This is a genomic window from Frankia sp. AiPa1, assembly GCF_023243075.1.
Taxonomy (GTDB): domain Bacteria; phylum Actinomycetota; class Actinomycetes; order Frankiales; family Frankiaceae; genus Frankia.
In genome coordinates, this window is the sequence record NZ_JALKFZ020000189.1 from 1 (window position 1) to 43,278 (window position 43,278).

35 protein-coding genes, 1 tRNA gene and 3 pseudogenes are annotated in these 43,278 nt (G+C 70.8%); 19 read left to right on the forward strand and 20 right to left on the reverse strand.

Going from position 1 to position 43,278, the window contains the following annotated elements:
• The 5 genes from MXD95_RS26360 to MXD95_RS26380 form a co-directional block, all read right to left on the reverse strand.
• Positions 1–291, reverse strand: a 291-nt coding sequence (locus tag MXD95_RS26360; RefSeq protein ID WP_250643440.1) for a tetratricopeptide repeat protein, incomplete at its 3' end; no start/stop codon positions are given.
• Positions 292–304: 13 nt separating this feature from the next.
• The gene (locus MXD95_RS26365; protein WP_250643441.1) at positions 305–2,806 is read right to left on the reverse strand and encodes an Hsp70 family protein; all 2,502 of its coding nucleotides are present in this window, start codon (positions 2,804–2,806) and stop codon (positions 305–307) included.
• Positions 2,807–2,868: 62 nt separating this feature from the next.
• Positions 2,869–3,633, reverse strand: a complete 765-nt coding sequence (locus MXD95_RS26370; RefSeq protein ID WP_250643442.1) for a hypothetical protein — start codon at positions 3,631–3,633, stop codon at positions 2,869–2,871.
• Positions 3,626–5,329: a hypothetical protein gene (locus MXD95_RS26375; protein WP_250643443.1), complete on the reverse strand. Its 1,704-nt coding sequence runs from the start codon at positions 5,327–5,329 to the stop codon at positions 3,626–3,628. The genes MXD95_RS26370 and MXD95_RS26375 overlap by 8 nt, the downstream gene beginning before the upstream one ends.
• Entirely contained in the window at positions 5,326–6,285 is a 960-nt protein-coding gene (locus MXD95_RS26380) for a serine/threonine-protein kinase (RefSeq protein ID WP_250643444.1), read from the reverse strand. Before MXD95_RS26380 ends, MXD95_RS26375 begins: the two co-directional genes overlap by 4 nt.
• Before the next feature lie 244 nt (positions 6,286–6,529).
• On the opposite strand from MXD95_RS26380, the gene MXD95_RS26385 reads away from it, so the two are divergent.
• From MXD95_RS26385 to MXD95_RS26415, 7 genes and pseudogenes are all read left to right on the forward strand, one after another.
• Positions 6,530–8,254 carry a serine/threonine-protein kinase gene (locus MXD95_RS26385; RefSeq protein ID WP_250643445.1) on the forward strand — a complete coding sequence of 575 codons (1,725 nt, stop codon included), beginning with the start codon at positions 6,530–6,532 and terminating at the stop codon, positions 8,252–8,254.
• A gap of 92 nt (positions 8,255–8,346) precedes the next feature.
• A pseudogene (locus MXD95_RS26390) lies at positions 8,347–8,627 on the forward strand (MFS transporter); the annotation flags it as partial.
• A gap of 186 nt (positions 8,628–8,813) precedes the next feature.
• Positions 8,814–9,797, forward strand: coding sequence for a thioesterase family protein (locus MXD95_RS26395; RefSeq protein WP_250643446.1), 984 nt, complete (start codon positions 8,814–8,816; stop codon positions 9,795–9,797).
• Between the two features lie 55 nt (positions 9,798–9,852).
• A complete protein-coding gene (locus MXD95_RS26400; protein ID WP_250643447.1) occupies positions 9,853–10,611 on the forward strand; it encodes an SDR family NAD(P)-dependent oxidoreductase in 759 nt (252 codons plus the stop codon).
• 183 nt (positions 10,612–10,794) lie between these two features.
• The gene (locus MXD95_RS26405; RefSeq protein WP_250643448.1) at positions 10,795–12,078 is read left to right on the forward strand and encodes an acyl-CoA dehydrogenase family protein; all 1,284 of its coding nucleotides are present in this window, start codon (positions 10,795–10,797) and stop codon (positions 12,076–12,078) included.
• Positions 12,078–13,262, forward strand: coding sequence for an acyl-CoA dehydrogenase family protein (locus tag MXD95_RS26410; protein WP_250643449.1), 1,185 nt, complete (start codon positions 12,078–12,080; stop codon positions 13,260–13,262). Before MXD95_RS26405 ends, MXD95_RS26410 begins: the two co-directional genes overlap by 1 nt.
• 103 nt (positions 13,263–13,365) lie before the next feature.
• Positions 13,366–14,412: an alcohol dehydrogenase catalytic domain-containing protein gene (locus tag MXD95_RS26415; RefSeq protein WP_250643450.1), complete on the forward strand. Its 1,047-nt coding sequence runs from the start codon at positions 13,366–13,368 to the stop codon at positions 14,410–14,412.
• Positions 14,413–14,570: 158 nt separating this feature from the next.
• Here MXD95_RS26415 and MXD95_RS26420 read toward each other — a convergent pair whose 3' ends face one another.
• Both MXD95_RS26420 and MXD95_RS26425 read right to left on the reverse strand, forming a co-directional pair.
• Positions 14,571–16,055: an aldehyde dehydrogenase gene (locus tag MXD95_RS26420; protein WP_250643451.1), complete on the reverse strand. Its 1,485-nt coding sequence runs from the start codon at positions 16,053–16,055 to the stop codon at positions 14,571–14,573.
• A gap of 84 nt (positions 16,056–16,139) precedes the next feature.
• Entirely contained in the window at positions 16,140–17,258 is a 1,119-nt protein-coding gene (locus MXD95_RS26425) for an NDMA-dependent alcohol dehydrogenase (RefSeq protein ID WP_250643452.1), read from the reverse strand.
• 504 nt (positions 17,259–17,762) lie between these two features.
• Between MXD95_RS26425 and MXD95_RS26430 the strand changes: the two genes are divergently transcribed.
• Together MXD95_RS26430 and MXD95_RS26435 are read left to right on the forward strand one after the other, a co-directional pair.
• The gene (locus MXD95_RS26430) at positions 17,763–18,488 is read left to right on the forward strand and encodes a class I SAM-dependent methyltransferase (protein ID WP_250643453.1); all 726 of its coding nucleotides are present in this window, start codon (positions 17,763–17,765) and stop codon (positions 18,486–18,488) included.
• Positions 18,485–19,591: an iron-containing redox enzyme family protein gene (locus MXD95_RS26435; RefSeq protein ID WP_250643454.1), complete on the forward strand. Its 1,107-nt coding sequence runs from the start codon at positions 18,485–18,487 to the stop codon at positions 19,589–19,591. The genes MXD95_RS26430 and MXD95_RS26435 overlap by 4 nt, the downstream gene beginning before the upstream one ends.
• A gap of 312 nt (positions 19,592–19,903) precedes the next feature.
• Here MXD95_RS26435 and MXD95_RS26440 read toward each other — a convergent pair whose 3' ends face one another.
• Entirely contained in the window at positions 19,904–20,323 is a 420-nt protein-coding gene (locus tag MXD95_RS26440; protein WP_250643455.1) for a CBS domain-containing protein, read from the reverse strand.
• Positions 20,324–20,638: 315 nt separating this feature from the next.
• Entirely contained in the window at positions 20,639–22,189 is a 1,551-nt protein-coding gene (locus tag MXD95_RS26445) for a CYTH and CHAD domain-containing protein (protein WP_250643456.1), read from the reverse strand.
• A gap of 232 nt (positions 22,190–22,421) precedes the next feature.
• On the opposite strand from MXD95_RS26445, the gene MXD95_RS26450 reads away from it, so the two are divergent.
• Both MXD95_RS26450 and MXD95_RS26455 read left to right on the forward strand, forming a co-directional pair.
• On the forward strand, positions 22,422–23,498 hold the full coding sequence (locus MXD95_RS26450) for a cation diffusion facilitator family transporter (RefSeq protein ID WP_250643457.1): 1,077 nt from the start codon (positions 22,422–22,424) through the stop codon (positions 23,496–23,498).
• Between the two features lie 335 nt (positions 23,499–23,833).
• Complete coding sequence (locus MXD95_RS26455) at positions 23,834–25,621, forward strand: thiamine pyrophosphate-requiring protein (protein WP_250643458.1); 1,788 nt, start codon at positions 23,834–23,836, stop codon at positions 25,619–25,621.
• A 397-nt stretch (positions 25,622–26,018) separates the two neighbouring features.
• Here the strand turns inward: MXD95_RS26455 and MXD95_RS26460 are convergent, their stop codons facing one another.
• Positions 26,019–26,270 (reverse strand): hypothetical protein, encoded by a 252-nt coding sequence (locus MXD95_RS26460; protein ID WP_250643459.1) that lies wholly within the window; start codon positions 26,268–26,270, stop codon positions 26,019–26,021.
• A 377-nt stretch (positions 26,271–26,647) separates the two neighbouring features.
• On the reverse strand, positions 26,648–27,517 hold the full coding sequence (locus MXD95_RS26465; protein ID WP_285223781.1) for an SDR family NAD(P)-dependent oxidoreductase: 870 nt from the start codon (positions 27,515–27,517) through the stop codon (positions 26,648–26,650).
• Between the two features lie 74 nt (positions 27,518–27,591).
• On the opposite strand from MXD95_RS26465, the gene MXD95_RS26470 reads away from it, so the two are divergent.
• The 3 genes from MXD95_RS26470 (at position 27,592) to MXD95_RS26480 (ending at position 29,865) form a co-directional block, all read left to right on the forward strand.
• On the forward strand, positions 27,592–28,014 hold the full coding sequence (locus MXD95_RS26470; RefSeq protein WP_250643461.1) for a winged helix-turn-helix transcriptional regulator: 423 nt from the start codon (positions 27,592–27,594) through the stop codon (positions 28,012–28,014).
• A gap of 174 nt (positions 28,015–28,188) precedes the next feature.
• Positions 28,189–29,085: a hypothetical protein gene (locus tag MXD95_RS26475; protein ID WP_250643462.1), complete on the forward strand. Its 897-nt coding sequence runs from the start codon at positions 28,189–28,191 to the stop codon at positions 29,083–29,085.
• A gap of 213 nt (positions 29,086–29,298) precedes the next feature.
• A complete protein-coding gene (locus MXD95_RS26480; RefSeq protein ID WP_250643463.1) occupies positions 29,299–29,865 on the forward strand; it encodes a helix-turn-helix transcriptional regulator in 567 nt (188 codons plus the stop codon).
• 142 nt (positions 29,866–30,007) lie between these two features.
• Here MXD95_RS26480 and MXD95_RS26485 read toward each other — a convergent pair whose 3' ends face one another.
• The 3 genes from MXD95_RS26485 to MXD95_RS29430 all read right to left on the reverse strand — a co-directional run bounded on the left by MXD95_RS26485 (position 30,008) and on the right by MXD95_RS29430 (position 31,316).
• Positions 30,008–30,268: a hypothetical protein gene (locus tag MXD95_RS26485; protein ID WP_250643464.1), complete on the reverse strand. Its 261-nt coding sequence runs from the start codon at positions 30,266–30,268 to the stop codon at positions 30,008–30,010.
• Positions 30,269–30,574: 306 nt separating this feature from the next.
• Complete coding sequence (locus tag MXD95_RS29425; RefSeq protein WP_374122151.1) at positions 30,575–30,994, reverse strand: MmyB family transcriptional regulator; 420 nt, start codon at positions 30,992–30,994, stop codon at positions 30,575–30,577.
• Complete coding sequence (locus MXD95_RS29430) at positions 30,891–31,316, reverse strand: MmyB family transcriptional regulator (RefSeq protein ID WP_374122152.1); 426 nt, start codon at positions 31,314–31,316, stop codon at positions 30,891–30,893. The genes MXD95_RS29425 and MXD95_RS29430 overlap by 104 nt, the downstream gene beginning before the upstream one ends.
• Positions 31,317–32,084: 768 nt before the next feature.
• On the opposite strand from MXD95_RS29430, the gene MXD95_RS26490 reads away from it, so the two are divergent.
• Entirely contained in the window at positions 32,085–32,264 is a 180-nt protein-coding gene (locus MXD95_RS26490; protein ID WP_250643465.1) for a hypothetical protein, read from the forward strand.
• A 215-nt stretch (positions 32,265–32,479) separates the two neighbouring features.
• A pseudogene (locus MXD95_RS26495) lies at positions 32,480–32,635 on the forward strand (cytochrome P450); the annotation flags it as partial.
• A 251-nt stretch (positions 32,636–32,886) separates the two neighbouring features.
• Here the strand turns inward: MXD95_RS26495 and MXD95_RS26500 are convergent.
• Positions 32,887–33,699 (reverse strand): SAM hydrolase/SAM-dependent halogenase family protein, encoded by an 813-nt coding sequence (locus MXD95_RS26500; protein WP_250643466.1) that lies wholly within the window; start codon positions 33,697–33,699, stop codon positions 32,887–32,889.
• A 425-nt stretch (positions 33,700–34,124) separates the two neighbouring features.
• Between MXD95_RS26500 and MXD95_RS26505 the strand changes: the two genes are divergently transcribed.
• Positions 34,125–34,652 carry a DUF6314 family protein gene (locus MXD95_RS26505; RefSeq protein WP_308301590.1) on the forward strand — a complete coding sequence of 176 codons (528 nt, stop codon included), beginning with the start codon at positions 34,125–34,127 and terminating at the stop codon, positions 34,650–34,652.
• Between the two features lie 65 nt (positions 34,653–34,717).
• Here MXD95_RS26505 and MXD95_RS26510 read toward each other — a convergent pair whose 3' ends face one another.
• The 3 genes from MXD95_RS26510 to MXD95_RS26520 form a co-directional block, all read right to left on the reverse strand.
• Positions 34,718–35,542 (reverse strand): DUF2637 domain-containing protein, encoded by an 825-nt coding sequence (locus MXD95_RS26510; RefSeq protein ID WP_250643468.1) that lies wholly within the window; start codon positions 35,540–35,542, stop codon positions 34,718–34,720.
• An 888-nt stretch (positions 35,543–36,430) separates the two neighbouring features.
• Complete coding sequence (locus MXD95_RS26515; protein ID WP_250643469.1) at positions 36,431–38,899, reverse strand: TIR domain-containing protein; 2,469 nt, start codon at positions 38,897–38,899, stop codon at positions 36,431–36,433.
• Positions 38,900–39,623: 724 nt separating this feature from the next.
• Positions 39,624–39,696, reverse strand: a tRNA-Asn gene (locus MXD95_RS26520).
• Between the two features lie 151 nt (positions 39,697–39,847).
• Here MXD95_RS26520 and MXD95_RS26525 point away from each other — a divergent pair.
• Both MXD95_RS26525 and MXD95_RS26530 read left to right on the forward strand, forming a co-directional pair.
• Positions 39,848–40,144 (forward strand): hypothetical protein, encoded by a 297-nt coding sequence (locus tag MXD95_RS26525; RefSeq protein WP_250643470.1) that lies wholly within the window; start codon positions 39,848–39,850, stop codon positions 40,142–40,144.
• 57 nt (positions 40,145–40,201) lie between these two features.
• Positions 40,202–40,651, forward strand: coding sequence for a winged helix-turn-helix transcriptional regulator (locus MXD95_RS26530; protein ID WP_251079073.1), 450 nt, complete (start codon positions 40,202–40,204; stop codon positions 40,649–40,651).
• A gap of 673 nt (positions 40,652–41,324) precedes the next feature.
• Here MXD95_RS26530 and gltX read toward each other — a convergent pair.
• Positions 41,325–42,746: a glutamate--tRNA ligase gene (gene gltX / locus MXD95_RS26535; RefSeq protein WP_250643472.1), complete on the reverse strand. Its 1,422-nt coding sequence runs from the start codon at positions 42,744–42,746 to the stop codon at positions 41,325–41,327.
• Positions 42,747–42,868: 122 nt separating this feature from the next.
• Positions 42,869–43,278: pseudogene (locus tag MXD95_RS26540) on the reverse strand (hypothetical protein); the annotation flags it as partial.

Consider the following 43,278-nt stretch of genomic DNA (forward strand, 5'->3'; position numbering starts at 1 on the left):
CGCCCCGCCCGCGCGCACCCGCGTGCCGGCGTCGCGCCGGGCGCGCACTCGGGCGAGCCGGTGTAGTCCGGCCGCGGCCTCGTCGGTGGGGCCCCCGCCCTCGATCACCGCGCGCCAGTGCCGTTCGGCGTCGTCGTAGCGGCCCTGCTGGGCGTGGATGCGGGCGAGCAGGTCATGCTCGGCGCCGGTCGGCGCACGACCGTCGGTCAGATCGGCGAGCAGGCGCACCGCATCGGAGTACCGGCCGCGGCGGGCGAGCGTCGCGGCCTGGCCGAGAACGACCTCGTTCACCAGACCCACACCGTCAGCGGGGCTTGTAGACACTGCTGTCGTCCTTCGGACCGGTCGGGCCGGCGGTGGTCGGGAGGAGGTCGAGAAGTTGCGGGATCACCCTGCGAAGCCCCTCGACGTCGTGGCGGTCGATCGCGCGTTGCCCCTCGGTGATCAGCCGGGCCGCCAGCTCCTGGTCGCGCAGCTCGGCACGGCGCTCGACCAGCTGGGAGAAGCGGGCCATCGCGACCGCGCCGGTGCTGCGGTCGACGATCGAGGCGAGCAGACCGGTGAGCTCGTCGACGAGGGTGCCCAGGTGGGCGGCGTCGCGACTGTCCAGGGCCCGGCGGACGTCGGCGGCGAGCAGGTCGTGGCGGCGCCGGTCCCGCTCCTCGCCGTACGCCTCGAGGATCCCGGGGGCGTCATGCAGCACCCGGTGGGCCCGTTCGACCAGTGCCGGCCACTCGAGCGCGGCCTCGATGTCGTCGAGCCGGCCGCGCAGCGCCAGCATCCGCTGGCCGGCGGTGCTCGCCGCGTCGGTGTCGCCGTGCTCGGTGGAGGAGACGTCGTTCTCGAGCTGGTCGATGACCCGCTCGCCGTCCAGTTCGGCGAGGATGTCGAGCGCGGCCGGCTCACCAGTGCGCCGCGCGTCCTCCCGCAGGGCCTCGAGGCGCTGTTGCTCGGCGTCAAGCGCCTGACGCAGTCGCACGGGGTCCGGGGCGCTCTCGGTGGTCAGGTCGTGGACGGTCTCGAACTCCTCGTCGAGGATCGGCACGTACGCCCGGGTGGTGACCAGCCGGGAGGCGTCGATGGAGATCTCCACCTCGATCTCGCTGTTGCGCGGGACGTCCCGGGCGACCTGGTCGGCGAGGATCTCCAGCGCGCCGACCTGGCGGTTGCGGTCGGCCCTGCCATAGGCGCCCTCGAGGATCGGGATGCGCAGCAGCCCGCCGGACTGGCCGCGGGTCAGCCGCACCGTGCTGCGCAGGATCTCCCGGGACCGCTCGGGAATACGGGTGCCCTTGGTCAGCAGCCAGCAGACCTCGTTGCCGGCGAGCGCCACCCCGATCGAATGGGTGAGCGTCGCGGCCGGGGCGACCACACCGACGGTGTAGGTCAGCTCGGCCGGCTGGATCTTCTTCCGGCTGCCGGTGGGGCTCGCGAGGACGATCTCGTAGGTGTTGCGCCGTTCCGGCTCGGCGAACAGCGTCGTCAGGAACTGGCCCCCCGCCGGCAGGACGAGCTGCCCGCTGCGCCACGGCGGCCGTGACTCGGAGTTGACGAACTCGACGGTGTGACCCTCAAGGCTCGTCCCGGCCGGGCCCCGCACCACTCCGGCGACCACCGGTTCCGGGTCGGAGCCGATCGGTTTGTACTCGAGATCGACGGTGTAGTGGACGTCGGCGAGCACCGGCCCGACGGGCAGCCGCTGGGTTCCGGCGAAGATCGCCGCGCCGCGGGCCACGACGGTCATCGGGTCCTGGCTGACGTCCAGCTCGATGCCGAGCCCGTCCGCGAGCCGCCGGCGCAGGAACGGCGTGAGGGTGGGACCGCCCACTAGCAGCACCCGGTCGATCTTCCTCGGTTCGAGCTGGCTCTCCTTGAGCGCCGCCTGGCAGATGTTGACCGCCCGGGTCACGAACGGCTCGGTCAGCCGTTCCACGTCCGCGCGGGTCAACTCGTGGACGAATTCCACCGGGCGGCCCTGGTCGTCGGTGCACAGCGGTGGCTCGCTGATGTCGATCAGCGCCGACTCGGTCGACGACAGTTCGATCTTGGCGTTCTCCGCCGCCGCCTTGAGCTTCGCGATCGCCTGCGCCCACGCCGGTTCGCCCCGGCCGAAGCCGGGCAGCGCGTGCTCACGTAGCAGCGCGGGAATCAGCAGCTGTTCGACGATCGCCCAGTCGATGAGCTTGCCGCCGAGGAAGTTGTCCCCGCGATGGTTGACGATGTCGAACTCGCCGTCGCGGATGTGGACGATCGACGCGTCGAACGTGCCGCCGCCCAGATCGAAGACCAGCCGGTAGACGTTGTCCTCGTCCCGCTGGAAGCTGTAGGCCAGTGCCGCCGCCGTCGGCTCCTGCAACAACGGCGCGAGGCTGAGCCCGGCGGCCTCGGCGGCCCGCCGGGTCGCGTCGGTCTGGTTCAGCTCGAACGCCGCCGGGACGGTGATGACCGCGGCGCCGATGTCCTCGCCGAGCGCCCGGGTGACGTTGGCCTTCAACGCCCGCAGCACATGCGCGGACAGTTCCTCGGGGCTCAGGCGCAGCCCGCTGTTGGCGAAGGTCGTGTCCTGGTCGCGCAGCCCCATGCGGAGCTTGAACTCGGCGGTCGCGTTCGCCGGATCGGACTCGACCCGCTCCCGGGCCCGTTCGCCGACATGGATCCGACCGCTGCGGTCCGCGTACACGGCCGAGGGCGTCGTGTCGTGCTGGAAGGCGTTCTTGATGACGCGGGCCTCGGTACCGTCCAGCACCGCGATGGCGCTGTTGGTCGTGCCCAGGTCGATGCCGAAATCCATCGTCGATCGCGCCATCGTTCCTCCTTTGACGCCGCCCTCGGTGTCACGCCACGGTCGGGATGGTCCGGGCGTCCTTCTCAGCGCTCGCCGCCGATGTCGGGGACGGCGTCGCGTCGCTCGCCGTCGGGCTGCTCGCCGCCCTGCCCTGGGCGGTGGACGTCGTGCGGCCCCACGGGGACGCCGACGACGACCTCGCCGGTCTGCACCCGCCGCCCGTGCAGGTAGACGCTGGGGCGCAGGGTCTCCAGGACGGTCTCGCCGGTGAGCCCGCTCGTCTGCTGGAACTCGAGTACCGCCAGGTCGAGGCCGGAGTCGTAGCGCGCGTGGTCGTGATCCTGTACGTCGACGCCGGCCGCGGTCAGCGTGCTCCACAGCGAGTCAAGTTGGCGCCGCAGCCGGCGGTTGTCCGCCGTGCCCGCCCCGTCTGCCGCGCCCGTGGCCGCCCCCGTGCTGATGGGCGTCGCCGAGCCGGGCCGCCCGGACGTTCCGGCGGCGGTCGCGGGCCCGGCGGCGGCAGTCGGGTCGGCGAAGCGCCGGCGTAGCCGCCATAGCCCGGTCGCAAGCTCCGCCACCGCCGGATGCGCCAGGGCCGGCGGCGCATCGGGCTCTGCTCTCGCATCGGGCCCTGTCTGCGTGTCGGGCCGTGTCTGCGCGTCCGGTTCCGGCTGCCCCTGTCCTTGACCGGCGAGGGGTGCCGTGTGCCTGTCCGCTGTCGGCTGAGGTGTCGGCTCCGGTGCGATTTCACCGGCCTGCGCCAGCAGCGTCGCCCACGCGTCCGGGATGGACGGCCGGGCGATGCGGAACTCGCGGGGATGGCGCCACTGGCGCAGCACGTCAACCACTGGTCACTCCGGGTGGTCGCTCGCCGAACTGCCAGCCCTCTTGGCGCATCTCCACCAGCGGGGGGAAGGAACGCAGGTGGGCCTGGTGCCGGCGGGTCGCGGCACCGCCGAACACCGATGCGTCGACGCCGACCGCGACGATCGCGGCCACGACGGCCAGGAAGATGAAACCGCCCCCGCCGGAGAACAGGATCGTCGGGATGCTGATCGCGACCGTGAAATACAGCGCGATGCGCAGCATCAGGGAACAGCCCTGGGACGTCTCCCGGCCCTCGCAGGACTTGCAGCGGGGCACGGAGACCTGCTGCTTCTTCCATCGCACGCCGGAGTACTCGCGGACGACGTCACGATGCAGCCAGATCTTGGACGCGGAGCTCGCGACGGCCGGGTTGCGATGACACACCCAGCAGGTGACGTACAGCGAGGCGTCCTGCAGGATCGTCGCGTTCTCCGTCAGCCGGTCCCGGATGGCAGGGGACCCGGCGACCCGTTCGGCCCAGGTGAGCGCCGCCGCCATGCGCAGATGGTTCCGCACGCCCTCGCTGTCCTCGACGTCCAGCCGGGACCGGGTTCCGTCGAAGATCAGAAGGCAGCGCAGCGCGGCGAGAGCGACCTGGTCATGGACGCGGACCCGGGTCGGGTCGTCCGCGGCGAGTAGCTGGTCGACCAGCCCCAACGGCCCGGTCGACTCGGTGAGGACCCGTTCGGCCTGGTCGAGGCCACTGGTACGGGCGGCCTGGGCGAGGCGTTCGGCCTCCTCGCACAGCCGGGCGACCTGATCGGCCCAGGGCTGCCCCGCCCGGCGCAGGGCGACGGCGAGCGCGACGTCCGTCTCGGCGTCGTCCGCATGCGCGGCGCTGCCGGCAGCCACGGTGCCGCCGCCCTCGGCGGCCACGGCGGCGTCGGCGTTCACGGTGCCGTCGGGGTCCACGACGCGGCCAAGGCGCGAGGCGCGCATCGCCGTCAGATGCCGCCCAGCCCGGTCGGTCTCGCCCGCCGACAGGGCGGAGACGACCAGCTCGGCGCCGATCGTCAGCAGTGCCGCGGGTAACGCGGACCGGATCGCGTTCGCGAGCCGCCGGTCGAGGCGGGCATCGGCGGCCCGCGTGATGCGCTCCGCCAGCCGCACCCAGACCCGCTCGTCCCGCACCACCCGCGCCCAGTGGGAGTAGATCGAGGCCCAGTCCGGTTCCACCGCGGCGGTGCCCGGAGCCGCCCGCGGCCGGGCGGCCTCGGCGTCGAGAGCCTCCAGATGGGGGAGGAGCGCCAGGTTGTGGATGGCGGCGGCGATGTCCCCCTCGCTGTGCGCGTCGCCCGCCGCGGCCAGGTCGGTCCAGTGTCGGACGGCGCCCGCCAGGTCACCAGCGGCGACGGCGGTGAGAGCCTCGTCCGCCGCGGCGCCCGCCTCCACCGGCCAGAGCCAGAAGAACTCGTCGACCAGACGCTGCCGGGGATCGCCCAGCCGGTCCAGGGCGGCCCGGACGGCGTCGGCGGTGGCGGGCGGGGTCAACGGCAGGAGCTTCGGCGCCGGCAGGTGCCCGCCGATCTTCTCTACGGCGGCCAACATGTCGGACGTCCGCCGGATCTCGCGCCCGGTTGCCGTGGGGGGTAGTCCGGTCACCCGGAAGGCGTTCTGCTGGTAGATCCGCGCGGTCACCCGGTCCAGCAGGTTCGTCTCCGGTGATGCCGTCGTCATGTTCGCACCTCCCGGTGTCGCGCCCGAGAGCTCTTGCCCGCCAGGACCTCACCGGCCGGCACTGGCTCCGGCGGCCCTGCCCGCTGCCCGGAGGATGCCTGTCGTGGCCGCCATCGCGTGAGGTCGGCGAGCAGCTCGGTGGCGGACGGGTAACGCCTGGCCGCGTCATACGACAGGGCACGCCCGACGATCTCGTCCAGCGCCGCGTCGACCTCGTAGCGCAGGACACTGGGCGGGACGAGCGTGCCGGTGTTCCAGGCGGCCTGAACCGGATCTCCGGTGGCGCGGCGCGGGTAGGGAAGCTGGTCGGTCAGCAGCTGATAGAACACCGCGCCCAGGGACCAGACGTCGCCCGGCACCGAGGCGAGATGCGGGTGCAGCAGCGTTTCTGGTGCCATGAAGGCGACGGTGCCCTGCGAGCTCGCCAACAGGGTCAGTGCGCTGACCTTCTTGGCCAGACCGAAATCGCTCACCCGAACCTGCAGGTCAGCGCCCTTATAGCCGACAAGAATGTTGTATGGGGTGATGTCGCGGTGCACAATCGGCGGCGATGCCCCGTGGGCGACCGCGAGGCCGGACGCGGCCTGCCGTATGATCTCCACCGCGGTCGGGATCGGCACGAGCGCGTCGCCGTGGGACGACCAGAAACTGCGCACGGTACCGCCCGCGACGTACTCCATGGTGAAGTAGGCGTAGGTGCCGCCCGGAGTGTCCAGGGTGTTCGCCTCGAAAACCCTGATGACGTTTGGATGCCCCATGCTGGTCAGCAGCAGGGCTTCGCCGAGCGCGTCCCGCACCTGCTCGGCGGACATGTCCGTCTGGCGGAACACCTTCATGGCCTGCCGGCCCAGATAGCGGTGCGCCACCCGATAGACCTCCGCGAAGGCACCGGTGCCTAACAGGCGTTCCACGCGATAGGTATCCCGGATGATCTGCCCCTCGTGCAACAGGCCCATGTACGCGACCTCCGGCTGTGCGGATCCAGGCAGAGCGAATCCAGGAGGTGCGGATACGCGGTCTCCTTTCTTCCGCCGGTCCCTCGGCGAAAGAAACAGCGCTCATAGTAGCCGAACTGTCGACATAGCGCTGTTTCTGTCGCTCCGCTGACAGGTGCTGGTATCGCGCGTGCGCACCATGGTCATGTGGCCTGTCGGGTCCTGGAGCCGGGCGGGACGGGCGGGCCGTGTGGGTGTGTGATCGATGATTGTTGACCGGGTGCGGGTGGCCGAGGCGGTGCCGCATTACGTCCTCGGCGAGGAGCTGGGCTCGGGCGCGTTTGGCCTGGTCCTGCGCGCGAGGCATCGTCAGATGCGCCGACCGGCGGCGATCAAGGTGATGCCGGCGCGAACGGCCGGCGGCGAACGCATCGACTTCGGCGCCGAGGCGCGGCTGCTCGGTGGCCTCGACCACCCGCACGTGGTCCGGGTCTACGACTACGTCGAAGCCGACGACCTGTGCCTGGTCGTGATGGAGCTGCTCGCCGGCGGCACGCTGACCCGCCGCCGCGGCACGCTCACGCCGGAGCAGGTGTGCGTGGTGGGCCTGTCCGTCGCCGCGGCGCTCGGCCACGCCCACGATCGCGGCGTGCTCCACCGCGATGTCAAGGCCGACAACATCCTGTTCGCCTCGGACGGGACGGCGAAGGTCGGCGACTTCGGCATCGCGAAGCTGTTCGAGGGATCCGCGACGACCGCCAGCAAGGTCGCCGGCACCCCGGCGTCCATGGCACCCGAGCAGATCGAGGGCGGTCGCCTGGGCCCGGCCACTGATCTCTACGCCCTGGGCACCGTGCTCTACCAGTTGTTGACCGGCCGCCCGCCGTTCGACCCGCGCCAGCCGCTGCATCTGCTGTGGCACCGTCAGCTCAACGAGCCCATCCCTCCCATGGACGGTGTCGCGCCACCCCTGTCCCGGGTGGTGCTGCGTGCCCTGGAACGGGAGCCCGAGGCTCGGCATCCGGATGCCCGTGCCTTCGCCCGAGACCTCGCCGGTGCGGCGTCGCGGGTGCACGGCGCCGGCTGGCTCACCCGAGCCGGCCTGCCCCTGCACCTCGACGACGAGGTCCGCCGCCTCAGCGAGGATGCCCTGACCGCCCGTGCCACGAGCGAGGATGCCCTGACCGCCCGTGCCACGACCGTGACCGTCACCGGCGCCACGGCCGCGACCGTCGGCGGCGGCACGGCCTGGGGCGAGTATGGGCATCTGGTGCGCGGCCTGGGCCCCGACCATCCCGACACCCTGGCCGCGGGCAACGACCTGGCCGTCCACCTCAGCGCCGTCGGTGACCCGCGGGCCGCCCGTGACCTCGACGAGGACATCCTCGCCCGGCGTCGGCGCGTGCTGGGCGTCGATCATCCCGACACGCTGACCTCGGCGCACAACCTGGCCGTCGACCTCGCCGAGCTCGGCGAGTCCTCGGGCGCCCGCGACCTGTACGAGGACACGCTCACGCGCCGTCGTCGGGTGTTGGGCCCCGACCATCCCGACACCCTCGACACCGGCACCAACCTCGGCGTTCTCCTCGGCGCCCTGGGCGAACTCGGTGCCGCCCGGGAGCTCGGTGAGGACACCCTGCGCCGACGCCGCCGCACCCTCGGCGCCGATCATCCGGCGACGCTCACCGCGGCCTACAACCTGGCCACCCGGCGCAGCGCCGAGGGTGACCACGAGGCCGCGCGGGAACTCGCGGACGACACCCTCTCCCGACGCCGCCGCATCCTTGGCGCCGAGCATCCCGACACTCTTCTCTGCGCCTACAACCTGGCCGTCTATCTGGGCCGGCTCGGCCGTTACCGCCAAGCCCGCGACGTGGGCGAGGCGGTCCTCGACGCTCGGCGCCGGACCGCCGGCCCGAGCCATCCCGACACCGTCGCCGCCGGGGACGCCGTCCACTGGTGGGGGGAGCGGATCTCGTCCCAGCCGTAAGCCCGGACCGACGGTCGTCCGGCTTCGGATGGACCCCGCGGCAGGCCTTTGATAATGATTAGCTCACTATCTAATAATAGTGGGGAGTAGCCATGGTCTCCGCGGAGGACGGCGCTCCCAGTAGTACCGCCGCGCCGGCCCGCCCGGCGCGGACGACAGCGATCATCGCGGTGCTGGCCGCCGTCGGCGTCGTCGTCGTCTCGATGATGCAGACGCTGATGGTTCCGCTGCTGCCCCGGCTGCCACGCCTGTTGAACACCGATGCCACGGGCGCCTCCTGGGTGCTCACGGCCACCCTGCTCTCGGCCGCGGTGGCCAATCCGGTGTTCGGGCGCTGGGGGACCTGTACGGCAAGCGACGCATGCTGATCGTGCCGACCTGATCGGTGCGGGCGAACCGGATGCCGCCGTGGGCACCACCCGGATCAACGTCCTCCCGGCGCCGGGACGACAACAGGCACAGGACCAGGGAGAGTGCGCATGCACGAGTGGAGGAGCCGGCGCGAGCCCGAGCGACGAGCCCAGGGGCGCGGTCTCGAGCCGGCAGCGCGCGGATCGAGGTGGTCGAGCTGACCGGCACGCATGACCTGGCCGTGGCCGACCCCGCCGCGACGCGGTGGGTGGAGCCCGACCTGCTCGGGCTGCGGGTGGACGCCGCCGGTCGGGGTCTGCTCGCGATCGACGAGCCGTTGCTCAACCTCAGCGGGACGCTGTGGGGCGGCGCGGGGCTCGCGGCGACCCTCGCCTTCGGTGAGTGTGTGCTGGAACGGCCGGCGCTGTGGATGACCATCCAGTACGTCGGCCCGGTGCGGTCCGGTGAACTGCTGGAGCTGACCGTCGAGCCGGGCCGGCGGGGGCGCGGGATGTCCCAGGCGGTCATCCGGGGGTCCGTGGGCGATCGGCTGGCGGTGCTCGCCGTCGGCACCTTCGGGGGCGGGGGTGATGGCCCGCTCGGTGACTCCGCCGCAGCCGTCGCGGGTGTCGCGGGTGTCGCGGCCAGCGACGTGGACGGGGACGTGGACGGGGACGGGGACGACGCATGGCGGATGGTGGCGCCGCCCGCCGGCATCATCTTCCCGGATGACACGTCGGCGTCGGGCTCCCAGAGGCGTGGGCGGGCGGCCGCGGGTGGGATGCTCGCCCGGGTCGAGCAGCACTGGGCGCTGCCGTCGCGGGGACAGCCGGGGCAGCGGGGTCCCGTCGAGGGCGTGCGGGACGGTCACGCGGCGATCTGGCTGCGGCTACGGTCGGGTGAGCCACAGCCGCACACCGCGGCGTCGCTCGCGGTGCTCGCGGACTTCGCGCCGATTGCGGCGACCGTGACCCTCGGCCAGCCGGCCCACGTCGCGAGCCTGGACAACAGCATCCGGATCGCGCGGGATCTGCCGACCGAACCGTCGGATGGCTGGGTGCTGCTCGAGACCCGGGTGGAGGCGTTCGTGCGCGGTGTCACGCAGCTCCAGGCGCGGCTGTTCGATTCCGGCGGGCGGCTGCTCGCCACCGCCGGCCAGTCCGCCGCGTTGCGCCTGCCCCGCCAGCCGTGACCGCCGGCTCCGCCACGACGTGGTCATGGTCTCGTCGATCGTCTGGAGGACAGCCATGCTCGAACGGTTCAGCCTGGCGGGGAAGACGGCGATCATCACGGGGGCCTCGTCCGGGCTCGGGGTCGCCCTGGCAGCCGGGTTCGCCGCCGCCGGAGCCGACGTGGTGATCTGCGCGCGCCGGGCCGAGCGGCTCGCCGAGACGGCCCGGCTGGTCGAGGAGGCGGGCGGCAGGTGCCTGTCGGTGACGGCCGATGTCACCGTGGTCGAGGACTGCGACCGGGTGGTCGCCGCCGCCGTGGAGACGTTCGGGGCGCTCGACGTCCTGGTCAACAACGCCGGGGTCGCCAGCGCGTACCCGGCGACCCGGGAGGATCCCGCCCAGTTCCGGCACGTCGTCGACGTGAACCTGATGGGCTCCTACTGGATGGCGCAGGCCGCCGGCCGGGTCATGCGTCCGGGCAGCAGCATCCTCAACATCGGCTCGGTACTGGGATCCACGACCGCCGGTCTGCCGCAGGCCGCCTACAGCGCGAGCAAGGCCGCGATCATCGGCCTGACCCGGGACCTGGCCCAGCAATGGACCGGGCGTAAGGGGATCCGGGTCAACGCGCTCGCGCCCGGTTTCTTTCCCAGCGAGATGACCGAGGGCTACCAGCCCGGATATCTGGAACGACAGCTGGCGGCGAGAGTCCCGGCCGGGCGCCCGGGTGACCCCGAGGAACTGGCGGCCGCGGCGGTGTTCCTGTCCAGTGACGCGGCCGCCTACATCACCGGCGTGCTGCTCCCCGTCGACGGCGGCCTGTTGATCACCTGATCGGACGCGTCGGCCGCTCTGGCCGTCCTGGCCGTCCCGGCCGTCCTTGACGTCCTGGACGCGTCGGCCGCTCTGGTCGCGCTGGGCATGCCGGCCGTTCCGGGCACCCCGGCCACGCTGGGCACATCGCCGGCGTCGGGCTGATTCGTGCGCCTGCGGCGGTGGGCGGCGAGGATGGTGGACATGGACGCTCGACTGACAGACGAGCAGCGGATGCTGCGGGACCTCGCGGGCCACTTAGCCGCCGACCTCGCGCCGTCCGGGGTGGCAGCGCTGACACCCGACGCCCGCGCCGCCGCGGACCCGGCTGGCTGGGCCGCGCTGGCCGAAGCCGGGCTGATCGCCCCGCATGCGCAGCCGGACGGCGGCGGCAGTGTCATGGACGCGGCGCTGGTCGCCGAGCGGCTGGCCGGCTCGCTCGTCGGGCTGCCCTATGTCGGCACCGCGCTCTGGGCACCGACGTTGCTGGCCGCCGCCGGTGCCCGTGACGTGCTGGACGCGGTCGCCTCGGGATCGCTGCGGCTCGCCCCGGTCCTGCGGCCGGATCTCGGCGGCCTCGCCCAGCATGGCGAGCGCGGGATCGCCTTCGACGCGCAGGGCGCCGATGCCGGTCTCGTGCTCGACGCCGGCCGGCTGCGGGTGGTCGCGCTCGCGGGCCCAGCTCCCGCCGCCGATCTGACCCGATCGCTGCGCCAGGTGTCCGCCGCCGCTGCTTCCGCCGGCGAGCCGGGTCCCCACGGGGCTTCGGACGCCCAGTCGGTCGCTCTCGATAGTGGCACCGGCATTGGGGCTGGGGCTGGGGTCGAGGTCGAGGTCGGCGATCTTGGTGGGATCCTGAGCGCGGAGGCGCTCGCCCGGGCCGAGGCGGTGATCCTCGCGGTGCTCGCGGCGGATCTGCTGGGTGTCATGCAGACGGCGCTGGACGACGCCGTCGCCCATGTCGGCGTGCGCCGGCAGTTCGGGGTGCCCATCGGGTCGTTCCAGGCCGTCCAGCACCTGGCCGCCCAGGCGGCCATGCTCGTCGAGGGGGCGCGCAGTTCGACCTGGCACGCGGCCTGGGCCGCGGGCGCGTTGCCCGCCGCCGACGCCCTGCTCGCGGCCCGCCAGGCGAAGGCGTACTGCGCCAGCGCCGCCCGTGAGGTGGGGGAGACCGCGATCCAGCTGCTCGGCGGCATCGGCCTGACCCACGAGCACCTGGCCCACGTCCGGCTGCGCCGCATCCTGCTGTCCCGTGCCGTCCTTGGCGACGAGACGGCCCAGTACGCCGCCATCGCCGACACCCGCCTGGCCCCGGACGCGCCGGTGTCGGACGCGCCGACGTCAGACGCGCCGATGCCAGGCTCGACGCTCCCGGCCGCGACGGCCCCGGACGTGACGAGGTCGGTTTCGGGGGGCTCCCGACCGCTCCCGGACGGGCCACCCACGGCCGCGGACCACACCCCCCTCGCCCCGGCAGGAAACCACTGATGGACTTCGCCGACGACGCCCATGAGGCCGCCTTCCGCGCCGAGCTGCGGGCCTGGCTCGCCGCCCACCCGCCCGCACCGCTGCCCGCCGACCCGGATGCCCGCATCGAGGCGCTCGGCCAGTGGCATCGCGCCCTCGCTGGCGCCGGCTACATAGGGCTGACCTTCCCCACCGAGTACGGCGGCCGGGGCCTGCCCCCGACCTTCGACGCGATCTTCAACGACGAGCTCGGTCGCAGTGGTTACCCGCAGCCGCCCGCCATCCACCACATCACCAACGCGATCCGGCTGTTCGGGACGCCGGAGCAACGCGCCGAGCACCTGCCCGGCATGCTCGCCTGCACGACCCGCTGGTGCCAGGGCTTCAGCGAGCCCGAGGCCGGCAGCGACCTCGCCTCCGTCCGCACCCGGGCAAGCCTCGTCCGCAGTGCCAGCAGCGATGGCGATGGCGATGGCGACGCCGACGCGAGCGGCAGCGGCAGCGGTGCGGAGGTCTACCGCATCCACGGCCACAAGATCTGGACGAGTGACGCCGTCTGGTCGCAGTGGTGCCTGCTGCTGTGCCGCACCGAACCGGACCAGCCCGCCCACCGCGGACTGTCCATGCTGCTCGTCCCGCTGGACACGCCGGGCATCGAGTGCCGGCCGATCGTCACCGCAGGCGGCACCCGGGAGTTCGCCGAGGTGTTCTTCGACGGCGCCGAGGTGCCGGCGGTGAACGTGCTCGGTCGGCCCGGGCAGGGCTGGCAGATCGCCATGGCCCTGCTGGGCTACGAGCGCGGGCCCGGCGACGTCGGCTGGGTCGCGCGGATCATGCGCTCGCTCACCCTGCTGGAGGCCGACATCCGCGCGGGGCGGGTCCGGACCGACGAGACCGGCCGCCGCGCGGTCGCCCGCGCCTGGGTGACCCTGGAGGCCCTGCGGCTCCAGGTCGCCCGGACGATGTCGGGCCGGCTCGACGGTTCCCTGCCCGGCTCCGAGGGCTCCCTCGACAAGCTCCTCATGACCGAGACCGACCAGGTGCTCAACCATGTGATCATGGATGTGCGGGGTGCCTCGGCCCTGATCGAGGATGACGCCTGGCTCGACTCCTACTTCTGGTCGCGGGGCCAGTCCATCTTCGGCGGCACCCAGCAGATCCAGCGCAACATCGTCGCCCAGCGCGTCCTCGGTCTACCGAGGTAGCGCCACCAGCGGTTGATGTTCGCATATTGCGACCCTTGCGCGTCAATAGTGCGTACAGGAGGGTGAGTCTGGACACGCGTTCGACCGAAGGGACCCGCTGATCATGCGCGCAGCTCGCCTGTCCGGTGCTCGGACCATCCAGATCGAGGACGTCCCCGCGCCGGTGATGAGCGAGGAGCACCTGCTGCTGCGCCCGCGATTCACCGGCCTGTGCGGCACCGACCTGCACCTGTGGCATGGCGGGCCGCCGGCCGGGGAGCCGCTGGTGCTGGGGCATGAGTTCTCGGCCGAGATCGTGGAGGTCGGGTCCGCCGTGACGGACCCGACACTGCGCCCGGGCGTCCTGGTCGCCGTCGAGCCGCTGTGGAACTGCGGGACCTGCGCGCCCTGCCGGCGCGGCGACTACAACCTGTGCCGCGCGCTGGCCTTCCACGGGCTGGCCGCCGACCACAGCGGCGGCCTTGGCGAGCTGACCGTCGTGCGGCCGCGGATGGCGCACGTGCTGCCGCCCGACCTGAGCTCCCTGCAGGGTGCGCTGGTCGAACCGATCTCCGTCGCCCATCACGCGGTCGGCCGCGCCGGCGTGGCACCGGGTGACGCCGCGGTCGTCCTCGGCGCCGGCCCGGTGGGCATCGCCTGCGTCCTGGACCTGGTCGCCCGCGGAATCCGGCGAATCATCGTGTCGGAGCCGTCGCCACTGCGGCGCGGCGCGGTCGTCGACGCGCTCACCGCGGTCGGCGCCACCGAGTCCGCCGTCGTCCTCGACCCCGGCGCCGCCGACCTGGGTGAGGCCGCCCGGGAGCTGACGGACGGCGAGGGCGTCGACGCGGTGCTCGACGCCGCCGGGGTGGAGGTGGCGTTCCAGGCCGCCCTCGGCGTGGTCCGACCGGGCGGGCGCATCGTCACCGTCGCCACCTACCTGCAGCCGGTCAGCCTCCACCCGCTGCTCACCATGCTCAGCGAGATCGACCTGCGGGCGTCACTGGCCTACCAGGACGACTTTCCCCCGGTCATCGAGCTGATGGCCAAGGGGCATTTCCCCACGGATGCCTGGGTGAGCACCATCTCGCTGGCCGAGGTCAGTGCCGCCTTCGAGCACCTCGACGCCGGCAACGGCAACAAGATCCTCGTCGACCTGGCCTCCGCCTGACCTCCAGGCCGAACGGGTCGCGACCCGCACGGATGTGCCGCACACCCAACCTGCTCCTTCTGGGGGGACGAATCGGACTCGTAGCCCACCAGAAGGCATACATGTCGATGTTGACCGGCCCCGGCCAGGGGGTGGACGTCGCCCTCAGCGGTCCGCCCTCAGCGGTATCGCGCCGGCGCCTCGTCCAGGATGATCGTCTTGGTCTCGAGGTAGGGCAGCAGGCCCTCGGTGCCGCCCTCGCGCCCGATGCCCGACTGCTTGAAGCCGCCGAACGCGATGTCGGTGTCGGCGCGCACCGCGTTGTGACCGACCGTGCCGGAGCGAAGCTTCGCGGCGACCGCGCGAGCCCGGTCGACGTCCTCGGTGAACACCGCGGCGTTCAGGCCGTAGATGGTGTCGTTGGCGATCCTGATCGCGTCCGCCTCGTCATCCGCCGGGATCACACTGAGGACCGGGCCGAAGATCTCCTCCTGGGCGATCGTTGAACTGTTGTCGACGCCCGCGAAGACCGTCGGCTCGATGTAGAAGCCGCGCTCCAGGTGAGCCGGTCGTCCGCCGCCGGTGACCAGGGTCGCGCCGCCGTCGACGCCGGCCCGGATGTAGCCCTCGACGCGGTCCCGCTGTCGGGCCGACGCAAGTGGGCCCATCTGCGTCCTCGCGTCGTATGGGTCCCCGACGACCACCTGGGAGAACGTCTGCGCGAGGGCCTCGACGAACTCGTCCTGCACCCGGCGCGGCACGACGATGCGGGTCAGCGAGGCGCAGACCTGGCCGGCCAGGAAGCATTCGGCGCGGGACAGGGCTGTTGCCGCCTTGGCCAGGTCGGCGTCGTCCAGCACCACCGCGGCGGACTTGCCACCGAGCTCGAGGGTGTACCTGGCGATGCGTCCACCGAGCAGCGAGGCGATCCGGCGGCCGGCGAGGGTGGAGCCGGTAAAGGCGATCTTGTCGATCCGCGGGTCGGTCACCAGCAGCTCGGAGACTTCGCGGTCGGCCGTCACGATGTTGAGAACACCCGGCGGTAGCCCGGCGGCCTCGGCGCACTCGGCCAGCACGTACGCGGCGCTCGGCGCGTCGGGAGCCGCCTTGAGCACGAGCGTGCAGCCCGCGATCAGGGCCGGCGCGACCTTGTAGACGGCGAGGTGCATCGGGAAGTTCCACGGGATGATCGCGCCGACGACGCCGACCGGTTCCCGCACCAGCAGGCCGAACCCGCCCAGCGACGGCTTGGCCTTCTCCTCGAACGGGAAGGTGTCGGCGAGACCGGCGTAGTACTCGAAGACCCCGGCGGCCATCGGGGCCGTGTGCGGCGCGAAGGAGGCGAGCGCGCCCGACTCGCGCGGCCAGAGCTCGGTGAGCACGTCACCCTTGGTCTTCAGCTCGGCGCCGAGGCGGCGCAGGTACTGCGCGCGCTCGACGTGGGTGAGCGACGGCCACGGCCCCTCGTCGAAGGCCGACCGGGCAGCGGCGATCGCCCGGTCCAGGTCCGCCGCACCCGCCTCGGCGACCCGCAGGAACACCTGCTCGTTCGTCGAGTCGACCACGTCGATCGTCGAGGCCGACGCGGGAGCGACCCACTGGCCGTCGATGAAAAGCCGGTCCGGATGCCGCACGGATTGCTGGATGTCTGCCGTCACGGTCATGCTGTGCCTCCTTGTTCCTGACCGGCCGGGCTGCCTCAGAACGCCGAGCCGTCTGCGAAATCCGCGCTGGTTGAGAGTGCCGAGTCAGCCGAAGGTGATGACGCCTCGGAGGTTGCGCCCGGCGTGCATGTCCGCGAAGCCATCGTTGATCTGCTCCAGCGTGTAGCGGTTCGTGATCAGCTCGTCCAGGCGTAGCTTCCCGGCGCGATAGAGATCCAACAGTGCCGGGATGTCCCGGACCGGGCTGCACGCGCCGAACAGCGAGCCCTGCAGCCGCTTCTGGAACAGCACAAGCTCGTGCAGCGACAGCGGCACGCTGCCGTCCGACATGATATTGCCGAGCCCGACGACGACGCAGGTCCCGGCCTTGCGGATGCTGGAGAACGCCGACCCGATATGCGTGCCGTTCGTCACCCCGACACAGACGATCGCCGCGTCGGCGCCCTGCCCGTTGGTGTGGGCGCGAGCGATCTCGGTCGCTTCCTCGATGGTCGCCACCGCGTGCGTGGCGCCGAACTCGTGTGCCCGTGTGCGCTTCCACTCCACCGGGTCGACGGCGATGAGCACCCGGGCGCCGGCCTGGGCGGCGCCCTGCACGGCGTTGATCCCGATACCGCCGATCCCGACCACGATGATGACGTCACCGGGCCGGACCTCGGCGGAGTTCACCGCCGCGCCCCAGCCGGTCGACACGCCGCAGCTGGTCAGGCAGGCCGCCACGAGGTCGATGTCGGGGGAGATCTTCACGGCCGAGTGCACCGACAGGGCCGTGTACTCGCTGAAGGTCGAGATGCCGGCCATCTGGCCGATCGGCGTGCCGTCGAGGGAGAGCCGCAGCGAGCCGTCCGCACGTGCGCCGGACAGTGTTCGGGCGCCACTGTCGCACAGATTCTGCATTCCCGAGGAACACCACCGGCACTTTCCGCAGGCGGGCAGGAAAGGCAGCACGACGTGGTCGCCGACTTCGAAACCCTCAGTGTGCGGGCCGACTTCCTCGACGATGCCGGCTCCCTCATGGCCGCCGGCGAGGGGCAGAGCGCCGGTGAACGGCATGTCACCGGTGGCGATGTGGTCATCGGAGTGGCACAGCCCGGAGGCGACCATTCGTACGAGGAGCTCGCCCTGGCGGGGCGGCCCGACGTCGATCTCCGTAATCTCCCACTTGCCGGGCTGCTGGAACAGCAGCGCCGCTCTGCTCTTCATAAAATCTCGCTCCTCATGCATCCTCCGTATCCGGTGAGTTCCTGCCCGGCGAGTTCGCGCTATGGGTTGTTGCCTGCGGGGTGCCGGCCCTCGGCGCTGACCAGGTGCGTGAGCTGGTGCCGCATCACACCATCGCTCCGAAAGCGGCGCTCGCGCGAGCGGTGACGGCGGGCCTGGGCCGTACGGCGCTCGAGGCCGCCGGAGCGTGACATGGCACGCACCGGCGGTGCCTGCCGCCCGTAACACATCTTCGCGTGTCACGACCTCCGTTGCCGCGGGATACGGGTATTCGAGCCGGCCATCGGCGGCCCGTCTGCCCGGGTTCGCCGCGTTCACCCGCGTTCGGATCCGCACCGTCGGCGTTTCGCCGGCCGGTACGGGGGGAACGGGCGAGTGTTGCCGTCCCTGCGTGACGGCGGCGTGGTCCCGGGTGGACCATCCGAACAATCGGGGATGCGACCCGTGGGAACGCCGGCCATGGGACGCGGAGCAGTGGGGAGCGGCATGTTCTATGACCCGGTCGAGTCGAGCTTCTACTCCTGGTGCGTCGAACGGTTGCTCAGGTCGGCGGCCGCGGCCCCCTTCCTGGGCGCGGGCATCGTGGAACTGGGAGCGGGAACGGGGCTGCCGATCATCGAGGCACTCTCGCGGTGCGAGGCCACGGTGACGGTGCGTGGGTTCGAACGGGACCCCGAGTCCCTGCGGGTCGCCCGCCGGCTGGTGGCGATGAAGGCACCCCCGGGGTACACGGTCGAGCCCGGGGACTTCTTCGAGCACGGTGTCCACGGCCCGGAGCTGGTCGCGGTCGCCAATCCGCCCTACCTGGCCGCTCCGCCCGACGACCCGGGCACGCCCGAGCTCTGGGGCGGCGAGCGCGGCTCGGGGGTGACCTGCCGCCTGCTGTCCGGGCCGTTCGACGTAGTGATGCTCATGGTCGCCTCGATCGCGGACCCGCTCGCGGTCATTGACCATGCCGAGGCGTCGGGCTATCTCGTCGCCGACTGGTGTGTGCGGCCGATCGTCTTCGGCCGCCACAGCCGCGCCGCCGGGGTGCAGGGCCGGCTCGAGGAGCTGCGGGCGCAAGGCCGCGCGTTCAGTTCCGACGCCGGCTACCTGCTGGCCGGCGTCACCTGGCAGCGCGCTGGCATGCCGCCGGGCGGCGGCGACCCGAACGCCGATGTTCTGCGTGGCGTGATGACGGCGGCCTCCGCTGCGGGGTGGTCGCGATGACGGCCACGGCGGACGAGCGCGCGGATGTCCCGTACGGGACGGTCCTGCGGCCGGACGATCTACGCCCCGGGCCGTTGCCGCGATCCCGCGGCCCGCTCAGCGCCTTCGTCACGCATGCCCTGCGTCAGCCGGCGATCGCGCGGATGGGCCCCGCTCCGCGGCCGGCGGGCGATGTCCTGTACGGGCAGGACGGCGCGCTTGCCCTCTACTGCCTGTACGAGCTGCACTACCGCGGTTTCGCCGGCGTCGACGAACGATGGGAGTGGGCGCCGGCGTTACTGGCGCTGCGTCACGCGCTGGAGGAGGTCCTTGAACGCCGGGTGCGCGAGGAGGCCGCGAGCGTGCCCACGCCGGACTGTGACAGCCGGGACGCGGACGCGATTCCCGCGGCGCTGCGGGCGATCATCGCCGCGCCGTCCGGGCCGTCACTGTCGAGGTATCTCGCCGAGCAGGGCACTCTGGAGCAGTTCCGGGAGTTCGCCGTGCACCGTTCGCCGCTGCAGCTCAAGGAAGCGGACCCGCATTCCTGGGCCATCCCGCGGCTGGCCGGGCCGGCGAAAGCCGCCCTGGTGGAGATCCAGGCCGACGAGTACGGCAACGGCGTCGCCCGGGACATGCACCAGAACCTGTTCGGCGTGACAATGCTCGGACTTGGTCTGGACCCCGGCTACGGCGCCTACCTGGACCGGGTGCCCGGCCCGACGCTGGCCGCGGTGAACCTGGCGTCCTTCTTCGGCCTGCACCGCCGGCTGCGCGGCGCTCTGGTCGGTCACCTGGCCGTCTTCGAGATGACCTCCGTCGAGCCGATGGCCGCCTACGGCGCCGCCCTGCGCCGGCACGGGTTGTCGGCCGGGACCGGTCACTTCTTCGCGGTGCACGTCGTCGCGGACGCGCATCATCAGACGCTCGCCTCGCAGGCCCTGGCCGGCAGTCTCGTGCGGGCCGAGCCGGAGCTGGGCGCCGACGTGCTGTTCGGCGCCCGCGCGATGATGGCCGTGGAGGGCCACTGTTCCCAGCAGATCCTGTCCGCCTGGCAGCGGGGGCACTCCTCCCTGCTGCTGGCGCCCGGGCCCCAACGCCCGCGCTCCGAGCTGTTCGACTGAGAGGCCTCACGTGAGAGGCCGCACGGCCCCGGGAGGTCCGTTGGCCTCCTGGACACTGGCTCGACGCCTGGCCCGCCTCGGTGTCCTGCCTCGCTCTCCCCACCGCCGACCCGCCGCTGCGCGTGACGACGGATCGGCCCCGGAAAACCTCCATGTCTCTTCTACCGAGTTACGAAGGAACAAATCAGACAGATTGCCCGGTAGAAGCGACATCCCCGCGCACCAGCAGCGCCACCACCCCCGAAAACCATCACGGACAGCGAGATTCACGGGGTCAACCCGGCCGCGAGCCGGAGACCCACGAGAGGCAACCTAGAGGTTGCCGGCGGCGGCGCTGACGGCGCCGAGGGCGGAGTTCTCGTCGCGCTCGATGGCGAGGTCGCCGATGCTGACGATGCCGACCGGGCGGTCGCCGTCCACCACGGGCAGCCGGCGCACGGCACGGTCGCGGACAAGCCGCACGGCCTGGTCGATGCTGGTGTCGGCGGAGACCGTCGTCAGCTCGTGGCTGCAGGCCTGGCTCGCCGGGGTGTTCGCCGGGTCGCGCCCGTCGGCCACGACACGCACGGTGATGTCCCGGTCGGTCAGGATGCCGACGATCCGGCCGTTCTCGACCACGATCACGTCCCCCGCGTCGGCGTCACGCATGCGGCGGGCAGCCTCGAGCACCGGTTCGCCGGCCTCGATCGTCGCAAGGTCACGGGTCATGATGTCTGCGACTGTCCTGGCCATGGTGGGTGCTCCTTCACGATGTTCGTGAGCGTCGACGTTCGTCGGCACGGATGTTCGTGGTTGTCGTGGTTGCTGGTCAGGTCCGGGGTGCCCGGACGAGGGCAGACAAACCCGCCGTGGCACCATCCCCGCCCGCCCGCCTCTCTTTCGGCTTCGGGCAGCCGGACGCACGAATCTGCCCGTCCCCGACCCGTGCGGGCCAAAACGCACCGGTGTTTGCGCGCGCTACGCACCAGCGCGCGCGGCCGCGGGTCCACGCACCTCTGCGGCCAGATGGCGAACAGGGCCAAAGGAACAGGGCCAAAGGGCGAACAGCTAGCTCAGGTAACGGCGATCGCGCTTGCGGGACAGCTTCGGCCAGCGGGCGGCGAAGGAGTCCTGGGTGTCCCGGGCCCGCTCGCGTTCACCGCCGAGCAGGAGCCCGTAGGTGAAGGACGACTCGCCGGCGAGGTTCGCGGCGATCGCGAACGCGCGCAGGGTGTCCTGGGCGACGACGCAGTCCTGGTGCTCACCCAGAAGGTTCTGGATCTTCTTGGCGCGCCCGGCGTGGCGGGCGGCGTCGGGACCCAGGGCCGGTGCGACGGCCTCGCCCGCGTAGCGCAGCCGCTTCGCCGCCTTGCGCGCCGCGTGCAGGGCCGCGTCCCGCTGCGGGCCGGGCGGCTCGGTGAGGGCTCGACGCACCCGGCGCCGCAGTGTGCGGTCCGTCGAGCGGACCGGCTTGCGTAGCGTCCCGCGGGCCGGCCGCCGCCCGAGAGCGGAGAACGCGGGCTCCCGGACGAACGCGACCAGTTCCTCGACGAAGTGGGCGTACTCCTCGCCGCGCAGCCAGACGAGCGCCCGCTCCCGGCCACGTAGCCCCAGCGAACGCAGGTGGCCCTGCACCCGGGCGTCGACCGGACCGAGCACGTCGGCCTGGTCCAGTGCCCGGGTGGCCTGGCCGAACCGGTCGAGCTGGACCTCCCCGTCCCGCGCGTCGTTCAGCAGCAGGTTGAGCTCGCGCAACCGTGCCTCGAGCCAGGCCGGTGTGGGCGAGTCGAACAGCGGCCCGAAGGTCCGCAGCGTGCTGCGCAGCCGGCGGGCCGCGACCCGCAGGTCATGGACGGACTCCGGCTCGTCAAGGCGGACCCGGGCGTCGGCGGCGAGCAGCGCGGCCGTGTGGGTCGACAGGTAGTCCTGGATGGCCTGCCCGGCGGTCGTCCCCCGCGCCGCGCTGTCGTGGGCCGGCAGCTCTGCCTCGGCCGCCCGCGTGCCGAGGGCGCGGACCAGTTTCGAGGGCCCGCTGGCCGGCTGAGCGCCCGCCCCCAGCAGCACGGCTGTGGTGGCCGGCAGCACATCATGATTATCCCCGAGCAGCTCGACCTCGAGCTCCCGCCACCGCAGGGAGATGGTGGTGGCGCCGAAGGTCTGGGCGTGGACCGTGTCCTCGGCCAGCTCGGCGATGTCACGGCCCTCCTGGTCGCGCAGCGTCGTGGCCTGTCGGACGGTCCGCAGCCGGGCGACCGGGCGCAGTGGCCGCCTACGGGTGATCGCGGCCACCACGTCGACGAACTCGTCCGGTATGGGGCTGTCACCCTCGTTGCGTTCCGCGGCGTCCAGGGGTCGGCTGATCTCGTCGCGACCGGCGCCGTCGGCGGGCAGTTTGAGGTGCCAGCCGGCGTCATGGCCGCCCTCGCGTCGCCGCAGCGTGATGCGGTTCCGGGCAAGCCGAAGGTCCTCGGTGTCGAAGTAGAGCGCGTCCAGCCGTTCCTCGACGGGACCCGCGGCTGACGCGATTCCGTCGACGCCGCTCAGCGGCGGAACGACGAAACTCTCCTCGACGTCGAACTTCGTCTCCACCTCTCGGTGCCCGCGGGTGCGCGCAGACATGACCACCTCCGTTGGCTGCCGTGTTCCCGGTTTCGGTCTCGCCGGTGGTACTGCCGTTCATGTGCGGTTCATCTGTAGTCCGTCGAATGTGCCCGCCCTGCCGCGCGTCACACCTTCTCCGTCATGTCCGGACGACCCGCTGGTGACGGGGTCGGCGGCGGTCATGCAGCGTGACACCAAGTGCGCGCAGGATGGGGACCGCATTGATCATTTTCGGCTATCGTCACGAGGCATGGACACCGGCCACGAGCATGAGCTGCCCACGCACGGCCACGGCCACGGCCATGCTCACGGCAGGCACACGCACGAGGATGGGCATGACCATCACCCGGGCGGATGGTGGGCGCGGCTTCGCCACGGTCTGTCGGAGCTGGTCGGGGGCCACAGCCATGACAGCGCCGACCAGATCGACGACGCGTTGGAAGCCGACACCGCCGGGCGCCGCGCCCTGCTGATCAGCCTGTCCGGCCTCGGCCTGACCGCGGTCCTGCAAGCCGTCGTGGTGGTGCTGTCCGGGTCGGTGGCGCTGCTCGGTGACACCCTGCATAATGTCGCCGACGCGCTGACCGCGGTCCCGCTGCTCCTCGCCTTCACCCTCGCGCGCCGCCCGGCCACCACCCGGTTCACCTACGGCTACGGCCGCGCGGAGGACCTCGCCGGCCTCGCCGTCCTCGCAATGATCAGCCTGTCGAGTGTGTTCGCCGCCTTGGCGGCGATCGACCGCCTGCTGCACCCCCAGCACATCGACCACCTCGCCGCGGTCGCCGCGGCCGGGCTCGTCGGCTTCGTCGGCAACGAGATCGTCGCCCGCTATCGCATCCGCGTCGGCCACCAGATCGGCTCCGCCGCCCTCGTCGCCGATGGCCTGCACGCCCGCACCGACGGCTTCACCAGCCTCGCCGTCCTCCTCGGCGCCGCCGGCGTCGCCCTGGGCTGGCGCTGGGCCGACCCCGTCGTCGGCCTGGCCATCACCATGGCGATCCTCGGGGTCCTACGCGCCGCCACCCGCGTCGTCGGCGCCCGACTCATGGACGCCGTCGACCCCGACACAGTCGCCGAAGCCACCAGAACCCTCCTCCACACCGACGGCATCGAAACCGTCCGTGAACTGCGACTGCGCTGGATCGGCCACACCCTGCGCGCCGAAGCCGACGTCACCGTCGACGCGAACCTGACACTGACCGCCGCCCATGACGTGGCCCACGCCGCCGAAGCCCACCTGCTGCGCCACATCCGACGCCTGTCCGCCGCGACCATCCACACCAGCCCCGCCCACCACCACCACCACCACGCCGCAACGGCGCCGTGACCTGCATCGCAGATCACGGTCGGTGATAGGACGACTACCCAATCCTGGGTCTCGCACCCGCGCGGCCACGCTGAGCGGCACCCGATCGTGGGCGTTCGTGCCCGGGCGGCGCCTCGGCCTCGCCGGCTGATGCCCTGTACTCGCCGGGTATTCGCCGGCCGCCCACGTCTGTCCGGTGCCCGGAAGGCCGGCGCGAGCCGCCGGGCAGATGTTTTGCGGCTGGCCGCCGGGGGAGTGGCGTTCATGCGGGTGCAGCCCGCGCGGGCCTGCCATGGATGGCACATCCGGCCATCCGGTCTGACCCGGTCCCCCAAGGCCTGAGAGGACTCCGCGTAATGAGCTGGACAGTTGGAGATTTCGTCCTCGCACGTCTGCGTGAATGGGATGTCGAGCAGGTGTTCGGCTACCCGGGAGACGGGATCAACGGGCTGCTGGCGGCCTGGGGGAAAGCGGACGACCCGCCGCACTTCATCCAGGCACGGCACGAGGAGATGGCGGCGTTCGCCGCGGTCGGCTACGCGAAGTTCTCCGGCCGGGTGGGGGTGTGCGTGGCGACGTCCGGCCCGGGGGCGATTCATCTGCTGAACGGTCTGTACGACGCGAAGCTGGACCATGTTCCGGTGGTCGCGATCGTCGGCCAGACGAACCGCTCCGCGCTGGGCGGGTCCTATCAGCAGGAGGTGGACCTGCTGAGCCTTTTCAAGGATGTCGCCAGCGAATATGTGCAGATGGTGACCGTCCCCGAACAGCTACCCAATGTGCTGGACCGAGCGTTTCGGGTGGCCCTCGCCGAGCGTGCCCCCACCTGTGTGATCATTCCCGCGGATGTGCAGGAGCTCGAGTACTCCGCGCCGTCGCACGATTTCAGGATGGTTCCCTCCAGCATGGGGGTCCGCTGGCCGGAGGTCTCGCCGGACGACAACGGGGTGCGGGCCGCGGCGGAGCTGCTCAACGCCGGCGAGCGGGTCGCGATGCTGGTGGGCCAGGGCGCTCGGGGCGCGCGGGCGGAACTGATCCAGGTCGCGGACCTGCTGGGCGCGGGGGTGGCGAAGGCGCTGCTCGGCAAGGACGTGCTCTCCGACGACCTGCCGTTCGTCACCGGCGCGATCGGGCTGCTCGGCACCCGGCCCAGCTATGAGCTGATGCGGGAGTGCGACACGCTGCTCACCGTCGGGTCGAATTTCCCGTACACCCAGTTCCTGCCCGAGCTGAACCAGGCCCGGGCGGTGCAGATCGACTTGGACGCGAAGTACATCGGCATGCGCTATCCGTACGAGGTCAACCTGGTCGGCGACGCGGCGTCCACGCTGCGCGCGCTGATTCCGCTGTTGCGGCGCAAGGAGGATCGTGGCTTTCGGGAGAAGGTGGAGAGCAACGTCGCCCGCTGGTGGGAGACGGTCGAACGGGAGGCATTCGTCGAGGGAAATCCGATCAATCCGATGCGGCTGTTCTGGGAGGCATCGTCCCGGCTGCCCGACAATGCGATCCTCGCCGCCGACTCAGGATCGGCCGCCAACTGGTATGCACGTGATCTGAGGTTCCGCGGCGAGATGCGCGGTTCGCTGTCGGGCACCCTTGCCACCATGGGCCCCGGAGTGCCCTACGGTATCGGCGCGAAGTACGCCCATCCCGACCGACCGGTCGTCGTGTTCGAGGGCGACGGGGCCATGCAGATGAACGGGATGGCGGAGCTGCTCACCGTCGCCCGGTACTGGCCGCAGTGGGCGGATCCGCGCCTGGTCATCGCCGTCCTGCACAACAACGATCTTAACCAGGTGACCTGGGAGATGCGGGCGATGCGGGGCGCGCCGAAGTTCACCGAGTCACAGAGCCTGCCCGAGGTGTCCTACGCCGACTTCGCCCGCTCGATCGGGCTTGGCGGCATCGCCGTCGACGAGCCCGGGCAGATCGGCAGTGCCTGGGAGCAGGCCCTGTCCGCCGAGCGGCCCACTGTGCTCGACGTCCGTACCGACCCCGACTTCCCGCCGATCCCCCCGCACGCCACCTTCGAACAGGCCTGGGACACCGCCGCCGCGATGCTCAAGGGCGACGAGAACCGCTGGGGTGTCCTTTCTGCCGGACTACGCACGAAGGCCCAGGAAATTCTCACCCGCCGGGGATAGGCGGCCACGAGCGAGCTCCGGCGACCCGGGAGAACCGACTCCACGGGCTCTCGGCCGTCACAACGCCGACAAGGTCGCCGGCCGCTGGAATCTCCGTGCGGCCGGGAACTCGGCGGCGCGGCGGCCGGCGAAGGTCTGCCGGTGAGACTGGCGTGCGGCCGAAATTCTCACGTTGACAAGCATCTCGCACTGCCAGCGACGGATTACCCGGGTGGCTCGGACAGTGAAGTGCCCCGCCAGCTCGGGGGGTGCTGGCGAGGCGGACTGAGCGTAGCATGATCTGCCCGAGTGCTCGGCCGAACATGAATGGATTCCCGTGGCAGCTTTGTGCCCGGGATGCCTGTGGCGCAGGGGGGCAGGCGCCGATGAGGCAGGTGCAGGTGCCGCCTGATCGCGGCTACCGGGCCTGCGGACGTGCGGCGGAGAGGACGGCACGCAGCGGGGCGGCGGAATGTTCCCCTGTGCCGATCCGCACGGCGTCGGCCAACGCGCCGAGCTGGGTTGTCGCAAGCTGCCGGGTGAAGGGATCGGAAATCGTGTACGTGATCTGCCCGGTTTCCTGGTCCGTCGCGCCCTCGAGTCGGTCGGCCACCTCGGTGACCACCACCCAGGGGCCGGAGATGACATGGGCGTGGCAATCGTTTCGCAACCTGCTTGACTCGCTTTCTTGTGCGTCCCATGCCAGGACTCGGCGGCAGAGGCTGTCCGGATCCAATCAATCCCACAACACTGAGGTGCTGCCCGTTCCGCGGTTCCGCGGACACGCGCTAATTGGACTGTATCCTTCTTCGTCCTGTGGCATTCGCGCAGCCTTAGACACGGAGAAATCGCGTGGTGGGCGCCGAAGGAGTTATTTCGCGTCCGCCCCGATGGAGGGACTTCGGCGCGAAATCGATGCTAGTCGTCGTCGTGTTGCGGGGAACCCCTGGCGAACCCCTCAACGGGCGCGGGAATGCCGAAGGCCCGGCACCGGGGTTCTTCTCCCGGGCCGGGCCTTAAGGTGGCGGCCTGGCCGCCTGGGTCAGCTCACCATTCGCCGGGGCCGAGCACCGATTCCACGATTCGCCGGGTCTCGCTGGACAGCCGTTCCGCGTTGGCGGAGTCGAACGTCTTGAGTATCGAGGTGTCGAGTGTCTTGCCCCGGTCATTGGCCGTCAGGGTGGCCGCCGGTGGCGCGTCGATCCAGCCGATGACCGGGGCCACCGCCTTGTCCACCGGCTTGGCGAACAGCTTCGCCAGCACCCGCACGACACTTTTGACGGGCTGCTTCATCTGCTCGATGCCACCCGTGGTGGCGGTGAAGCCGGGGTGGTACATCACGTAGTGGGCCTTGCTGGTGGGATGCTCGCCGTAGGCGGCGCCGAGCAGGTCGTTCGCGCGGCAGCATGCGGCCTGTACCCGGATCGGGCTGTACTTGCGCTCCGACTGCAGGTCGTCGAAGTTGACCGTGCCCACCTTCGTCCCGGGCGCCGAGACGTTGATGATGACCGGGTTCACGGCCGCGTTGAGCTGGTCGCTCAGCCCGTTGCCGAGCAGGTACCGGCTCAGGTAGTAGAGCGCGAAGCTGGCCTCCAGGCCCTCGGCCGTGACGATCCGTCGCTGGTTCTGGCGGTTCGCGCACAGCACCAGCGCGTCGATCGCCGGGTACGCGGACAGGCGGGACACGACGTCGCGGACGGCGGCCAGCGAGCTCAGGTCGGCCTGCACGAAGGCGAAGCGGTCGGCGGGGGCGACCTGCGCCGCCTCGGCTGCCAGCGCCGAGCCCTTGGCCGGGGTGCTGCCGATCGCGATCACGCGGTCGCCGCGAGCCAGCCTACCGAGGACCACGGCCCTGCCCATGCCATCGGTTCCACCGCTGACGACCACGGTCTTGCTATCGGGCTCCGGGTGTGGCATGTCGTCTCCAGTTGTTACTGTCTGAGAGAGGACAGTGTCTGAAACGCCAGGCGGTATCGGAAGAGGGCAGTTCTATGTTCACTACGAACATCGATGTTTCTGACCTGGCCGGGAAGCTGGCGCTTCCGGTCACGGGTAAGGAACACGACGCCTGCCCGGCCACCGATGTCCTACGGCGGGTGGGTGACAAGTGGAGCGTCCTCGTCGTCGTCCTGCTTGGCCGCGGCGTCCAGCGGTACGGCGAGCTGGACCGCGCGATCGAGAACATCAGCCAGCGCATGCTCACCCGCACTCTGCGTAACCTTGAGCGTGATGGTCTGGTGCATCGCACCACCTATCCCACGGTTCCGGTCACGGTGGAGTACGGGCTGACCCTGCTGGGGGAGACGCTGCTCGGCCCGATCTCGGCGCTCTCGCTGTGGGCAGTGGCCCACCAGCACGACATTGAGGCTGCCCGGGCCGTCTTCGACAAGCAGAACCCCGGAAAGTTGATGTAAACCCCTGAACACCCGGCGGGGTCAAATGGTCGTATCGAAGCGTCGCTACGACCATTTGACCCCGCCGTGGCTCGGACTGCCTGGTCCTCGCCGCAGCCGGCTCGCTTACCGAGAAGTCGTTACCCTTTTCGGTGATGGCGCAGCTGTTCGAGCCGGTTTCGGGCGACGAGCGCTATGCCGGCCTCCCACCGGCCGGTCTTTCTCTTCGTCGACGACGTCCACCTGGCCGACCGGCCCTCGGCCCGCAGCCTGGTGTTCCTCGCCCGCCGGCTGCGATTCAGCCGGGTGCTGCTCGTGATGACCGAGCCGGCCGAGCACTACCAGATCAACGAGCTGTTCGCCGCTGATCTGCTGCGCCAGCGGCACTGCCACCAGATCCGGGCCCCTGCGGTCGAGGTCGCCCGCTATCTGCTGGCAGCCGGTCAACGGCTCTCCTCGTGGGGCGCGTCCGTGCTGCGCCAGGCGGCCGCCGCCCTGGCTGCCAAGGACGAGATCGACGACGCTGTGGCCTGCCTTGAGCTGGCCATCAAGGGAAGCGAGTCCGACGGGGAACAGGGCTCCCTGATGGCAGGTCTGCTCAAGCTCGAATGGCGCACCGAGATGACCGGGCGGTCGCGGTGGCCGCCGCGCCTGCTCTGTCTGGCCGCCCAGGGCGTCCTCACGCGTGAGGACGCCGGAGTGCTGCTACGCCACCTCCTGTGGGAGGGCGACTTCCGCAGCGCGGAGGAGCTGCTGCTCCAGATCACTGCGCTGCCGATCGGGCAGGGCGCACCGGACGACGGCGCGATCATCATCAGCCAGGCGGAGAAGTTCCTTGAGGCCTGCCCCCTGAAGGACCTGACCATCGAGCCGTTGACCCAGGTGCTTAACGCCGTCATCGCCGCCGACCGGCCGGCCCTGGCGGCTCGGTGGTGTGACCACTTCATGATCCAGGCTGCCCGGCACCGGGCGCCGGTCTGGCAGGGGGCGCTGGCCAGCACCCGGGCGGCCATCGCGTTGCGGCAGGGCGACTTCGAGCTCGCCCGCAGTCAGGCGAGCGAGGGGCTGGCCCACATCCCGCCGAAGCGGTGAGGCACGCAGGTAGGTTCGCCGCTGGCCACCCTCCTGGAGGCGAACACGCTGATCGGTGACTTCGCCGAGGCCGCAAGCCTCCTCGCCCACGAAGTACCTCCGGCGACCTTTCAGACCCGCTTCGGCCTGCATTACCTCTACGCACGTGGCCGCTACTACCTGGCCGTCGACCGGCCGCACGCGGCCCTGGACGACTTCCAGCTGTGCGGCGAGTTGGTTACGAGCTGGCAGATCGACGGCGCGGGCATGGTGCCGTGGCGGATTGGGCTGGCCGAGACCTACCTGTGGCTGCGCGACCGGGCGAGCGCCGAGCGGTGGGCCCAGGAACAGCTCGACCGCGCCGCGCGAGTCTCCCGGACGCGGGGACTCGCGTTGCGGCTGTGCGCGTCCCTGACGGCCACGAGCGATCGGATCATGCTGCTCAGTGAGTCAATCGACATCTTCCGCATGTGCGGAGACTGGTACCACCTGAACGCCGCTCTGGATGATCTGCGTACGGCGCCGGCCGAGATCGTCGACCAGGCGCTGCGCGATGCTCCCGACGACGCCCAGCCGACTGCCCCGACCGGGCCGCCGCAGCCGTGGACCTCCGTTCTCAGCGAGGCCGAGCGGCGGGTCGCCGAACTGGCGGTTCGTGGCTATTCGAACCGAAAGATCGCGACAGAGCTGTTCATCACGGTGAGCACGGTCGAACAGCACCTGACGCGTACCTACCGAAAACTGCAGGTGGACAGCCGGTCCGCGCTCCCCGCCCGCCTCAAGCTCCTGAAATCAGCCTGACCACATCGCCCCGGGCGGTCGGAAACACCGGTCGTGGCAGGCGCCGACCGCCGGCACGGACAGCCCAGCCGGCACGGGCGACCAGAGGTGACAGCCGGCCGCGGCCCACCGACCGCGACCGGCGTCACATCGCACCGACCGCCTACGACGCGGCCGTTCCGCGGTAGCCCACCGGACCCTCGTTCGGGAACTGGGCGGCGCCCTGGAACGAGGCGCCGTTGTCGAAGAACGTCACGCTGCCGTTGCCCTGCGGACCGGACCAGGTCACCTGAGTGCCGGTGGCGGGCCGGCCCGACTGGGGCACGACCCCGTTACGGTTGCTGATGACGATCTGCAGGTCGCTGTCCTTGTGCCAGTCCGAGTTCGGGCCGCCCCACTGGATTTCGGTGTGGTAAAGGGACATGTTTCCACCTCTCTGGTAGGCATGGCCGCGTCTCGGCCACGCAGAAGCCGGCCGGCAAAAGAAAGCAGAAAGACCAGCCGGGCCTGTCCGCGAGACAGCCCACAATGGCCGGCGGCAGCGCGCCGACACAGAAACGTGAACCCCCGTGGTTCCACCGGCTGCCCGAAAGGGCCCCGTCGCGAACCGATGCAGGCAAAGCGTAACGAGTCCGGAACCTGGTGACAACACCCCAGCGCATCAACGTATGACAATGGGTCGCCCGAACCCACTATGTCCGAATTGCCCAGCCCGTGCTCTGTCTGACGCTCAACGCTGCGCCGGCGAAGGTGCGCGCGCCACGGCGTTGCTGCCAAGAAAGTTCAGCGCCTGCTCGGCAGGGCTCCCCGGTACCGCCGTGTAAATCACCAGCAGGTGGTGATCGGGGCCGGGGCCATGAAAAGTCTGGGAGTCGAACGCGACCTCGCCCACGGCCGGGTGACGAAAGCACTTGTGGCCATGCGTCTTCTCGTGTAGGTGATGGCTGGCCCACAGGACATGGAAGGCTTCGCTGCCCAGCGAGAGTTCACCGATCAGCCGGACGAGTCGAGGACGAGTCGCGGGTCGTGCGGGCGGCGTCCGGCGGTCATGCGCGGGATCCCGACCGTGGTGCGGGCGGCCCCTCCCAATCGGGGTGGACCTGCCTGGCATCGGGGTCGAGGAAGATCCGGCGAGCCATGTTCCGCTCATCCGCTGGCAGCCGGGGGAATTCGGCGATCAGGGTGGCGGCCAGCTGGTTCCACGCCAGGATGTCGCTGCCGTGCCGCTGGTACCTTTCGGCGCCGGAGTGGGGCTGGCATTCGGGGTAGTGGACAACGCCGCCGTGGGCGCCGTCCCAACGCGCAACGCCGGAGTCGCTGCAGGCGTCTTCAACACGATGCGCATCACGGGCGAGTCGGTCGCGGTCTCCGTGGAGTGGCCCGGCACGTCGAGTTCGCGCGCGACGTGCCTCAGATGGCTCCAGGAGGCGTTCGCATCGACGCCCTCGATGGTCCGACCACCGCGCCGGCAGCCGCTCCGCGCCGGGCGACCACTCCGCGCCGGGCTGCCTGCTGGTCCGACGGTCCTGGGTTCGCCCTCGGCTGGGTGCGGGCGCCGGGGTGGACGGGGGTCATGAAGCCGTCGGCGGGGTCGACGATGTGCAGGGTGTTGCGGCTGATCGGTGTGATGGCGGAGCGGCGGGTGGATGCGCGGGCGAGCGGGATGCGGGTGGGTGCGGGGACGTCGGGGGAGTGGGGGTCGAGGGCTGCGTCGCGTGAGGGCGGTGGGCGCGGGCGAGGACGGGTCGGCCCGAGGTGTTGCGATGAGACCGACCGTGACGCCCAGCTGGACGTGTCGCTGATCATCCCTGGAGGGATCGCAGCGCGTAGTTCCAGAAGGCGGTCGGCCCAGTAACGATCTCGGTTGCTTCTGGTGGGTCTCCGGCTCGCGGCCGGGCTCACCCGGTGAATCTCGCTGTCCGTGATGGCAGTCGGGGGTGGTGGCGCTGCTGGTGCGCGGGGGTGTCGCTTCTACCGGTTTTGTGTCCCGATTTGTCGCTTCGCAACCCTGTAGAAGCGACACGGAGGTCTTCCGGGGTCGGCCCGTCGTCACGCGTGGTGGTGGGGAGGGTGGTGGCGGGGGTCGGTGGTGGGAGAGGGCTTGCTGGTCGTGACGACCGGAGCTGACGGCGATCATCTGGCTGTGGGCCATCCCGCGCGGCGCGGCCCAGAGTAGGTCGCCGAGCCGGTCATCGGGGCGGCCGGTGAGGTGGGCGCCGAGCTGGTGCAGCCCTGCGGCTGTGTCCGCCAGCCGGGCGTCCAGGGAGTGGGAGCGGTCGGGACGGGTCGCGAGCGAGATCTCCAGGCTCGCCATCGAGGTCGGCGCGCTGAAGGCGCGCCAGGCGGCGTCCACCAGGGCGCTGACCCGCTCGCGGGTGGTGCCGGTGGTCGGCAGCCGTACGGCGTCGACGCTGGCCTGAAACTCCTGATGGGCGGTTTCGATCACGGCCGTGAACAGGCCGTCCCGGTCGCCGAGGTGGTACTGGATCACACCTCAGGTGACGCCTGCGTGTTCGGCGATGTGCCGGGCGCTGGCGGCGCCGATGTTCCGGGCCCAGGGCTTCGACATTGACCTGTACGGCGATCCGGGGGTGCGGGTCCGGCTGGAGCCGCACGGCGAGCACCTCGACGGCACGCCGGTAGCGAGACCGCGGCCCGCCACCTCGGCTGGGCCGCCAGCGTGCTCGACCAGTACCTCGACCAGCGCGCGGAGCTCGCGGCCGACCCGGCGCTCATCCCCGGCGCGGTGGAGGAGATCCTCCGCTTCGAGCCGCTGTCCCCGACAGCCGCTGCCTCGCGGCGACTCGCCTCGTACCTGGTGCAGGCGTTTCGCTCGGACCGGGCCACACCGTTAGCCCCACCCCTGCGTATCCCGCTCGACCTGCCCGGCTCTCGCCAGGCATGATCGTGTCGTTCCCGGGCGTGGCGGACGTACACCAGCGGAGCGATCTTCGTGGTCGTGGTCGTGGTTGGAGCCGGGGTCTGGTCGGCTGCGGCGTGGACGGACTGTCCACCACGGCGACGCCAGGCATAGCAGCTGGATCAGAGGACGACGCGGATCCGGAGCACATCACCGGTGGCGACTCCGAGCCGTTGCGCCGCGTTGCCCGAGCTGACCGCGATTGTCAGCTGGCCCACCGCGTCCTCGTAGAAGGCCAGCTCGCCCACCGGCACCTCCTCGAACACCTCGACGTACGTCGCACGGTGCTCACCGGCCGCGGTGACGACGACCACCGGCTGGCCGATCGACAGCGAGAATGCCTCGAGCCGCTCCCGGCGGCTGGCGAGGTGGAGGTTGCCGAAATGGTCGGTCAGGATGATCTCCGCCCGCAGGCCGTCGTCCTCGATCGTCTCCAGCGGCGTGGGGAGAGCCGTCAGGGAGGCCGCGGGAATCTCCGGCCCAACCTCGGCCAGCGCCGTTCCTCGCACCAGGTGACCGGCAACGGGGATGTAGATGTCGCGCCCGTGGAACGTGCGCGACACGGGGTGCCGGAAGAACTTCTCATTGGTGAGCTCGTAGGCGGCGATCGCGCCGCCCGCCTGCTCGACCGCCCAGGAAAGCAGGCCGTTGTCCGGGCCGACGAAGACACCCCGGTCCGTCTTCACCGCGATCGACCGGCGTTTCCCGCCCACTCCCGGGTCGACGACGGCGACGTGGATCGCCCTGGGTAGATACGGGGTGACCCTGGCGAGCAGCCGCGCACCGGTCCGGATGTCCTGCGGGGGCACGACATGGCTGATGTCGATCACCCGGACGCTGGGGGCGATACCCAACAGCACTCCATGGCAGGTCGCCACGAAGCCATCGCTGAGACCGTAGTCGGTCAGAAACGAGACAATCTCATACCCGGACATGATTCAGCCCTCTTCTCGTCGCTCCCTACCAGTAGTTTTCTACCGGCAGTCGGGGCCTGGGTGGAGAGCGGCGATGAGCCGGGCGGCCCCGGGGCGGCCCGGCCGATCGCGGCTCGGCCGGTCGCGGCCCTGCCGGTCACGGCGCGACGCGGCGCGCGGCCCATGGGTCGAGCGAGGTGTCCGGGCGTCGCGGCCCGGTGCCAGGCCGACGCCGGCTGCGATGAACGCGCCGACGCCACCGACCGGGGCGACCGGCGGCTGGGAGTGCTGCCCGAGCCCGAACCGGCCCGGGCGTGAACAACAGGTTGTGGAAGACACCGGGGTTCCGACGCACTACCGTGTGGTGGGCCGCATACCGCGCCCACCATCGCCGGGGCGCTGCGGACGAGGCCCGAGCGCCGCTGCCGAGATTGCGCGGAGGACTGGTGACCCAGCCGTCAGAACAAGCGCCTTCAGACGGATACGCCGCCGCGGCCTTCGTTCGACTCGAGGGTACCTGGGTCCTGCACAGGACTATTTCAGGAATCGGGACGATGGAGGGAGAGGCGGTTTTCGGCAAGCTCCCCTCGGGCGTGCTTCGGTATCGTGAGGAAGGTAATCTGCACCTGCACTCCGGATATTCTGGTCCCGCCTTCCGTGAATACTACTATCTCTTGGAGGGTAATTTCATCAGGGTCACCTTCGCTGACGTACCTCCCGGCGAGCGGACGTTCGTGAACCTGCGGCCGGAGCGCGGCGACGGCGACACCTTCGCCGCAGGGGGTGTGCACCACTGCGGGCCCGACGTGCACTCGGCGACATACCACTTCGCGGACGAGTCCCTGGCGATCATGGTGGAGGTCCGTGGGCCGGAGACGAACTACACGGTTCATTCGGTCCTCACCCGCCGCTCGAATCCGGCGGATTGCCTGTCGTCGGCCCGGCACCGCGAGATGCGTGGCCGGGCCGCCTGACATTGGCGGCTTGTGCCACCCACCCGTCGCCGACCGCTCGGTGCCACGGTCGATGCCCGGCCGGATCAGGCGGCGCTACCCTGGCCCGCGCCCGGTTCATCCGCGGGCCCCTGGTCGCGCACAAGGGTGCGCTCGCCGGCCATGCCACGGCGCCGTCCGCGAACGGTGGGGCGATGCGCGGGCCGTACGGACGGGCCGGTGTTGTGGTCGGCGTGCGGGGTGTTCCTACGCACCTGGTAGACCCAGCTCTTGCTGACCGTGATGCCCAGGGAGGCCAGCATCGCGACCGTCTCGGTGGCCGACCCGCCGGTCAGGTCCAGGGCCTGGGCGATCGCCTCGCGTTTCGCCGCCGCGTCCATCGCGCCGTTCGGCCCGACCGCTGACGCGCCGTCCGCCCGGTCGGTCTCGTCGTCGGCCTCGGGCGACGGGCCGCGCTGCGGCGGGATCGGGAGGTCCACGGTGGCCGCAACGCCCGCGGTCCGGCGTCCGGCCGGGTGGATCTGGCGCATGAGCAGCTCGTAGGAACCCAGCAGGGCCAGCGGCGGCCAGCCGGCGATGATCCGGGCGGTGAAGGTGGGTTCGGCGTGCAGCACGTTCGCGACCAGCGACGCGCAGGCACCCAGCACCAGCAGAAGGTAGGGCAGCCAGGACCGGCTGCGTCCGGCGCGGCGGTCCGCCAGCATCGCCATCGACGCGGCCACGATCAGCCCGTCCACGCTGAACGGCAGCACCGCCGCGGACATCGGGTCCTCCCCGTGCTGCATCGCGACCCCGCGCATGTGCCGATAGGACACGAAGGCCGCCACTATCGCCACCGTCGCCACCGCGACCACCGTGGTGACCCGGATAGCCCGCTCCGCGGGGAATCTGGCGGATCGTCCCCCGCTCATCGGTTGACCACCATCCACACCGATCTCCTCGCCTGACCTCGGAATGGCCGGGTTGGGACACATCCTCCCTCCGACGCCCTGCGCCCGACGGAACCACCCCGACCGGCGCGCAGTAGCCGTATCCGCCCTGGTGCCGACCGTGAGAGACCGGCGCGCCCGCGCAATCCCCAGGTCACCACACGCGACCACCAGTCCCGGCCGGCCGAATCGGGTATGCCCGCACCTTTGCCGCGGCCCCGGTGGACCCACGCGTTATCTATCTCACCGGGCCCGGCCCGTCGGGGGTGACGGTGGGTCGGGTGAACGGCGACGACGGCGACTGTCTCCCCTGACCGGATTGCCCAGTGCGAAACCGCCGGTGACACGCATCCCGACGGCACCGACACCGCGACCGCCGAGGCGCGCCTGTGCGGCGCGGCACATAAAGCCTGTGTGAGTACTACGCCGGGGACTACAAGGCGGCCCTCGACTTTACCCGGGAAGGCCGCCGGGTCGCCGGTCGGTCAGCTGAGGCGATCCGCCTCGCCGTGAACGGAGAGGCACGCTCCCTCGGTCGGCTCGGCGACCGCGCCGGTGTGGACCGGTCCGTGGCCGAGGCCTTCGATCTGGCCCACCAGACCTACCCGATTGATCCGCGCGGGACCGCGCGATCCTCCAAGATCAATCTTGGTTGCCGAGTCGGCCGCGGTTGTCGGCCACCCACTGATAGCCGGCACGGACGTCTTCAATGGCGCCGGCGTCGCGTAGCCGCACCGCCGCCGGGTCTGACCCGTCAGTGCTCCGGCCTGAATGCCTCGCCAGCAACGGTCCTGCCACCACAGGATCGTCTCGATCAGCGGCGCATGGCGGTGCAGTCCGTAGGCCTCACGGATCAGCCTGATCCTCCACCTACTCGACCCCGGCGAACGGTCGGCCGGTGCGGTCCTTGCTAGAGGCGAGGCGGCGTTGCAGCTCCACATGCCGGAACTGATAGACCGCGCCGGACTGCCGTAAAACGCCGCGTTTCTCATGGGCGTCAGCCAGGAACGCCATCAGGTTGCGGGGGAGCCGGCCGCGCGCGGCGAGCCAGGCCCGGGTCAGCGTGAACATCCCCCACGATGTCTGATAAATCGCGAACATAAGCCCGACTGCGAGCCCCAACCCGAGCCCGCACACGAACCCTCCCGGCGTCAGCCAACAGACGAGTACGGGCCCGAGCCCGGTGGTGAGCACGACCGAACAGAACGCGGCTCGGTCTCGCCGGAGCACCCAGGTGGGGCCTGCCGCTTCGGTGAGGTCTGCCGACATGGCTTCGAAGGCCCCGGATAGGGGCGCCAAGAAAAGCCCGAGAAAGACCATCACAAGGAGCGGGAGCACAAGCACGGACTCGTACCCATCGGTGCCTCCTTCACCGAACTTCACAGGCGCGCCCGCGAGCTCGAGCCCGACCCCGAGCCCGCCCAAGAGCGCGAACCCAATCCCGAACGGGAGCACAGCATTACGCACCGGTTTGAGTGCGGCAACGACCCTGGAACGGGGGACTCTCCACCACACCGCCAGCTTCGGTAACGGAACTTTTGCTCCTCCGAAGAAGGTCCCCGCACCTCCGAAAAAAAGCCAGAAATACAGCACGTACGCAACCCTGAGTGCGAGATCCCCGTCAAGCCCGAAAGCTATCCCGCATAACAGCCCTGCCCCGAGTCCAACCCCGGGCCCGATGGTAAACCGTCGTTTTTTGGGGGAGATGACTTCGGGGATCTGCCACCAGGCGAGGTCGGGGCTGCCATGGTGAGTGTGTTCGAGATGTCGAGCGAGGAAGGCCAGCCACCGTTCGGCGTCCACCGTAAGCCAGGGGCAGGGACGCGCCCGTTCATGTTTCCGGTAGGCGGCTGGGAGGAAGCCGTCGAACATGTGCTCCTCGATGGCAGTCCGGCTGGGGAACTGGACCGGGTCCAGGAGACTCCTCGGATCGGGCAGGCTGCTGCCGTGTTCGCCGATACGGGGGTTGTAGATCGTTCGTGCCAGGTGGGCCATCAGGGGCGATGTCAGCACTTCGGCTACGGGTGGCGGAGTCGGCGCGGCCAGTGCGGCCCGTATCAGCTCCCAGCGGCCAGCCGTGGTTGGTCCGCCAGCCGAGCGTTGCAGGTAGTCGACGACGTCTGTGGCCGGCAGCGAGCACAGACTGATGCCAGCAGCGCCGGCTAATGTCACCTCGGGCCCGTCGCCGGGGCGGGTCGCGGCCCGGTATGGCCCGCTCCGCGACAGCAGAACAAGCTTCTGCCCAGGCCGCAACACGTCGTTGATCCGGCCGATCGCGTGGCCGCGGGCGGCGTCGGCAATCTCGTCCAGGCCGTCAAGAAGCAGGAGGAGCATGCCTGCGTTGAGCAACGCCCGCGCTCGGCTGGCTCCGCTCCCGTCAGGTGCTCGTTCACGAAGGCCCGGATAGTCAAGGGTCAGCCGCTGGTCGAGCCAGGAGTACAGACCGGTTTCGGTCGGGTTCCACGAGGCGAGGGAGATCAGGACTGGCACCGGCGCCTCGGGGGACTTGTGTTTGAGGAGATCGAGCACGAGCCGGACGGCGAGCATGGTCTTGCCGGAGCCGGACTCTCCGAGTACAACCAGCCTGCCGGTGGGGACTCTGTCCAGAACGTCAGCGAGCTGCCGGCCGCTGCCCGCCAGCTCGGCGGGGCCCGCGGCCCAGCCTCCGGTAATGGGCCAGCCAGCGCCGGTGGTGGCTAGCCGGATGATGGTCTCCCAGTCATCGGTCAGGTCCGAGTCGGCTGGTTGCCAGCTCACAGGGAGTGGGTAGGGCTCGTTAAGCCGCCGGATCGCGGCCTCGTCCTCCCACTGCCGACGCACCGCGACCTGCAACTGATCTGCTATTTCCCGCAGGTCGGGCACCTGGCCATGGCGACGGGAGGGGAACGCGGGTGCGCGCGGCGGCTTGCGTCGATCTCCGCGGACGGCCTTCAGGAGCTGGTCGCGTGCATCTCGAGCGGTCAGGCCGAAGATGTCGACGCAGACCAGCTGGCGGAGCAGACCGGGGCGGTCGCAGCCCTCGACCCGGACAACGAGCAGCTTGCGCTGTTTGCCGAGCGGGTCGTCCCCGAAGGCCGCCTGCCACTCCGCTGCCACGTAGGCCTCGGTCAGGTAGGCCACAGATAGAACGGCGATCGTCTGCGTGGCGTTCTGCACCGCCTGGTGGATCTCCTGGATGACATGCGTCCCAGCGACGAAGTCCCACGCCCTGATCACAACGGTGTAGCCGGCCCCTTCCAGTTCCCAGGCGATCCACTCCGCGTGCTCTTCATCTGGCGGCGCGTAGGAGATGAAGAAGTCGGGCTTTGTGCGGGCGGCCGGCTCCTGGCCCTGGTCCATCAGACGCTCGCGGCCGTAGGCAGGGGCGGGGTAAGAGCGACCAGGCCGAGCAAATTCAGCACCCCCGGTGGCGCACCAGCGCGTCTTTGGGCGCGGCGAGCGTCGCCGCCTCAGACTGTTCCGGCTGCGACAGTATCGTGATGCGCGGCCCGTGCGCTGTTCCATGGCCCGCCGGTAGTAAGCAGCACGAAATCAACGCCAAGGGTTGGCCCGAGGGTCGGCTGCGCTACTGGTCGAAGATCCGTTCGATGACAGCGGTGGTTTCGGTGGTGCCGGCGCGCTCTGGTGGAGTCAGATATCGCAACTGTCTAAACGGGTGGCCGGCTCAGAGCGCGCCGGCACCGGCTGCGGGTGCCCTGGCTGTCCTGCCTGGAGCTGTTTGACGAGGAACCGTGCGGGGTCGGCGACGTCGTGGCGGTGACCGTGGTCGTCGAGTGAGCGGGAGCGGCGAAGGTGCCGGACACCTCGCCGGACGCGTCGACGGCGGAGTAGTGATCAACATCTGGGCGGCGATGCGATCGGCGACCAAGCGGAGGCAGGAGTGCCTCGCCGTCGCGGCGCGCGTATCTGGGGACGATCGGGGACCCCGAGGATGGATCCCGACAGCCGGCCGGTCGTGCGGTCCCCTAGCGTGCAGGTGTGGGATGAGACACAGATTTTCTGTGGGCACTTTGTGGCTTTGATCTTGATGTGATCGTCGATCAAAGCTGTGAGCTGGGGGCGGCTCCCGCGATAGGACTCGAACCTATAACCTGCCGGTTAACAGCCGGCTGCTCTGCCAATTGAGCTACGCGGGATCGGGCGCCGTAGCTGTCGCAGCACCTGACGCGGTCAGCCTACCTGAGGTTCGGGGCATCCTGTGCGTGGGGTAGGAATCGATCTGGTGGCACAACGTCAGCCGGCTGGAAGATCACTGTCGGCACGTCCCTCGGTCTCCTGGGAGGCAACATGCGGATCAGGCCCAGTGTCGTTGCCGCACTCGGCGTCGGCTACGTTCTCGGTGCCCGAGCGGGGCGCGAGCGGTACGACACGATCATGCGCCAGGCGCGGGAGATCCGTGAGCGGCCGGAGGTCCAGAGCGCGGCGGGGCTGATCTCGGCCCAGGCTGGGGCGCTCGGTCAGCGGATCCGCGGCGTGCTGGGTGTCGAGGTGAAAACGCCCCGGACGCTCCCGTTCCGTCCGATGGTGACCTATGGTTCCAACGGTGTCAGCTCGAACGGCGTCCGCTCGGTGGGTGCGCGCTGACCCAGGTAGAGCCACAGGGCGTCGCGGGCCCAGCTCGCAAGGGTCCGGAATGGATGGATGGTGAGCGGAGCGCAGGGGCGCGCCGCGCGTCGTGGCGGGCGGGCCGGGGCCGCGGTGCAGGCCGGTGGCGGGGGCGCGGGTGGTGAGGGGGAGACGCCGGGTGCTGGTGCGGGGGTGTCGGCACCGCTTGCGGCGCTGGTGCAGCTGCTCGGGCGTCGGTATGCGCTGGGCGTCTACTGGCAGCTGCGGACCGGTTCCGAGTCCTTCCGGACCCTCGCCGCCCGTCTGGAAGCGCCGGAAACGCAGCTCACGCAGAGGCTGCGGGAGCTGCGGGAGAGCGGCATCGTCGAAGTGGACGAGGCCGGCGAGTACCGGCTGACCGTCCACGGACGCCGGTTGCAGGGTGTCATCGAGCCGTTGGCGCTCTGGGCGGACGAGTGGGCTGCGCTGCGACCGCGCCAGCGTGTCCCGCGCGGCGCCGCATCCCGCGGCTTCGACGAGCCCTGAGCCCTTCCTGTGGGGCCCTGAGCCCGGATGAGCCTCCGTCTGGGAGGGCGCCGAGCGCTGCCTGGCGAGGCTTCGCGCTCCGCCTGACGAGCGTTGAACCGACGAGCAGCTTCAAGCCCGATGAGCCCTGGGCCGGCGTGTGCTGGTGGGGTCCCAGGCGAGGAACGCGGGTCGACCGGCGCGACGGGCGCCGAAGACGGAAGCGTGCAGACGGACGCGGGCCGGCGGATGCCTGCGGACAGGCGCCCGCCGAGGAGGCGTGTGCCGCTCCCTCGGGGCCTTGGCTGGCGACGGAGTTCGGTCGTTATGACGGAATGTGATCGGCTATTGGGCGCATGGTGACGGCGGGTTCACAGCTTGTCTTTCGTCGATCTTAAGAATCCTTTAGGCCCCGGGAGATGTGCTGGTCATCGTCGGAAACGACGCAGGGTGCGACGCCGGAGCGCCACGAGGCCACGGCGCGACGGTGCCGCACCACGTCCGATCTGACCGACCAGAGCTTCACCCGGCGGAGGTAACCCCGACCTTCGGTGGGTGCGCCCAGCCCGGGTCGCGGCCCGTCCCAGCCGCGGCCCGGGCTCGACCTTGTCTCCGCCTTTTGTGGCGGACCTAGATTTTTTGCTTTGTGTCGGATTTGTGCTGGATTCTTTCGGGGCAGCTCTCGCCTACGGGCCTACGAGGCGGCGGCGGTGGCGAGGCGGGCGCGGGCGGTGTCGAGGCGGGCGAGGGTGGTCTCCCGGCCGAGAAGCTCGAGTGACTCGAACAGCGGCAGACCCACGGAACGCCCGGTGACGGCGACCCGCACGGGGGCCTGTGCCTTGGCGAGCTTCAGCCCGTGCTGCTCGCCCACCTCGGTCAGCGCCGTCTTCAGGGCTTCCGCCGTCCACTCGACCGTGCCGAACCGGGCGTGGACATCGGAGAGAAGTGCGGCGGCCGGGCCCTTCATCGCTTTCGCCCAGGCCGCGTCGTCCACGGGGGCGTCCGCCAGGAACAGGAAGTCGACCATCGGCACGATCTCCGAGAGCACCGACAGCCGGGACTGGGCGAGCCCGACCACGGCGGCGAACACCTTCGGGTCGAACGCCTCGGCCGGCCACGGCGCCACCGGGGCGGTCAGCCACGGCCGTACCGCCTGGGCGAACTCGTCCGGTGTGAGTGCCCGGATGTACTCGCCGTTGAACGCCCGCAGCTTCTTCTCGTCGAAGAACGCCGGCGAGGGCTTCACATCGGCCAGGTCGAAGGTCGTCTCGATCGTCTCCCAGGGGACGATCTCCTCGTCGCCGGGCGGCGCCCAGCCGAGCAGCATCAGATAGTTCTTCATCGCCGCCGGCAGGTAGCCCTCGTCGCGGTATGACTCGAGCGCCACCTTGTCGCGCCGCTTGGACAGCTTCTGCCGCTTCTCGTTCACGATGACGGGGACGTGCGCCCACACCGGCGGTTCCGGCGCGCCGAGCGCCGCCCACAACAGCTGCTGCTTGGGAGTGTTCGGCAGGTGCTCCTCACCGCGGATGACGTGGGTGATGCCCATCTCGAGGTCGTCGACGACGTTGGCGAGCAGAAACACCGCCGAGCCGTCGGCGCGGGCGATGACGAAGTCCTCGAGGGTGTCGTTGGCGAACTGTGGTTCGCCGCGGATGAGGTCGCGCACGACCGTCACCCCTTCGTCGGGTGTGCGGAACCGCAGCGCCCGCCCGGGACCGGGCCCGAGCGCCCGTTCGCGGCAGAAACCGTCGTAGCCCCGCTGGGCGTTGCCGGTGCGCTCCGCCAACTCCTCGCGGGTGCAGTCGCAGTAGTAGGCCAGGCCGGCCGCCTGTAGCCGGCTGGCCGCGTCGCGGTGGGCCTGAGCTCGCGACGACTGCAGGACGGGCCCCTCGTACCGGCCGGGGCTGATGCCCAGCCAGTCCAAGGCGCTGATGATGCCGTCGGTCCATTCCGGCCGGTTACGTGAGGCGTCGGTGTCCTCGACGCGCAGCACGAAATCGCCACCGGTGCGCAGTGCGACCAGCCAGTTGAACAGCGCCGACCGCGCTCCACCCACATGGAAGATGCCGGTGGGAGACGGCGCGAACCGGACCCGAACCCGCCCAGAACTCATGCGGGCGAGCGTACAGGGATCTCGGGAACGGCCCGGTTGCACCGCGAGCGGGCCGCGCGACAGACGGGGCGGATTCCCCGTCGGGGCGGCGGCCTCGGGGCGCGGGGTGGCCGGTCGCCCGGTTACTCCCCGAGGAGATCAAGCAGGTCGAGGGGGGTGGTGGGGTGGTGGGGGGTGTGGGTGAGGTGGTGGCGCCAGTGGGTCTCGGTGGCATCGGGATCGTGGTGGGCCAGGTGGGCGAGGAGCTGCCGGTGAAGGGTGTGCTGGTGGCGGAGGGTGTCGAGGTCGGGCGGGGTGGAGTCGGCGGTGGTGGCGTCGAGGATGTGGCGGACCATCAGCGTGAGGGTGGTCAGGGTGTGGTTGGTGCGGGCTGTCGTGTTCGCGCTGCCGCTGGGGGGCGGGGTGAGCAGGAGGGTGTGGAAGTGGAGGTGTTGGGTGTGAATGTCGGTGGGGTCGGGGTTGGTGCTGTCGAGGGTGATGTCGGTGGTGGTGAGGTGGTGGGTGAGGGTGGTGAGGTGGGGGTCGGTGATGG

Excerpts from the sequence above, each read along its gene's own strand:
- MXD95_RS26365 (WP_250643441.1), bottom strand. The coding sequence starts at position 2,806 with ATGGCGCGATCGACGATGGATTTCGGCATCGACCTGGGCACGACCAAC.
- MXD95_RS26375 (WP_250643443.1), bottom strand. The coding sequence starts at position 5,329 with ATGACGACGGCATCACCGGAGACGAACCTGCTGGACCGGGTGACCGCG.
- MXD95_RS26380 (WP_250643444.1), bottom strand. The coding sequence starts at position 6,285 with ATGGGCCTGTTGCACGAGGGGCAGATCATCCGGGATACCTATCGCGTG.
- MXD95_RS26385 (WP_250643445.1), top strand. The coding sequence starts at position 6,530 with ATGATTGTTGACCGGGTGCGGGTGGCCGAGGCGGTGCCGCATTACGTC.
- MXD95_RS26400 (WP_250643447.1), top strand. The coding sequence starts at position 9,853 with ATGCTCGAACGGTTCAGCCTGGCGGGGAAGACGGCGATCATCACGGGG.
- MXD95_RS26405 (WP_250643448.1), top strand. The coding sequence starts at position 10,795 with ATGGACGCTCGACTGACAGACGAGCAGCGGATGCTGCGGGACCTCGCG.
- MXD95_RS26410 (WP_250643449.1), top strand. The coding sequence starts at position 12,078 with ATGGACTTCGCCGACGACGCCCATGAGGCCGCCTTCCGCGCCGAGCTG.
- MXD95_RS26415 (WP_250643450.1), top strand. The coding sequence starts at position 13,366 with ATGCGCGCAGCTCGCCTGTCCGGTGCTCGGACCATCCAGATCGAGGAC.
- MXD95_RS26420 (WP_250643451.1), bottom strand. The coding sequence starts at position 16,055 with ATGACCGTGACGGCAGACATCCAGCAATCCGTGCGGCATCCGGACCGG.
- MXD95_RS26425 (WP_250643452.1), bottom strand. The coding sequence starts at position 17,258 with ATGAAGAGCAGAGCGGCGCTGCTGTTCCAGCAGCCCGGCAAGTGGGAG.
- MXD95_RS26430 (WP_250643453.1), top strand. The coding sequence starts at position 17,763 with ATGTTCTATGACCCGGTCGAGTCGAGCTTCTACTCCTGGTGCGTCGAA.
- MXD95_RS26435 (WP_250643454.1), top strand. The coding sequence starts at position 18,485 with ATGACGGCCACGGCGGACGAGCGCGCGGATGTCCCGTACGGGACGGTC.
- MXD95_RS26440 (WP_250643455.1), bottom strand. The coding sequence starts at position 20,323 with ATGGCCAGGACAGTCGCAGACATCATGACCCGTGACCTTGCGACGATC.
- MXD95_RS26445 (WP_250643456.1), bottom strand. The coding sequence starts at position 22,189 with ATGTCTGCGCGCACCCGCGGGCACCGAGAGGTGGAGACGAAGTTCGAC.
- MXD95_RS26450 (WP_250643457.1), top strand. The coding sequence starts at position 22,422 with ATGGACACCGGCCACGAGCATGAGCTGCCCACGCACGGCCACGGCCAC.
- MXD95_RS26455 (WP_250643458.1), top strand. The coding sequence starts at position 23,834 with ATGAGCTGGACAGTTGGAGATTTCGTCCTCGCACGTCTGCGTGAATGG.
- MXD95_RS26465 (WP_285223781.1), bottom strand. The coding sequence starts at position 27,517 with ATGCCACACCCGGAGCCCGATAGCAAGACCGTGGTCGTCAGCGGTGGA.
- MXD95_RS26470 (WP_250643461.1), top strand. The coding sequence starts at position 27,592 with ATGTTCACTACGAACATCGATGTTTCTGACCTGGCCGGGAAGCTGGCG.
- MXD95_RS26475 (WP_250643462.1), top strand. The coding sequence starts at position 28,189 with ATGCCGGCCTCCCACCGGCCGGTCTTTCTCTTCGTCGACGACGTCCAC.
- MXD95_RS26485 (WP_250643464.1), bottom strand. The coding sequence starts at position 30,268 with ATGTCCCTTTACCACACCGAAATCCAGTGGGGCGGCCCGAACTCGGAC.
- MXD95_RS29425 (WP_374122151.1), bottom strand. The coding sequence starts at position 30,994 with ATGAGCGGAACATGGCTCGCCGGATCTTCCTCGACCCCGATGCCAGGC.
- MXD95_RS26500 (WP_250643466.1), bottom strand. The coding sequence starts at position 33,699 with ATGTCCGGGTATGAGATTGTCTCGTTTCTGACCGACTACGGTCTCAGC.
- MXD95_RS26510 (WP_250643468.1), bottom strand. The coding sequence starts at position 35,542 with ATGAGCGGGGGACGATCCGCCAGATTCCCCGCGGAGCGGGCTATCCGG.
- MXD95_RS26515 (WP_250643469.1), bottom strand. The coding sequence starts at position 38,899 with ATGGACCAGGGCCAGGAGCCGGCCGCCCGCACAAAGCCCGACTTCTTC.
- MXD95_RS26525 (WP_250643470.1), top strand. The coding sequence starts at position 39,848 with ATGCGGATCAGGCCCAGTGTCGTTGCCGCACTCGGCGTCGGCTACGTT.
- MXD95_RS26530 (WP_251079073.1), top strand. The coding sequence starts at position 40,202 with ATGGTGAGCGGAGCGCAGGGGCGCGCCGCGCGTCGTGGCGGGCGGGCC.
- gltX (WP_250643472.1), bottom strand. The coding sequence starts at position 42,746 with ATGAGTTCTGGGCGGGTTCGGGTCCGGTTCGCGCCGTCTCCCACCGGC.